This is a genomic window from Streptomyces sp. NPDC029292 (genome assembly GCF_055569295.1).
Map to the genome: position 1 here is coordinate 196,425 of NZ_JBVHXR010000013.1, position 56,031 is coordinate 252,455.

The window sequence follows — 56,031 nt, forward strand, 5'->3', positions numbered from 1 at the left end:
CTGCTTCTCCAGGTCGTGGCTGAGTTGCTGGATGCGCGGCTCGTGCTGGACCGGCGGGTAGGCGTACTGGGCGCTGGTGGGCCCCCCGGTCGGGTCTTCGCCGTGCCGGCCGTGGACGAGATAGAGGTGCTCGGCCTGCGTGTAGTACGGCTCGAGCTCCTCGTAACTCAGTGGCCAGGCGGGGGAGATGCCGTCGTGGTGGCGGAGTTCGCCGAAGTCCTCGGGGCGCATACGGAAGAGCGCGGCGCCGTAGAACTTGGTGTTGCCGCCCACGTAGTAATTGACCTCGGGCGGAAACTGGTTCCCGTGTTTGTCGTACCAGAACTCCGGAGCGCGGTATTTCCCCTTGACGAAGACCTCGGTGGAATCCCAGTTGTCGCGTTCTCGCGGCAGATAACCACCGCGTTCGAGAAGGAGGATCCGTTTCCCGGTGGGCGCCAGTCGGTGGGCGATCGTGCCACCGCCTGCACCGGTGCCAATAATGATGACGTCGTAGTGCTGAGCGTCGGGCATGGCCACCGTCCTCGGAACATGGTCCGGTCGTGCCGGGCGAAGGGGACATTTACCCCAACTATCAACGTAGCTCCGGGTGATATTTCCGGCGAGTTGGGCTAGTCGGGTGAGCCGAGGCGCCGGGACACGGCGGGTTCCCGCGCGATGACCGCACCGGCCGTGATGCCGACAGCCACGACGACGCAGAGTCCGATCAGCCACGACAGCAGGGTGAAGACCGCACCCAGCGAGCCGTACCGGTCCAGGCTGCGGTTGAGTGCGGCGGGTACGTACAGCTTGGCGATCACAGTCAGCGCGGTCATGGCCAGTCCGGTGAGGAGCGCACCGGGCAGCAGCGGCAGCCAGGGGACGCGCGCCGCCAGCAGCAGGTGCTGGGTCCACCACCAGACGCCCACCTGGGCGATCAGCAGAAGCGGCAGGCCCAGCCACAGCCCCGCGCCGAATCCGTCCCGCAGCGGTCCCTGCAGGGCGACCATGGCCAGCCAGGCCGCGATCCACACCGGCCATCTCCAGGCGGCGACCCGCGCGCCCGCACTCGGCATCCGCCAGGCACGCTGGCAGAGCCGCTGCATCGCACGGCTGCACGCGGTGGCGGAGATCAGCACCATCAGCCCGCTCACCACACCGGTGCTCTGCCGCAGGCTTTCGGGATTGGCCTGGAAGACCTTCTTCAGCTGCTGGTCGGCGGAGCCGTTGATGCCGAGGACGTCCTCCAACGAATTGATGATCTGGTTGCGTACCCCCTGCGGGGCGAAGGAGGCGACCAGGAAGAGCAGCGGAACGGCGGTCAGGAAGGCCTGAGCCGCCAGCCGCGTCGCGGAATCCAGCAGGTTCACCGCGATCAGGTGGGAGGTGAGGTGGGTGATCACCGGGAACCGCTCCTCGGCGGTGTTCCGCAGCCGCAGCAGCCGGGCCCGCAGACTCGCCGCCCGCGCGCGCAGGCGGCCCGCCCTGCCGCCCGTGGGCGAGCCGGATCCTCTGCCTGCGTGCATCCTGCTCCCCGGGTCGGGCCTGGGCTCCACGCCCCCGAGGCGTGCCCGCGCCACCAGGGTGCCGCCCGGGGCGGCCGACGGGCCTGCGGCGCGAGCGCCGTTGCGCCGTACGGGGGAACAGGCCACCAGTGGCGTTCCGAGCGGAACCGCGGATTTGTGGGTGCGGTCGGGGGCGGTGACGATGGGATCATGCGCGCTTCCGGCGCCACTGCGCGGCTCGCGAGGCCACGCGGGGGCAGCGATGGTCCTTGACCTGGTCCTCATCGGCCTGGCGATCGCCTTGAACCCGCTGCCGGTCACCGGATTCGTCCTGGTGCTGTCCGCACGCAACGGGATCTGGAAGGGGCTGGCCTTCATCCTCGCCTGGCTGGCCTGCTTCGTCGGGATCCTCGCCGTGGTGCTGCTCATGACCGGCGGGAAGCCGCCGCCGCCGAAGTCTCCGCCCTCCACGGCCGCGCTGGCCGCCAAACTGGCCATCGGCGTCGGACTCGTCTGGTACGCGGAGCACGCCCGCCGCAGGGCGGGCAAGCGGCACAAGTCCTCCGGGCTGCTGTCGAGGCTTGACCGGATCTCCCCGTGGATGGCCGCTGGGCTGGCGCTGTTCCTTCAGCCGTGGGGGTTGGTGGCCGCCGGTGCCGCCACGGTGGTGCAGGCCGACCTCTCCCATGCCGCCTCGTACGCCGCGTTGCTGGGCTACTGCCTGCTGGCCAGCTCCAGCCTGCTGACGATGGAGATCTACGCGACCTTCGCTCCCGGCTCGGCTCGCGTACGGCTCGGGAGGCTGCGCACGTGGCTGGAAGGCCATCAGGACCAGGCGATCGTGAGTCTGTCGCTGGTGATGGGGCTGTGGCTGGTGGGCAGGAGCATCTACCAGCTGACCGCCTGAGCCGGGTTGGTCCTCACAGGATCGCGAGGGGATTGACCGGGGAGCCGGTGGCCGCGGGCAGCCGGAGAGGGGCGATCACGCAGAGGAACGACCAGCGGCCTTCCCGCGCGCAGATCGGCGCGAGGTCCTCGAACCGCAGATAGTCGAGCAGATGCAGTCCCATCGCGTGGATGGCGAGCACATGCACCGGGAACGCGACCCCCTCCGCCGCGCTGGGCGCCGTGTCATTGTTGCCGTCACTGCCGAGTACAGCCACCTGCCGATCGGCCAGGAACTGCATGGCGGTCGGATGGAGTCCGGCACGCGCCCCGGCCGTGTCCCAGGGGCCCAGCTCCTCACGGCGCCGGCGGTGCCCGACCCGTACGAGGAGGATGTCGCCCCGGCCGACCCGGAGCCCCTGCCGTGCCTCGGCGCCGACGAGGTCCTCGGCCGTCACGTGCGATCCGGGTTCGAGCCAGGACACGCCGTGCACCCGGGGGATGTCGAGGAGGACCCCGCGTCCGACGATGCCGTCGCGGGCCAGTTCGACGGACAGGACGCTCGATCCGTCCGGCGACAGGACATCCGCCGCCGGTATGCCGCCGTGCAGCGTGCCCTCGTAGATGACGTGGCACAGCGCGTCGAGGTGACTGTCCACATCGCCGTGAATGTTCATGGCGAAGCGGTCCCGCGCGAATTCCAGGCCGCTTGAGCCGGGTTCGCCGCCGGCCGGAGCGGTGAGCCGGTGCTCGGCCGGATCGGCGTTGTCAGGTCCGCCGTGGGTGTTCACGGGGGCGGCGAGCGACACCGTACGTCCCGACCGCACCTCGCGGACGGCCGCCAGTACCTGTTCCTCGGTGATCGTGTCCAGGGCGCCCCGGCGGGAGGCGCTGCCGGGGGCCGTGCCTCGCAGATGTCGGTAGAGCGACCGGAAGTCGGCCTTGCTCAGCTCGTCGGACGTCCGCATGCCACCACCATCCGGCAGGTGCCGGGTTCCCGCACGCCGAGTTGCCGGGTTCAGGGACCGCACCGTTAATGGATGGGCGACCTGTCGGGGCAACAAGCCTGCGCACCGATACGCGGAGGTCCGGATGGACATGATCCATGTCCGAGCGGTGTGCCCGCCGGACCTCACGGAACGCACCATGGCCCTGCTGAGCGCCGAGCCGTGCGTCCTGAACCTGCTCCTGCAGACGGGCAGCGTTCGCAATCCCGACGGCGACGCCATTGAGTGTGACGTCCTGACCGGAGCCGCGAACGAAGTGCTGCGCGGACTGAGGGACCTCGGACTGGAACGCCGTGGCTCCATCATCCTCGCTCCGGTCGACATCGCGTTCTCGGAACGCGCGGCCAGGGCCGGGGCCGAGGAGCTCGGGGCCCAGGCACGCGCTCCGGTGTGGGAACAGGTGGAGGCCCGGATCCGGGCCGAGGGCAGGTACCCACCGAGCTTCTACCTCTTCCTGGTCATCGCCGGAGTCATCGGCGCGGTGGGCATCATCACCAACTCCCAGATCCTCATCGTCGCGGCCATGGTGGTCGGACCCGAGTACGGGGCCATCACCAGCGTCGCCCTCGGGATCGACCGCCGCTCCCGGCCGAGGATCCGGCAGGGTCTCATGGCCCTGCTCGTGGGCTTCCTGCTGGCCGTTGTCGCGACCTTCCTCTTCTCCCTCCTCGTCCGGGGCTTCGGGCTGCAACCGAAGGCCTTCGAGCTGGGAGTGAGGCCCGTCTCGAATCTGATCAACACCCCCAACTTCTTCTCGGCCGTGGTGGCGGTGCTGGCCGGGATCGTCGGCATCGTCTCGCTGGCCGAGGCCCGGACGAGCGCACTGCTCGGCGTCTTCATCTCGGTGACCACCATTCCGGCGGGGGCCGACATCGGGGTCTCGTGCGCGTTCGCCAGCTGGGGCGAGGCCTGGGGTTCCCTGCTCCAGTTGCTGCTCAACATCGTCGTACTGATCGTGGTCGGGACCGGCACGCTCAAGTGCCAGCGGGCGATCTGGCGGCGGGTGAGCGAACGCCGGCAGGGGCGTGCGGTCAGGCGGACGGCGTAGGAGCCGTGCCGGTGTCCAGGAACTCGCGGATCGCGAAGGCGACCAGCACGATCACCACCGTCCACACCACGACTGCCGTGGTCGGGTAGTTCCAGGCGAACAGGACGATCGCGGCGACCGCCAGGATCACGCCGCCGATCCACCGCTTGAAGCGGTGCACGAACCGGCCGACCGCACCCAGCGGTAGCCCCGCCGACAGGGCAACGTCACGCAGGGCGCCGATGCACCTGCGGCAGCCCGTACGGGTGAGGACGGCCACCCGGGACGGGCCGATCAGGAAGGCGCCGGCGGCCGTCACGAGGGCGAGCGCAGCCACCGCCCGCACGCCGGCGCGCAGGAACCTGACCAGCGAGTCGAACACCGCACCGGCGGCGGCCTCGGACGACCCGACGGGCAGATGGTCGAGGTAGATCGTCCGTGCGACGGCGAGCGTGACGCCCAGCAGCAGCATGGCGGCGAACACCCCCAGCGCGGCCCCGATCAGGGCCCGGCGGCGGTTGACGGCCAGGTACACGCCCACGGCGGCGATCAGCACGGCGATGATCGGGAGCCAGTTGCCGATGATCTGCAGCACCCTCAGATACGTCTTGATCTTGCCGACGTCTTTCGACGCGAAAACCACGAAGTCCGTGTGGATGGCCGGGATCCGAGCGGCCGGTTTGAAGCCGGCACTGACCAGTCGGTCCTTGACCTGGGCGACGATCGGTGCCACATCAATGGCGACCTGACCGTTCTTGATGGACACCGTACCGGTGGTGTTGCCCGTGAGGGCCTTGTCCAGGGCGGTGTGGGCCCTGCGGTTCGCGTCCACCCAGACGGTGTTGAAGGCACTGCTGGATACCACCCGCTGCACGGTGCCGCTGACCAGGCTCTTCAGGCCGCTCGTGATCGGGCCGCTCAGGTCGCCGAGCAGCTTGGCCGCCTTCGGCGGGGCACCCTTCTGCGCCGCCGCCTGCTCCAGCTCCTTGACCAGCGCCTCGACGTCGATCTGCGCCAGGACCGCCGTGGTGACCCGGTTGGTGACCGCTTTCTGCACATCCGGATTGCTCGCCAGCGGCCCGACCGTGGCGACGTAACGGTCCGTGTCCCGCACAATGCTGTTCGCCCAGACCGAGACGACGGCCAGCAGCGACAGCAGCGAGGCGAGGAGAATCAGCAGGACCGAACCCGTCGACCGGAGCCAGTGGTGCCCCGCGGCCCCCGGCGGCCCGGCGCTCTCCAGGGCGCTCACCCGGTGCCGCAGCTCGTCCAGCTCACCGCGTTCCCGTGCCGAGAGCTGCTGGTCGCCAGTCGGGCCTGCGGGGTGCTTGTCCGGGTCGGGTGGAGGTGCACTGCTGGTCATGGTCACAGGAGATCCGTACGGATCTGATCCCGCGACCCGGACGGGACCGGCGGGGTGACTACCGCACCGAGGTGCGGCGGCAACCGTCCGATGATGCAATGGAATTCGACGACGCGGGGGGATGCCGTGACCACCCAGGGGTGAAGCCGTGAGCGATGAATTCGTGGAGATGGGGCCGATCGACTATGTGGTCGTCGAATTTCCCGGTAACCGAATGACCGGCGAGGGATTTCCTCTGCTGGTCGATCTGGTGGACCGCGGCCTCATTCGGATCCTCGATCTGATGTTTGTCAGAAAGGAAAAAGACGGATCCGTGGTCGGCCTGGAAATCGCCGACCTCACCGGCGACGGAGCTCTGGACCTGGCCGTCTTCGAGGGCGCGTCCTCCGGCCTGCTGGGCCAGGACGACATCGAGGAGGCGGGCGCCGCCCTGGAGCCCGGCAACTCCGCCGGAATCCTGGTCTACGAGAACCTGTGGGCCGAGCCCTTCGCCACCGCCCTGCGACGCGGCGGCGCGCAGCTCGTAGCCTCCGGGCGGATCCCGGTGCCCGCCGTCCTGGCCGCGCTGGACGCGACGGACGCCGCTCAGCCGCCGACGACGTAGAAGCCCCGCCACGGCAGGTGGCCCGGCACGACGCTCCGCGGCCGTGCTGGAGGAATGCGGGCCTGCACTCGCAGCAACGGCTGCGCGACGCGCCTCGGCGTCATCTGAAGAACGGCCAGTTGGCGCACGCGGCTGCCGTCCGGGAGCGCGGGAGGCATCGCGGTGACGGAAGCCCAAGTGCTCGTGGGCCTCGGCCTGATCGTCGTACTGGCCGTCGGCTCGCAGGTCGTGGCGAGCCTTCTGCGCATCCCCGCGCTGATCGTTCTGCTGCCCGTCGGATTCACCGCCGGCGCATTGACGGACGACGTCAACCCCGAGCGGCTCCTGGGCAGCACCTTCTCCCCGCTGGTCTCGCTGGCTGTCGCGGTGATCCTCTACGATGCCGGGCTCGGCCTGGACTTGAAGAGGTTCCGGGCACACACGCGCCGGGTCGTGGTGCGGTTGATCGGGTTCGGTGTGCTGTTCACCTGGGCTTCGGCGGCCCTTGTGGCCATACCGCTCCTCGGGATGTCACAGGGCGCGGCCGTGATGCTCGGAGCGATCCTCGTCGTGTCCGGGCCTACTGTTGTCGGCCCGCTGCTCAACTTCGTCCGACCCACGGAGCGGTTGCAGCGGATCCTCATCTGGGAGGGGACGCTGATCGATCCGGTGGGCGGCATCCTGGGCGCGCTGGTCTTTCACGGCGTCACGGCCGGAGGGCACAGCGGCTTCGCAAGCCAGATCGGGCACTTCGCCGTCAGCACGGCGGTAGGCGTCGTGGGGGGCGTCGCCGGAGCGGCCGTCCTGACGGTGGCGCTGCGCAGGCTCCGGCTCGGAGAGGTGCTCGGCACCACCGTGCAGCTCGCCATGGTGGTCGGTGTGGCGGCCGCCTGCGACGCGTTCCGGGACGACACGGGACTCATCGCCGCCGTCCTCATGGGGCTGGCGGTGGCGAACCTGCCCGGCCAGGACGTCGTCGCCCGGAGGCCGTTCTTCGAGACCCTCGTGAATCTGGTCATCGGACTGCTGTTCATTTCCATCTCGGCCACCGTCAGCCCCGAGTCCCTGCGGCATGTGCTGCTGCCGACGCTGGGACTGGTGGCGGTCCTCGTCCTGGTGACACGGCCACTTGTGGCGGCCCTGTCAGCACTGAGGACCGATCTGACGGCCGGAGAACGGGGGCTCCTCGGGTGGATGGCGCCACGCGGGATCGTGGCCGCGGCCACCGCCTCGACGTTCTCGGCCACGCCGGCCGACCAGGGGATCGGTGGCGCTGCGAAGATCCTGCCGACCACGTTCCTGGTGATCGTGGCCACCGTCACGCTGTACGGGCTGAGCGCGATGCCCGTGGCGAGACGGCTGGGCGTGGTGCGCTCGGCGCGGTCCAGGCCGTTGCTTGTGGGCGGGGATCCCTGGGTGGTCGACCTGGGGCGGGCCCTGCGATCGGTGGGGCTGGACGTGGTCATGTGGGCAGGGCACGAGGCGGAGCGCGCCAGCATCAGGGCCGCCGGGATCGAACTCGCCCCAGGAGAGTTGTTCGCCGCGGCCACGGGTGCCGGCGCGGAGCTCGAGGGCCTCACCGGGGTCCTGCTCCTCACCGGCGAGGACGACTTCAACGCGCTGGCGTCCATGAACCTCGAGGGCAGCGTCGAGGGCACGGTCTACCGTCTGGGGCCGCCTACGGAGAGCCAGGGCGTCATCGCCCCCTACACAGGTGGCGAGGTACTCTTCGATCCGGAACTGACCGGACCCGAACTGGCGCGCCGCTATGCCCGGGGCGCCCGCGTCGTGACGCATCGGGTCGAGAGGTCCGTCCCGGCCGGACACACCATGCTGTTCCTGGTACGTGGTGACGGCCGGCTGCTTCCCGTCACCCGTACCGGCGGTCCGACGCCGCAGACCGGAGACGTCGCCGTACTCCTGAGTGCCTGACCCGTCAGCGGGCCGAGTGCTCGTCGAAGCGCGCGACGGCGGCCCGCACCCGGGTGAGATTCGCCGGAAGGTCGGCCGTGGCGTCCACGGCCATGCCCGGCTCGTCCGATTCCAGCGGCTCCAGCGTCTCGAACTGCGAGTCGACCAGCCGGGCGGGCATGAAGTGACCGGTGCGCCGGGACACGCGATCCCAGGCGGTGTCCCGGTCCATGGCGAGGTACAGGCACCAGAGCACGGGGCCCGCGGCCGCCCGGAGCTCGTCGCGGTAGGCGCGCTTGAGGGCCGAACAGGCGACGACCAGCCCCTCGTCGGCCTCGGCGGAGTGGTGGATGCGGTCGGAGAGAATGCGCAGCCAGGGCTCGCGGTCGGCGTCGTCCAGCGGGTGGCCCGCGGCCATCTTGGCGACATTCGCGGCGGGATGGAAGTCGTCGCCCTCGACGAAGGGCAGATCGAGCTGCTCGGCGACCGCCTTGCCGACGGTGCTCTTCCCGGAACCCGACACGCCCAGGACCAACACGATCGGTGGCTTTTTGCCGGCCCCGGTCACAGGTTCTCGGGGTCCCGTCCGGCCGCCGTCTGCCGCAAGTCCGCCTCGGTGAGGGGCTGGAGGGCCCCGCGGGTGTCCAGCCGGTAGAGCAGGACGAGGGGTGGTCCTACGAGCACCACCGCGATGACCGTGACCAGCATCAGCCAGCGCAGCGTCGTCGACGCGCCGGCCGCCTGGGACACGGTCAGTGAGGTGGGGATGAGATAGGGCCGCTGAGCCAGCCCCCACGCCAGGACGACGAGGGCCACGCTGCCGACCGCGGTGATCCTCGCCCATCCCGTCGCGGTGCGGTAGAGCAGTCCGGCAGTGGCCAACGCGCTGACTACGGCGACCAGGACGAGGGCGAGACCGATTCCGCTGGTGAGCCCGTCGTGGACATAGGGCGCGTCGTTGTGGGTCACGGTAAAGCCGACGACCGCCAGTACGGCGATGACGCCGAGGCTGCACCAGGCCCGCAGCCGGAAGTAACCGACAAGGTCGGCGGCATCGAAGCGGCGGGCGTCGGCGGTCAGGAACACCGCCCCGAGGAAAGCGGTCGCGGCGACGGTCAGCAGGCCGGCGATCACCGACGTCCCGTTGGACCACGCGTCGGCGGACGCCTTCGTTCCGGGAGCCACCCGGCCCGTGGCGAGGGCCCCGACCGCCGTACCGAGGAAGAAGGGGGTCAGCAGCGAGGAGACGGCGAAGGCGGCGCCGTAGACCCTGCGCCGGGCAAGACGCCGCGTGGGCTTGCGCAGGGCGAAGCCGGCGCCGCGGAGGACGAGTCCCACGGCCGCGAGCGCCAGCGGGAGCCACATGGCCGTGAAGACCGTCTGGAACAGGACCGGGAAGCCGGTCCACATGATGACCAGAACGAAGATGAGCCAGACGTTGTTGGTCTCCCACACCGGTTCCATGGCGTGGTCGATGAGCCACCTGGGGCGTTTGCCGCGTTCGGCGCCGCCCGCGACGAGGTCCCAGAATCCGGCGCCGTAATCCGTGCCACCGGCGCACGCATAGGCGGCCACCGCGGCCAGCAGTACCCAGGCAACGACGTCCTCGATCATTCGTTCCCCCTGTCCCGGCCTCCGGTCGTGCTGTCCCTGCTTCCGGCCCTGGACAACGGGCGGGGCCCATAGGGGGTGTTGTCTTCCAGGTCCTCCGCGGCGGCTCCCGCGAGAGCGCCCTCGTCGGGCAGCCGCCACCGGCTGCTCATCTTCAGAAGGACGGCCAGGAAGCTACCGAGGACGAGGACGTAGACCACCACGACGATGCCGAACATCGTCCACAGGGACGCGGCACGGGTGTCCGTCACCGCTTCCGAGACCCGCATGTTCTGGTAGACGATCCAGGGCTGCCGGCCCACCTCGGTCGTGATCCAGCCGCACTCCACGGTCAGCAGGCAGGCGGCGCCGGCGACAGCGGCACACCGGAAGAACCACCGCGACTTGGGCAGGTCACGGCGGCGCAGCCAGCACCAGCCGTACCAGAGCGCGAGCAGGATGAGCAGGCTTCCGATGGTCACCATGATGTCGAACGCCCAATGGGCGATGGTGGCCTGGGTCGCCGTCGGGCGGTCGCTCGCGGGGACCGATGACAGGCCCGTCACCTTGGTGTTCACGCTGAAACCGGCGAGGATCGAGTCCAGTTGGGGGATTTTGATCCCGCCGGAGATCGACCCGTCGGGATGCAGGCGCCCGAACATGTACTCCGGCACGTGGGTGTCGGTCTTCCAGACGATTTCGGTGGCCGCGAACTTCACCGGCTGCTTGTGGAAGACGGAGCGGGCGATCGAGTCCCCGAGCATGAACTGCACGGGGGTGAGAATCGCGGCGACGGAGAACGGCACCGTGAAGCCGAGCCGGTGGTAGCGGTCACGGCGGCCCCGCAGCAGGCCGACCGCGTACACCCCGGCCACGACATACCCGGCGGTCAGGATCACGCCGACCACGAAGTGCCAGTATTCGGGGCCGAGCATCGGCGTGAAGACCGCCTGCCGCACGTTGACGTTCACAGGGTTGCCGGACGCGTCGAGCGTGAAGCCCCGTGGGGTGTTCATCCAGGCGTTCGCGGCCACGATGCCGAACGCCCCCATGAGCGCGGCCAGCGGCAGGGGCAGGCCGAGCCAGAAGTGCGTCCACGGCTTGAGCCGCCGCCAGCCGTACAGGTAGATGGCGATGAGGATCGCTTCGAGGAAGAACGCCCATGCCTCGACCCCGAAGCCGAGGCCGAAGACATCGCCCCAACGGCCCATCATCCCCGGCCACAGCAGACCGAATTCGAAGGACAGCACCGTGCCGGTCACAATGCCGATGGCGAACTGCACGGCCATGACCGCCGACCAACGCCGGGCGAGCAGCAGGGCGACGGCGTCGCCCTTGCGCAGCCCGCGGTAGTGCATCAGGAGCGTGATGGCGGGCAGGGCCACGCCGAAGGGCACGAGCAGGATGTGAGAGGCCAGGGTGAAGGCCATCAGCTCCCGGGCCGGCAGAAGCTGTGCTGGGTCGCCCGCCAGAAAGTGGTCGATCGCGCTGTTCACATGGGCCTCGGTGGCTCGTACCGGACGGCTGAGGTGCAGCGGGCTTCAGCCACCCGTGGCGAAACCGGGGAACAGCGTCATTCCGCCGTCCACGTAGATCGTGGTCCCCACGACATAGTCGAAGAGGTCGGACGCCAGAGCGGCCACCGCGTTCGCGATGTCGTCCGGGTCGCCGACGCGGCGGTACGGGATGAGCCGGAGAAGCTCGGCTTCGGCCTCCGGGGTGTCCCAGGCGCTGCGGTTGATGGGCGTGCGAATCGCCCCCGGAGCAACGGCGTTGACCCGGATCCGGTGCGGCGCGAGCTCCTGCGCGAGGGTCGCCATGAGCATCTGCACCCCGCCCTTGGACGCCGCGTAGTTCACGTGGCCCGCCCAGGGGATGATCTGGTGGACCGAACTCATGCAGATGATTTTCCCGGCGGAGCGGGAGACCTCGGGGACGACGCCCCGTCGCATGAATTCCTTGGCCGCTTCGCGGGCGCACAGGAATTGTCCGGTCAGATTGACGTCCAGCACCTTCTGCCACTGAGCCATGGTCATATCGGTGATGGGGGCATCGCGCTGGAGCCCCGCATTGGCCACCATGACGTCGATGGTCCCGAACTCCTTGACCATGCGGGAAACCATGTCGACGACCTGGTCCTCCTGCGACACGTCCGCCTCGTGTGCGTAGGCACGGACGCCGAACCCCTCGATCTCGCGTACCACCTCTTCCGCGGTGTCCTGCCCGGCCACGTAATTCACCACCACATCGGCGCCCACCCGCCCCAAGCCGATCGCCGTGGCCTTGCCGATGCCGGAATTCGCGCCCGTCACCAGCACCTTCTGCCCCTTGAGGAGCGGGTAGGCAAGGGGCTGGCGACCGTCACTGCCGCTGGTTTCCACTCGTGTCTCCCTGTGGGTGGCGACGCGGACCTTCGGAGGAATCCGCCCCCCAACAAAAACACCGGCGGGTCAGTGCGGCTCGGTGGCGCGTCTCCTGTCAGCCGGTCGGGGCGCCGACCCTGGCTGAACGGCCTAATGCGCACCCGCCGGGTTGCTCGGGATGGCGCGGTCGGCTGGTACTCCAGCCGTAGATCGTGATCTTTGGGGCTATCGGGCGGCCGCCGTTGGTAGTGGCAGGCCAGTGCCCGGGCTTGATGGCGTCGTCGCCACTTGGACCAGCGAAGCGTGTGCATGACTGTGTGGACGGTCGGGGCCACGAGCGGGGTGAACAGGTGCTGGATCTTGCTGCAGGTCAGCGGGATCAGGCCGTTTGAGCCTGTTCTTGAGCACAATCGTTGGCGGTCGCCGGGCCGGTCGTCGGCGACGTCGGCCAGGGCCCAGTCGTTGAAGCGGTGTTCCTTGGCTCCGGCGCCGGCGGGGAGCTTCTATGTTGTGGCCTGCGGTCACTGTCTGATCTTCTGTCTTCGCACACCGGTGATCACCGGTGGCCGCACCTGTTCCCGGACCAGCTCCGACCAGCAAGATCAGGATCTGGGCCGGAGTACCAGCTCTGGAGTTGAATCGGCTGATGGACATGTCCTCCCGAGAGATCCGCATGCCTCTCGATGAGGTCGTGGCAGTCCTGCAGGACCTCAACGAATTCGTGGTTTCCCTCGACCAACTCGGATCCCGCATGGCGTTCGGAACCGCCGACGAGCACACCGTCGGCACATTCATCGTCGACTGGGATGTTGCTCGGCGATTGTCCCGCGCCCGACGCGTCATCAGCGACGCGCTGGATGCGCAGCTGAGCCAGGAAGAGAACGCCGAGATCGACGCCCTGTGTGACCAAGGCCGTTTCTACGGCACGCACAGCGCCACCAGCACTTCCACAGACCAGTCCAGCTCAGACAGCAAGCACATCGGACCGCACTAATCGAGACGGGGATCAGTTCGACCGAGACCTGACGCGTGATCGCCCGGACAGGTCCTAGTCTGTGCTGGCTTCCCGGCTGGTTCCGATGCACAGCGCCCAGATGACAAAGGCATCCACGGCGATCAGCACGATGGCCCAGACGGGGTAGTACGGCAGCCAAATGAAGTTGGCGATCATCGACAGGCCTGCCAGGACGATTCCGGTGATGCGTGCCCACAGCGCCCCACGGAACAGGGCGGCGCCCGCGAGGACTACCAGAATGCCGAGGATGAGGTGGATCCAGCCCCAGCTCGTCAGGTCGGAGGAGTAGGCGTAGTTGCGGGTGATGACGAAGAAGTCGTCGTTGGCGATGGCGGCGATTCCTTGGAATATCGCCATGACCCCACCGAAGATCATCATGGCCCCGGCGAAGGCGGTCCAACCGGTGACCCACGCTCCTCCTCCGCTGCTGCTGCTTCCGACGCCGTGTTGGTGCATTCCAGTCGTAGTCATTCCGAGTTCCTCCCGCGTAGGCCTCGCCACTGACCTGTGGTCGGTCGGTGGCCCGCATTTCAGCTTGGCACGATAATCGCCGACCGTCAGATCGTCGGCATTTATGCAGGGCAGCGCCAAGGTCGATGTGCGGGGAAAATCGTGCGGTGGTCCAATGGAAGTACCCGGTGCGCCGAGAATCGCGCATCGGTCAGGGGAGTTGTTTATTTCCCGCGCCTCCCGCGAGAAAGGAACCCGCCGTGCCAGGTCTCCTCCGCGGGGTCGCCCGCACAGCCGTAGTGGCAGGTACAGCGACCGCCGTGTCGAACCGTGTGTCACGCCGCCAGCAGGGGCGATGGGCCCAGCAGGAATATCAGGAGGCCCCGCCGCAGCCCGTGCCATCGGCCCAGCCCCCGCCTGCCCAGTCGGCCGACGATATGAGCAGCAGGATCGATCAGCTGAAGCAACTCGGGGAACTCAAGGCCCAGGGTGTCCTCACCGAGGCCGAATTCGAGGAGCAGAAGCGCAGGATCCTCGGCTCCTGACCGGCCCCCGGGCGTGGCGGAGCATTTCGACTCCGCCCAGTCCGGGTGCGTCACCATCCCCCCGGAGCGAGGGGCTCAAGGGAAGCCTGAAGCCGGGTGGCAAGCGGCCGTTGACACCGCCTGAGTTCTGCAGCACCGGCTCCTAAGATCTCATAACACGATCATGGTTGGGCTCGTTTGAGGCGTCGCCAGCAGAGTCCTGTACGCCGCCCGGCATCCGGAGCACATCAACCGGCTTGCGCTGGGCCGTCCTGAGCGCGGCTGACAGGGACTCGCTGGGTCGGAGTGGGACCGTCGTGTGCCGCGCCGATCCCGAGGTCGGGCACCCGGCCCAGTACGGCTGGTCCACGATCTGGGGTAGCTTCACCTGAGGCGCGCCGGCCCGGGCGGCCGTCGTCGTTGTACCCGCGCCGCCGTGGTGCAGGACGGCGGCGCGGGTAAACAGTGCCTGGTGGTTGACGTCACCGACGGCGAAACAGTCGTCCCGGTCGTCGATCAGGGCCAGGTCCGCCCAGCCGCGCCCGACGAGTGCGCGGCGGCCCTGCGCGCGGATCGCCTCGACGGCCACCCGGGCGATGTCCTCCGAGACGCGGCGCATGCTGCCGAAGCCGACATACACCGGTGGTGCGCCGGCGTCCAGGAACGCCACCAACCCGACCGGGAGCGGGCGTTCGTCCGGCCGACGTCAGGAGCTCGTGAGGATGACGAGTTGCTGGGTCGCTCGGGTCATCGCGACATAGCGGTCGACCGCTCCTTCGATGCCCTTGCCGAACGCCTCTGGGTCGATGAGGACGACCAGGTCGAACTCGAGCCCCTTCGACAGCTCCGGGGTCAGCGACCGGACGCGGGACGTCGTCCGGAATGTGGGATCGCCGATGACGCAGGCGATCCCGTCGGCATGTGCGGTGAGCCAGGTGTCGAGGATCGAGCTCAGATCCGAAGCGGATCCGTGTACGACGGGGACGTCGCCGCTGCGGATGGAGGTCGGCACGTTGGCGTCCGGGAGCACGGAGCGGATGACCGGCTCGGCTTCCGCCATGATTTCTTCCGGCGTCCGGTAGTTGATGCTCAGGGAGGCAAGGTCGATCCGGTCGAGCCCGATCCGCTCGAGTCGTTCCTGCCACGACTCCGTGAACCCGTGCCTGGCCTGGGCACGGTCCCCGACGATGGTGAAGCTCCGGGACGGGCACCGGAGCAGCAACATCTGCCACTCCGCGTCGGTCAGTTCCTGGGCCTCGTCCACGACGATGTGTGCGAACGGGCCGGCGAGCAGGTCGGGTTCGGTGCCGGGCAGTGCGCTCTCGTCGATCAGGGTGTCCTGCAGGTCCCGTCCGTGCAGCATCCCCACCGCGCCTTCGCTCTCGTCGATCACGACGTTCTGCAGCAGGCTGTCGATGACGTCGGCCCTGCGCGCGCGTTCGGCGGCGACGGCGGCTTCGTTACGACGCTTGCGCCGCGCCGCCTCCGGGTCGCCGAGCCGCTGCCGTGCCGCGTCCAGGAGTGGCAGGTCGGACACCGTCCAGGCCTGGGCGTCCTCGCGCTGCAGCTTCGACACGTCATCGGGGCTGAGCCAGGGAGCGCACTTGCGCAGGTAGGCGGGCACCGACCACAGGTCTCCGACGAGGTCAGCCGCTTCGAGCAGCGGCCACGCCCGGTTGAAGGCCGTGAGCAGCTCCCTGTTCCGCAGCAGCGACTTGCGGAGCAGGTCGTCCGGGGCGTCGCCGTCGTGGTTGTCCACCAGGATCGTGAGCAGCTCCTCCAAGACCTGGTCGCGCGCCTCGTTGTGCGGAGTACCGGGTTCCGCTGCTTCGAACGCCACGGCCCAGTCGTCGGCGCTCAGCCAGATGTCGGACCAGTGGGTCGTGACCGTCATCCCCTTGGTGGGCGGCTCCTCGTAGAACCTGACGGCCGTCTCGATCGCCGTCACCAGGTTCGCGGACGACTTCAGGAGGGCCACGTCCGGGTCGGCCTCGATCGCTGCTGCGGCTCCCTCGGAGACGAGGTCCCGCAGGGTGCAGGTCTGCACGCCCTCCTCTCCGAGGCTGGGGAGGACGTCGGCGACGTAGCTCAGGTAGGGCCGGTGCGGGCCGACGAACAGCACGCCGCCCCGACGGTGACCGAGGCGAGGATCGGAGTAGAGGAGGTAGGCGGAGCGGTGCAGAGCGACGACGGTCTTCCCCGTACCCGGACCGCCGTCGACGACGAGAGCGCCGCGGGATCCCGCGCGGATGATGGCGTCCTGGTCGGCCTGGATGGTCCCGAGCACGTCTCGCATCCGTGCCGACCGGTTGCTGCCCAGGCTGGCGATGAAGGCGGACTGGTCGTCGAGCGCGGCGTGCCCGGCAAACCCGTCCGAGGTGAACACCTCGTCCCAGTAGTCGCTGATCCGGCCGCGGGTCCAGCGATACCTGCGGCGGCTTGCCAGACCCATCGGGTTGCCATGGGTGGCTCCGAAGAAGGGCTCGGCCGCGGGGGAGCGCCAGTCGACCAGCAGCCGACGACCCGCGCTGTCCTTAAGGCCAAGTCGTCCGACGTACACGGGCTCGGGGTCGTCCGCGCCGACCATGTGTCCGAGGCACAGGTCCAAACCGAAGCGACGCAGTGCGCGCAGGCGAGCGGTCAGCCGGTGGATCTCCATGTCCCGGTCCATCGCCTGCCGGCCGATGCCGCCGGGGGCCTTGAGCGCGGCATCGAGGCGGTCGGACAGCTCGGCGATCGACTGCTCGAGGCACTCCGCGATGGCCGCGAAGTGCTGCTCATCGCCGGCGATCAGCGTCGGGTCGGCCTTGGGGGAGAGGTGGTCGGGAAGGTCAAATGCGCTGGTGGTCAGCGGGTGCACGTAAGCAGCTCCGATCTGAGGTCGCTTGCGACCATTGCGTGTGGCAAGGCGTCTGGACCGCGTGACGAACCTGGTGGCCGTGACGGGCAACGCTCCGTCTGACGTGGACCCTGTGGCCGTTGTCGGTTCAGGTCGCCAGGGTTCGCAGGTTGTTCTCGGGTTCCAGGTCCTGGTTCGACGATCCCGTGTGGTTCACGCGGACACTGGTGGCCTTTCTCGGCTGACCGCGTCGAGCAGCAGCTTTGCGGCCACCGTCGCCCCGTCGGTGCGGATCGTGGCGGCTACGGCGGTCGCTCGTGCGCAGGTCTCGGGGGTCAGGGCCGTCTTGAGCGCGGCCGACAGGGACGCGAAGGTCGGAGTCGGACCGTCGTGTGCCGCGCCGATGCCCAGGTCGGCCACCCGGCCGGCCCAGTACGGCTGGTCCGCCAACTGCGGTACCACCACCTGAGGCGCGCCGGCCCGGGTGGCCGTCGTCGTGGTGCCCGCGCCGCCGTGGTGCACGACGGCGGCCACCCGGCCGAACAGTGCCTGCTGGTTGACCTCGCCGACGACGAAGCAGTCGTCGGCGTCGTCGATCAGGGCCAGGTCGGCCCAGCCGCGGGCGACGAGTACGCGGCGGCCCTGCGCGCGGACCGCCTCGATGGCCACCTGGGCAGCGTCCTTCGAGGCGCGCATGGGCATGCTGCCGAAGCCCACGTACACCGGTGGTGCGCCGGCGTCCAGGAACGCCACCAGCTCGTCCGGGAGCGGGCGTTCGTCCGGCAGGATCCAGGCGCCGGTCTGTACGACGTCGAGGTCCGGCGTCTCCTGCCACGGGTCCAGGATCGGGTCCGTCGCCAGCCACGGCTGGTCGCCGATGACGTAGTCGCGGACGTTGTCCACCGGGGGCAGGCCGATCGACGCCCGGTTGGCGTTGAGCGACTCACCGAACAGCGCGTTGATGTTCTGGGCGTCCAGGTCCCACAGCACCCTGTTGTCGGTCACCTCCGGCGGGAGCGGCCGGCCCGGATACGCCAGCGGCGGGCGCTGCGGCGACGGCAGGGTGAGCTGCTGGAAGGTCACCGACACGGAGTGGATGCCCAGTTTCTCGGCCACCGACCGCGCGCCGGCCGCGGCCGACATCACGCCGGTCGCCACCAGCGCGTCGCATCCCTCGGCCGCCGCGGTGACCGCGGCGAACTGGCTGGTGACCAACTCGGCCGCGCGCCGGGTCAGGTCCGCCGACGACGGCGGCGCCGCCTTCGTCGTCAGCGCGCGCGCCGACAGGCCGAAGGGCACCAGCGGCACGCCGACACCGGCCAGCAGCTCCACGAACTCCTCGTCCGGCGGCGCGCACACCCGCACCTCCGCGCCGAGTTCCCGCAACCGCACCGCGAGTCCCACCATGGGTTCGACGTCCCCGCGCGACCCATACGTCGACAACAACACACGCACTTCGCGACTCCCGTTTCCGCAGATTCTGGCCTCGGCCGGAGATTCTGCGGCATGATGGGGGCCTTGCCGCAAGGCCCCCCGTGCGCTATAAGTTGAGAGTGGAAAGGAGTGGGTACTCCCCTTTCCCTTCACCGTCCGCTGTGGACGAACAACCTCCTCGCGAATACGCGGCGCGTTGCGTACGGCGGTACCGCCGGCCCAGGAGGATCTCCCAGGGGCCCACGGATGCAGCCCCGGAACGAGAGTTCCCCACCCTCTTCAGAGCTCGTAACAAGATCCCGCGGCCAACGTCAACGACGTCTCCCGGACCCTCGCCCTGGTCGACAGCATCCCGCCGATCGACGGCCGTCGCGTCCGTCCGCGCCTGCAGCCTTCTCTGCTGGCGACACCCCAAACGAGCCCAACCATGATCGTGTCATGAGCTTTAAGGTGTCGGCGGCCGTGTGGACCCCCAAGCGGGGCGGATCGGGGAGGAACATGAGGGGTTGGTCAGCCCTTCGGCGACGAGCTCGGCCACCATGAACTCCCTGCCGGTGAGCGGGAACTGCTCGTCAGCGATCAGGGCATCGACGCCGCCCCGCCCACCGCCCCTGTCTCGCAGGGCGTAGGCGACCAGCCGGTCCCCGCGCAGTCGGCGGCCTCGGCTGATGGCCGCTTCCCGCGCGGCCGCCGACAGCCGTGTCCGTGCCCGCGCCGCCGTCTCTTCCACCCGGCGCCGCCACGGGGCCTCGGGCTCGGTGTCCAGTCGGCGGCGTGCCTCGGCGCTCGCCTCACAGAGTCGTAGGGCCCGCTGCATGTCACCGCTCTCGGCCGCCACGATGGCCAGGCCCTCGACGGGGTACAGCGCGTGGAAGCTGGCCCCCGGAGCGGTCCTCAGCACCTCGGCGAACAGCCTCTCAGCGCTCTTCAGATCGCCGAGGGCCAGCCGCACGGCGCCCGCGGTGTGCAGCGCGGCCGCCAACTGGCGCCAGGGGGCGCGCCGTCGAAGCACCGGCAGACAACGGGACATCAGCACGTCGGCGTCCTGGGCCGTCCTGGCGGAACTCGCGGGCCGCCCCGTGCGGGCCTCCCCGCCCGCCTGGAGCAGGGCCCAGGCCAGGTGGTGGGTACACCATGCCGTGTCGTGCGCGTTGCCGAGGGCGGCGACGATGTCCAGGCACTCGCGCAGGTCCGCCACGGCCTCGGCGAACTCGCCGCGGCACAGGCGTGCCGCGGCCCGCGCGTCCAGGGCGTTGGCAAGCCCGGCGGGGTGGTTGCGTGTGCGTTCGACGTTCACGGCCTGCTCGCCGAGCCGCAGTGCTTGCGCCAAGTCCCCCTGCTGGCAGGCCACGCGGGCGGCGAGTGCCGGGACCGCGCCGCCGAGCGCCCGGCTGTTGTCGTCGTCCAGAAGTCGCGCCAGCAGCGCACGGGCGGCGGACGGCTGCTCCTGTTGGTACCGCACCCGGGCGAGTTCGAGCGTCGGCCTGATGTGCGAAGCGCCGTCGCGCCCCGTGGTGTGGGCGAGTGCCGCTGCGAGATTGTCCCGTTCTCCGGCGAGGGGACCACCGATCTGGTCGGCGAACACCTCGTCACCGGCGCGCTCCGCCAGCCCGTTCAGCCACTGCAGGGCCCGCCGCCGGGTGGCGGGCAGCTCGCCGGATGCTGTCAGGCGTTCCAGGGCGTAGCCGCGGATGGCGGTGAGCTGCCTGAACCGGGCAGGCAGTGCGTCCCCCGGCACTCGTACGATCAGGGACTTGTTCTCAAGGGCGCACAGCACGCGGAGTATCTGCCGCGACGCGATGCCGCCGTCGCTGCAGACCGCCTGAGCCGCAGCCGTGTCGAACCCGCCGACGAGGACCGAAAGACGCCGGAAAACCGCCTGTTCCGCCGGATCAAGGAGCCGATGGCTCCAGTCGATCGCGGCGGACAGTGATGTCCTTGCGGACCGTCTCCAGGTCCAGGTAGTAGGGGCCCTCTGTCTGTTCGGGGGTGAGGACGCAGGCGGCGGCCGATCGGATGGGGGGTTCGGCCGCGGTGCTCCGGTCTGCCTCCGTCGTCGCCTGCGCGGCCGCGGAACCCGTCAGGCCCAGGGTGGCCAGTCCGAGGGTCATGCCGCCCAGGCCGGCGATCACAGATCGGCGGGTGGCTCTTGTCTGGCTGTCGGCGGGCTCAGAACCGCGCTCCGGTTCTGCGGAGTTGGGGTGGGGGGTGTCAGTCATGCTTTGACAGTGGCCCCGGCCGGGGATCGGCACATCCCTCATATGACCGGTGAGCCGGGGGCGTTACGAAACCCCGAGAGAGCCTGTGTTCCATCCTCTTCTGGGTATGAGTTCGAGGCTGGGGCAGACGCATGCCGCCAGGGGTGCTGGGTGGGCAATATCGTCCCGATAGCCTTTGACCATGGCTGTTCCGAATCCTGCTGTCTACGAAGCACACTTCACCCGCACCCCCTTCCAACTCCTGGCGGGCGCCGGCTGGAAGCGCTTGGTGGCGTTCCGCATTGACGGCGCAGGTGTGCTGCTCGGCGGGGCCCCGGCGCGTTACGAAGCGCAGACAGCCCTCGTACCGTGGGGGGACATCACATCGGTGGTCGTGTGGCAGCAGCGTATGGCCGGCCCTTCGATGGACTACATCGGCGTTCACCGTCGTCCTGGAGCACCGCTCCTTCCGGGCATGAACAGTGAGCTCCGGCCTGAGGAAACGGCCAGGCTTGCCCCTTACGTCGAGCACGAACCGGAGTACATGTACCGGGATACCCAGGATTAGTAGCGCGACAGCGATATCTTCACCACGCGCTGACAGGTCTTGATGCGGTGCGTGAGACGCGCGCGGTGACCTGATCGTGGATCAGGCCGAGCCGTGCGCCGCACTCCACGGCGTCCGCTCCGGTGACAACCCAGTGCGCGAGGCGGTCCTCGGCACCGCTGTGGGGCGGGCCGAGTACGGAGCTTCCGGTGTGCTGCGTCCAGGCGAAGCGGTCCAGCCACGGCTGCGTGGCGAACGAGGAAGGCGCCTTGAGCCGGGCCAGGCGGCCTGTGGCATCCGGATAGAGGAAGCGGATCGCGGCCGCTCGTCCTCTGCTGGGGGACAGGTCGGGGGCGGCGCCGGTGGCCAGTGCGGCCGCTGTGCGCGCCAGGTTGATGCCCGTGGCGCGGTCTACCAGCAGGGGAATGAGACCGTCGGCGGGACCGGCGCTCACCCTCAGCACACGTGGACCCTGCTGTGTCAGCCGCACCTCCATGTGCACGACGCCCACAGTGAGGCCGAGCGCGGTGACCGCCTGGGCGACGAGCCGGGTGAGGGCGGCGTCGTGGAGCAGTTCGTCGTGGGCGTCGACGCTGTAGCCGAACGGGCTGGAGGAGATGCCGGGCCTGACGTCGGTGCGCGTGACGGCGACGGTCCGTATCTCACCGGGCGAGACGATCACCGCCTCGACCCCGGCCTCCGGGCCGTCCAGCCCGAACTCTTCCACCGTCACGGCCGTGATGAACGGATCGGCGGGGTCGCCCTGGCATATCTGCCGATGTGCGGCCCGGACCTCGTCGTCGCCGTCCGCGCGCACTGGCTCGCCGGCCCCGGCTGCTTTGAGGGAGACGGGGAAACGCATCATGCGGGCGGCAGCGACCGCACTGTCTTCGTTGTGCACCGTGTGAGACCGCGCCGAAGCGATGCCGTGTTCCTCCAGCAGGACAGCGGTCCGTTCCGCGTCCTGACTGGCGGCCACAGCGGCGGGCGCATTGCCGGGGAGACCTAACTCCCGCGCCAGCTCGGTGGCGGGCCCCATGCGACGGGGGTCGTAGCTGACAATTCCGCCGATGGGGTGGCCGGCGGTGAACTCCCGTACCACCGTGGCCATTTCGCCGGGCTCGGAGAGGTTGGCAGTGACCGCGCCTTGCAGGTAGGGGCGGGCCCAGTCCGGGACGGCGCGGTCGATCAGCACCAGCGGGTGCGCGACGGCGATCTGCAGGAGGCTGTGAGCGTGGTACTCGCGGACGCCGGCCCCGACGAGCAGAACGGGGCGGTGCTGTGTCGGGTGCACGGGTGGAGCCCTCCGGACGTCAGGGTGAGACCGCGTCGGCTCGGCGACCGCCTCGCTGCCAGTGGGGGCGCGGGTCCGGGCACGCCTGGAACTGCGTGCCCGGCGGGAGTTGGCCCGGGCTGCGGCCGTGCACACCTGAACGGTGCATGTCCGCAGCCCGGCAACACTCCGTGCTGTGCTGGAGCCAGCGCACATACGAGCCCCACGCTCGCTGTGCGATGACCGGCCTTCACGTCGTGTCGTGATCCTGCAAGCCACAGCTATGCGTGTCAACTGGTGTAGCGGTGTACGGCTATTCGAGATTCTCTTGCTCTGGCTGGCCCGCCAGGACAGCGGCTATCGTCTCGGACATCAACTCGTAGTTCGCGCCCCCCACCTGACTTCAGGAGACCGCCGGTGAGAGATCAGCGCCATGCGCTCGCCGAGACCCTGAGCCACATCGACTCCCTCCTCGGGGACGGGCGCAGCCGTGACAATGTGCTCGACGTGGAACAGCTCTCGAACGAAAGCGGTGTCCCGCAAGACGTCATCAAGATGCTCCTGGACGGCGAGGAGCCCCCCGCGGAAGACATCACCGACCGGATCATCCGCCGCATCGTCCACCTGCGCGAGACACGCCTGCGCCCCGACGGGACCCGGCACTCCTATGACGAGATCGCTGCCTCCTACGGAGCCTCCCGGGCCTCTCTGTCGAATCTCGTCAACAGCCGGAAGAACCGCAACCAGGAGCGGATGCCCCTGCAGCGGACAGCGGAGCCGCGCCCGGCCCGCTCCGGTGGCCCACTGGCATCCACCCAGGCCGGCATCGAGAAGTTCTTCTTCGGCCAGCCCAACGGCTGGCTCTCGGTAGAACCGGAGACCTCGGTAGGCAACGCCCTCCAGCCCATCCTGCATCAGCTGGAGCGCCAGGCCGCCGCCGATCCGATGGCTCGGCTGCGCAACACGCACGGGCTGCGGAAGCTGGCGGCGCGCGCACCTCAACTGGCCGAAGATGACCTCCAGTTGCTGACTGACTGGATCGATACCATCCTGCGGCGCAGAAGCGCGCAGGATGTACAGGGCTCAGGAACGGACAGTTCCCATACCGAGTCGCACTGATGGCGGGAGCACCCCGCCGTATGCAGGCACGGTGCCGTCCGAGGCGGGATGTTCGCGCTGCGCGTCCTGGTGACCGCCGTCACCGGCGGGTGCCTTGCGATCGGGCTGGAACGCGTCGCGAGCGCATCGAACGCGCCAGGTCCAGACCGGCGCGTATCCGGCTTGATCGGTACTTCGGCCCCCCTCAGCTTGTTGCACTCCGCAGAGCCTGGTGTGGCCGACGGGGTACCTGCTTTGACATATTTGCGCGCGGAGTTGAGCGTGCTCGAGCCCGTGCCGGTGGTTTGTGGGCCCGGCGCAACACACCGAGGTTCGCGGGGAGAGCGGTGCGCACAGGCAAAGCCAAGGAGATGCGGAACCTGATCGGCCGGCTGGTCGACGGGCTGAGCCTGCCCGTTCCCGCGGACCCTGACGCACTGTTCACCGCGCTGATCGCCATGGTCTCCGAGATCAGGGGCCGTCAGGTCATCCTCCTCAAGGAAGAGTTCCCGCACCGCACCGCCACGGGCCTGTGGCTCGACATGCCGGAGCACGACCTCATCCTCGTCGACAAGCGGGCAGCTCCTGTCCACCAGTTGGCGATCCTGTGTCACGAGATCTGGCACATGATCACGGGCGACTGCGGTCACCACGCCGCGGGTGTCTCCGTTGCCGCACGGGTGCTGAGCGACCGGGCCGATCTGCAGCAGGCGGTGAGGGCCGTGGCCGCACGTACCGAGTTCCATGAGCGCTCGGAGCGGGACGCCGAGACCTTCGCCCTGCGGGCGGTGACGCACCTGCGGATCTGGCTGGAAGGGGAACCCGGAAGCCTCTCCACGGACCGGACCCAGATCGCCGGCCGGATCGGCGCCTCACTGGGACACCGCCGGTCCCAGGTCTGAGCCCGTGAACTCCGCGCCCTACTACATACCCGCGCTGGCCCTGTGGGCCGGCCTGGCGGCAAAACTGCCCGATTTGGTACGAACCTGGCGTGATCCGCTGGTCCGGTCGGTCTGCTGGGTGATCTTTCTGGGGGGCGCCGGATTCATCTTCGCCGCCCCGCCCACCGTTGCCGCCGTGAACAGAGCAAGCGGCATCCCCAACCTCGCCGCTCCACTGGACTACGTCATCGTCAGCGCGTACAGCGCCTCCTGCCTGCTGCTGATCCTTCACTGGCGCGGCGGGCCGGCCGACTCCGTGCGCCGTCTCGCGCGGCGCTGGCAGATCGGCTACACCGTCCTGATCAACCTGTTGATCATCCTGTTCATGGTGGGGGATGCCCCCATCGAGCGGCGTACGGATCTCGACACGTACTACGCCACCACGCCCTGGACCGGGCAGATGATCGCCCTGTACCTGCTCGGCCACATGACGGCCGCGGTGGCCACCACGACGCTGTGCTGGCGCTGGGCGCTACGGGTCCGCGGATGGCTGCGGGCCGGGTTGTGGCTCCTGGTGGCCGGCTGGCTGCTCAACTTGTCGTTCAGCACCCTGAAACTGACCGCGGTGGCGGCGCGGTGGACCGGCCGGGACTGGGACGTACTGAGCACCATCCTGGCGCCCCGCCTCGTGGGCCTGGCCGCCACCGTGGCCACCGTCGGCTTCATGGTGCCGCTGGTCGGGCCGCGGCTGGTCGCGCTCTGGCACGCCGTGGTGACCTGGAGGCGGCTCGGCCCGCTGTGGCGTGAACTCAGCAGTGCTTCCCCCGGCAGTCCGCTCGCCGCCTCGATCCCCTGGTATTCGTCGTACTCCGTGCGGCTCACCCAGCGTGAGGCCGGCATCCAGGACGGGCTGAACCTCGTTCGCCCGTATCTCGATGACCAGGTCCGCTCCCACGCGCAGACAGCGGCTCGGGCCGCGGGCCACGGCACCGAGGACGCGTTCCGCATCGGCCTCGCGGCGATGATCGCTGCTGCTGTCCGCGCCCACTCCAACGGCGCGTCCGCCGAAACCGACGTACCTGACCACTCTGCGGGCCTCGCGGCGCGCGCCACCTTGGTGGGTGTGGCACGTGCGTTGCGTACGTCCCCCATCGTCGGGGCAGCCCGTGCCGCTGCAGCGACCGCAGCAGCGCCAGATCACGAAAGAACCCCGCTATGAGCCCCTCCGCCCCCCACGGCGTGCCCCGGCGCAGGCCCGTCCCTCGCGGCCGGCCTCGATTAGGGCTGCCCCGGCGAGCGGGCGGCAGCCGCGTCTGCTCTGCCGCCGTGCCCGCACCGGCCCCCATGCCACCGCGTCCACCAGGCCCGCGCCCGCCCAGGCGACAGAACCCGGGCAACTCCCCGGAAGGCGGGCCGATCTAGTGGCCAGCGGTATCGTCTTCTACATCCCCGGCGTTCTTCTCCTGCTGGTCGCCGGACTGAAGCTGTCAGGGGGCACGGGAGTCTGGCGGGATTCCCTCATCGCCTCGAGCAGCGCGATCCTGCTGGTCGGCTCCGCCGTGTGCGTCCTGTCCGCCCCGCCCACGATCCGGTACGTCAATGACGCGACCGGCGTCGCGAACTTCAGTGCCCCGCTGGTGTACACGGGCATGACGGCGCTCAGTGCGGGCTACCTCATCCTGATGATCAGCTGGAAGGGCGGGCCGCCGGAGACCCAACAGCACTCCGCCCGGCTCGTCCTGGGCGTCTACGGGCTGGTGATCGCCGGCATCTGGGTCCTGTTCGCCCTGGCCGACGTACCCGTGGAACGGGCCCAGGACCTGGACACGTACTACGCCAACACGCCCTACATGCGCGAAATGATCCTGCTGTACATGGTCGCGCACACGGCCGCCACCGTCGCCCTCGCCGTCATGAGCGTGAGCTGGCTGCGGGAGGTGCACGGCGTGACCCGTACCGGCCTGGTCCTGCTCGTCGTCGGCCTGACGTTCGACGCGGGCTACCAGATCGCCAAGTACACGGCCATGGCGGCCCGCTGGGAGGGCGCCGACTGGGACTTCCTCTCCACCGACGTTTCCCCTCCGCTGGTCATGCTCGCCGGCATCACCTGCGCCTGCGGCTTCGCCATCCCCCGCATCGGGCCGCCGACGGTCGACAACCTGCGCGCCTGGAGGCGCTACCGGCTCCTGAAACCCCTGTGGGCGGAACTGCAGGCGCTGCGCGCGCCGACGGAGGGGATCATCCGCTGGTGGGATCCGCCCGTCGTACGCCTGGCACGACAGGAGATCGCCATCTGGGACGGTGTTCTGGCCTGCTCGCCCTATCTCGACGACCAGGTGCGCATGACGGCGTACGCCGAGGCTGTGGCATCACTCGCCGCCGATGACACCTCGGGTGTGCGATCGCTCCTGCGGCTGACAGCCGGTGCGGCCACGCAGCGGTTCCGTCCGGAGCCGCGAGCGCCGTCGGCGTCCGCGGGTGACAGCGCGCCCCAGCACGTCGTACACCAGGCCGCGGTGGTGGCAGAAGCGGCGATGCTGGCCGCGGCCCGGGTGCGGGTGTCCTACACCGGCAGCGCCGAAGTACCGGCGAGAGCGGGGACGTTGCAGTCCATCTCGAAACCGCACCTGATGGTGCGTCTGTCGCGGGCGCTGTCCTCGTCGCCGATCGTGGACAAGGCACGGCGGCAGGCCGCCACGCAGGTGGCCACCAGCCATGACTGACGTAAGGGGAGGAGCTCGCCGTATGCGCCGCGCAGGAATGATCGGGGGAGGCCTGTCCGGCATGCTCGCTGCCGCCGCCGCGGTCCCCTTCGCTGACGGGATGACGATGGTGGAGTGCGATGCCCTGCCGTCCCGGGCCCAGCCGCGCGAAGGAGTTCCTCAGGGCCACCACGGCCATGTCACCGGGGTGCGGGTCGCCTCCCGTGACGGGCGGGAATGGCGCATCGACGCGGGCCTCGTTGTCGACGCCGGCGGCCGCCACTGCCGCATGGTGGACTGGTTTGCCGCTCTCGGCAGGATGCTCGAAGGGCTTGTTGTGGTCGGCGACGCGGCGGCCACCTACCACCCCGCCCACGGGCAGGGCATGTCTGCCGCCGCCCTGCCCGCGCGGGCACTGCTCCGAACGCCGGCCGGGACAGGACAGGCTGCCCCCGGGCTCGCGCGGCGCGCACAACAGGTGATCGCCCGCCCGCCGGAGTCGTCCTGGGTACTGACCACCGCTCAGCACAGCACCAGGGGAGTCGCGTTCAGCATGGTGGCCCAGATCAGGGTCCGCTCCCTGCGCCGTCCGTCGAGGGCCGCCTCCTCCCGCAGCCACCGGGCACGGCCACTGCGGCCACGGGCCTGCCCGCCGCTGACTGACGCGCACAGCGCGGTCGCCAACTCCGCATCTCGCACTGAACAATAGGACGCCGTGTCGGCTTCCGGGCAGGTACGACCAGGCAGGCGAAGGAAGGGGGCGGCGGCACGGTGCGCCCGGGGGAGAGGTCAACAACGTGGGCGACATGAGCACCAGCCAGACTCGGCCATCGCCTCCCGTGCGATCGGACCACGCGCGGTCTCCCTGCCCGTGTTCCCTGGCCACGCCCCGCAGAAGGCGTGCTGGACGAACACGCCCTGGCCGCGCCACCCCGGCATCCCCCTACATCCAGTGACCCGGCTGCGCGCCGACCAGTCGGCCACCCCAAGTGCCCCCGCCGCGCATCTTGCGCTGCGGCATACGCCTGAGCAACGCCCGCCGTCTGCTCTCTCCCCGCAACGAAAAGAGTGCACCCTATGTCGTCGTCTGCCAGAACTGCCTCCCGCCGCACCGCGGTGGTCATCGGAGGGGGTATGACGGGCATGCTCGCCGCAGCCGTGCTCGCCGACTTCGCAGACGTTCGGATCATTGAACGCGACGTGCTGCCCGACGGCCCACAGCCCCGCAAGGGACTGCCGCAGGGCCGCCACGCCCATGTGCTGTGGTCCGGCGGCGTAAAAGCCCTCGAGGACCTCCTGCCCGGCATCATCGGCCGGCTCGTCGACCGCGGCGCCCACACACCGCGCATCATGACCGACCTGGTGTCCAAGGCCCCGTCGGGCCAGTGGTTCCGCAGATTCACCCACGCCCGCCACACGAACCTCCTGTGCAGCCGCGACCTCCTCGACTCCGTGATCCGCACCAGAGTCCTGCAGGACCAACGCATCACCCTCCTGCAACAGACCGAAACGCTCGCCCTGCAGGGCAACGCAGACCGCGTGACCGGCGTCCACATACGCAAGGAACAATCCGAAACATCCATCCCAGCCGACCTCGTGATCGACGCCAGCGGCCGGGCCAGCCGCGCCCCCGCCTGGCTGAAGGACCTCGGGCTCCCACCGATCCACGAACGCACGGTCGACGCCGGTATCGGCTACGCCAGCCGGACATACCGCGCTCCTGGCAGCACCGCAGACGGCTTCCCCATCGTCAACGTCCAGGCCGACCCCCGCCAAGTCCCCGGCCGCGGCGGCATCATCACCCCCATAGAAGGCGGCCGATGGCTCGTGACGCTCGCCGGAACCCGCGGCGGGCAGCCCAGCAGCAACAACGACGACTTCCTCCCCTTCGCCCTCACACTGCCGCACCCCATCATCGGCGAACTGCTTGCGGAAGCCGAACCCGAAACCGACGTCATCACCACCCACAGCACGGCCAACAAGCGGCGTTACTACGAGAAAGCCACCCGCTGGCCCGACGGCTTCATCGTCCTCGGCGACGCCGTCGCCGGCTACAACCCCGTCTACGGCCACGGGCTGAGCGCCGCCGCACAGAGCGTCATCGCCCTGCGCCGCATCCTGCAACAGCAGGACCTGTACACCCCCGGCACGGCCCGACGCATCCAGAAAGCCGCGGCACGCCCAGTCGAGAACGCCTGGAGCCTGGCCGTGGGCCAGGACGTGTTCTACCCGGGCGCCAGCGACCAGCCCCCCACCCGGCTCGAAAAGACCCTCGCCGCATTCGTCGACAAAGCCGTCGACGCCGGCTCACGCAACCCCCACGCCCTACGCATCCTCCTGGACGTGATGAGCATGGAAAGCCCGCCTGCCCGGCTGCTCATGCCCGACATGCTCGCCCTCGTCTACCTCGGCCGGAAACGACCTCTTCTGGAAGGCCCGCCACTGACGGAGCACGAGCGCAAAGCTGCCACGACCTGAACCCGTTTCCGTCGGAGGACAGCGTGGGTTGGCTCCAGTTGGCGCTCTCCTGCCATGAACTGAGAGCGGGAATCGGCCCCACTTCTCGCCGAAGGGCCAGGGCTGGGCCGGGCGGGCTATAGGAGTTGGCGTCTGTGCAGCGGTTGGCGATGCCGACGGCCTGGGGGTGCTGTTCCAGCGGGTGGTGCCGCCTGGCACTGGCCCATACAGGGGATGCGAGGCCGGGGGCCGGACAGAGAGGAGCGGTAGTCCGCTTCTCTCACGCTCCGGTAATTGTTCGCCACCTGATGGGCCTGGGCTTGGATCGTCGCTCTCATGGCTTTATCGAGCAGTAGTGACGTCGCCTGACGATGAATTTGGGAGGCACCCCCCGTTCCACGGACGGGTGGTGTTGATGAGTTTGGGAGTCACCGGGCCTCTTGCCAGGGCAGCATCGGGATGCTTTTGGTGAAAGGCGCTGGTCATGCCGCCGATGTCGAAGGTCAAGCTGTACGCGGCGATCCGGCGTGACCATCGCGGCGGCATGTCGATGCGAAAGCTTGAGCGCAAGCACGGAGTGATGTGGCGGACGGTGCGGAAGGCACTGGATTCGGCATGGCCGGAGCCACACAAGAAGCTGCCGCTCCGGGCGACCGTTCTGGATCTATACAAGCCGGTGATCGACGGTTTCAGAGGCGGGGGAGGGCCGGGTTCCCTGCCGTGGCTACCGTTGCCCCAGCAACCCACCGAACCGACCCCTGGAGAACCCCGGTGCCCGTACCCCTCGGCGAGGACGTGGTGGCGCTGCTGCGCCGCCCCAGCACCTGCTACATCGCTACAACGATGCCCGACGGCTCGCCCCAGCTCACCCAGACATGGGTCGATACCGACGGCGAGCACGTCCTGATCAACAGCGTTGAGTCGCATCAAAAGACCCGAAACATCGCGCGCGACCCGCGGGTGGCCGTGGCAGTCGCCGATCCCTCGGAACCGGCCTCCTACGTCCAGATCCGCGGCCGTGTGGTGCGTGTGACCACCGAGGGGGCGGTCGACCACATCGAGGCGCTCGCGCAGAAGTATCTCGGTGGACCCTACCCGTGGTTCGGCGGCCGCGACCAAGTCCGGGTGATCTATGTGATCGAACCCGAACGGATCAGCAGCCCCCGCGGCTAATGATCGCGATGTCCAGGGGCGGCGGCCGTGCCGCCTCGCCCCGCCACTGGAGATCTGAGATGCGCAACGGGGGCTGTGATGATGGCATCGCTGCCACTACATTTGGTGGCATGAGTGCCATCACCGTGCGGATACCCGACAGCATGGACAAGCCGCTGCGCGCCGCCGCAGCCGGCGCCCCTTCGCTGAACGAGTACATCGTGAAGGCGGTGCGGCGCCAGATGACGATCGACGCCGCCCGACAGCTCGCCGCCATCGAGTCCCTCGATGCCGCCACCGAGCCTCTCGACCTGCACGGCGAGGGCGACGCTCTGTGACGCTACGCAAGGGCGACGTGTGGGACGTCGACACCGGCAAGGGCACCCGCACGGTGCTCGTCGTCAGCCTCGACGGGCTCGCCGATGCGTACGGTGCCGTGGTCGCCCTGGTCCTGCATGCCCCAGCCGTGCACCCCGACACCGCGATGAGCGTGCGCCTGACCTCCCCCATCGACGCCTCGGTCGTCGCAGTCAACCTGGTCCAGCTCGCGGCGTCCCGCTTCGACGCCGCCACCCCACACGGCAACATCGGCCCCGAACAGCAGGCCCTCGTCGACAACGCACTCCGTGCGGTCCTCGACCTGTAGAGCCGGAAAGGATCACATCCACGGCACTGACACACCCCAGGATCTGGGGCCCTGTCTGATGGCCGCCGTCCCGGCGCGGCCGCTCCCGGAAGTCCAGGCTCCGATGACTCGCTAGCCTGGAGACCAGGGGGCCGCTCGGGCGACAGCCCAAAGGAGGCCGGCATGGCTGACGTGACTCCTGAGGCCAGAGCGAACGACGGGGCGTGGAACAGTCCCGGCGAGCCTGGCGGCGCGGACACACCCCGCTACCTGCCGATCGCCGAGCACGGCCTGATCGGCGACCTGCGCAGCGCGGCCCTGGTCGGTACGAACGGCACCATCGACTGGTACTGCTGCCCACGCTTCGACGCACCCAGCGTCTTCGCCTCGATCCTCGACGCCGACCGAGGCGGATCCTTCGAGCTCGCCGCCGACGTCCCGGCACGCACAAAACAGTTCTACTTCCCCGACACCAATGTGCTGATCACCCGCTTCTTCGCGGACGACGGGGTCGGCGAGATCCAGGACTTCATGCCGGTCGTCGACGACTCTCGGGAGGCCGACCGGCACCGTCTGATCCGCCGCGTGGTGTGCGTCCGCGGAACGCTGCCCTTCCGCGCACGCGTCGCCCCCCGCTTCGAGTACGGGACCGCGCCCCACACCGTGCACACGCAGCCCGGCCAGGCCGTCTTCGCCTCGTCCACGATCAGGCTCGCGCTGACGTCCACCGTGCCCTTCGAGGTCGCCGGCCAGGACGTATGGTCGCTGTTCAAACTGCACGAGGGCGAATCCGCCGTCTTCACCATCGACCGCGTCGGCGGCGACGTCGCACCACGCTTCTGCGCCGTGTCCGAGGCGGAAAAGCAATTCAACGCCACCGTCTGCTACTGGCGGCGCTGGCTGTCCCAGTCGCGCTACCGCGGCCGCTGGCGGGAGATGGTTCACCGCTCCGCCCTCACCCTGAAACTGCTCACCTACGCCCCCACCGGCGCCATCATCGCCGCCCCGACCACCAGCCTGCCCGAACAGATCGGCGGCGAACGCAATTGGGACTACCGCTACGTGTGGATCCGCGACGCCGCCTTTTGCGTGTACGCGATGCTCAGGCTCGGATTCACCGACGAGGCCGAAGCCTTCATGGGTTTCCTCTCCGAGCACGTCCGGCTCAACGCAACCCAGGCGCCCCACTCCACCGGCCCCCTGCAGATCATGTACGGCATCGACGGGCGCCGTGACCTGCCCGAACGTGAACTGACCCACCTCGAGGGCTACCGCGGCTCAGCACCCGTACGCATCGGCAACGCCGCCGTCGACCAGCTCCAGCTCGACATCTACGGGGCACTCGTCGACTCCCTCTACCTCTACGACAAATGGGGCAAACCCATCTCCAGCGCGCACTGGGACAACATCAGCGAACTCGTCGACTGGGTGTGCGACCACTGGAACCAGCCCGACGAGGGAGTCTGGGAGACTCGCGGAGGCCGCAAGACGTTCCTCTACTCCCGGCTGATGTGCTGGGTGGCGATCGAACGCGCCATGCGGCTGGCCCAGCACCGCGGCCTGCCCGCCGACATGGTCCGCTGGGGCACCGCCCGGGACGCCATCTACCGGCGGATCATGCGCCACGGCTGGTCCGCCGAACGTCACGCCTTCACCCAGTACGAGGACAGCAGCATCCTGGACGCCTCCCTGCTGATGATGCCGCTCGCGAAATTCATCTCCCCGACCGACCCGAAATGGCTCGCCACCCTGGACGCACTGGGCGAGGACCTGGTCTCCGACTCCCTGGTCTACCGCTACGACCCCCAGGCCAGCCCCGACGGCCTGAAGGGCGAGGAAGGCACCTTCTCGATCTGCTCGTTCTGGTACGTCGAAGCACTGACCCGCGCAGGCCGGCTGGACGAAGCCCGCCTCGCCTTCGAGAAGATGCTCACCTACGCCAACCATCTCGGCCTGTACGCGGAGGAGATCGGCCACACCGGCGAACAGCGCGGAAACTTCCCTCAGGCCTTCACCCACCTCGCCCTGATCAGCGCGGCCTTCAATCTCGACCGCATGCTCGGCTGACACCGCGCAGAACCCACCGGCGCAGGGCTCACTTCCGCCCCGTCGCAGCAGGTCCACCTGGCCAGGGCGGACGGCCACCGCCCGGCCGCACCCCTTCCACGTCCACGCTGGACGCCCCCGCCGACCCGCCCCCGGCTCCCGCCGCCGTGCACCACGCATGACATCGGCACCGGCCGCGCCAAAGCCCCGCTCTCGCCCGTCATCGCCGCCTCCACGCGCTGGCTGCTGTCGGCCTTCCCACCGCCGCCGGCCCGCTGAACGACGCCCTGGCCGAAGTCCAGGCGCGGCACGCGGCCAACTTCTCCGCAAACGCGTCCTGTTGCCGTGTTGGAGAGTGGCCGCACCGCAGAAGTTGGCCTCCCGCGTCAGGGTGGCTCCGTCCCGCCGCGTTCCTGGGGCAAGGCTGCCCTGTGCGATGGTGGTCGCATGGCCAGCGAGGTTGGGTTCGAGCCTGATCTGTACCGGGGCACCGCCGGATACTACGACCGGTTCCGGCTTCCCTATCCCGACGCGATGATCGCCGACCTCGCATGCCGGGTAGCCCGGTCAGGGTGCGGGCGCCTGCTCGACCTGGCATGCGGCACCGGCCAGCTCGCCTTCCCGCTGCGCGGCTGGTTCGCGGAGGTATGGTCCGTGGACGCCGAACCCGGCATGACCGAGGTGGTCCGCGCCAAGGCCATCGCCGTCGGCGCAGCCCACATCCGGACGGTCACCGCCAACGCCGAGGATCTGCACGCCGGGCCAGGCAGCTTCGAGCTGATCGTCATCGGCAATGCCTTCCACCGGCTCCGCCGCGCCCTGGTCGCCGAGCGTGCCTACGCTTGGCTCAAGCCCGGCGGCTGCCTAGCGCTGTGCTGGTCGACCTCTCCGTGGGCAGGCCCCCAGGACTGGCAGCGGGCGCTCGACAGCGTGCTGCGCACATGGCAGAACGCCCTTGGCGCGTCCGGCCGCGTTCCGCCCGGCTGGGACCAGCCAAGGAGGCGGGACCCTGACCACGAAGTGTTGTCCCGTGCCGGGTTCGAGCCCACCGGACGCCACGAGTTCTCCGTCGAGCACCACTGGACGATCCGTGAACTCGCCGGGCACATCCGGTCGACATCCTTCCTGCCGCCTTCGTTACTGGCGGACCGCGCCGCCGAGTTCGACGCCGACCTCACCGCCGAACTCAGCCGCCACACGGCCAACGACCGCCTCACCGAAACGGTCAGCTTCGCCTACGAACTGGCCCGCAAGCCAGCCCTCGCGTGACCGCCCGGAAACCGCAATGGCTACCGGATGAGCAGGCGGACCGGACCAGTTCCGCTCGGAGTGTTCCGCCTGTCCGGGAATGTACGCAGGGTGGCAGCGCGTGCCAGCCGGTGAGAGCGCGGGGACCACCCACCGACACCTCAGCTCACTGTGTCAGCCACGGTAGTCACTGAGCTGACACTTGGGTCGGGGGAGGGCTGAGGTCATCCGGACGGCGAGGACATTGCGGCCCGCTCCGACTCGGCGAGCAACATGCAGAACTCGTTGCCCTCCGGGTCGGCGAGAACGACCCAGCCCCAGCCGTCGGGCTTGCGACGATCGGCGACCAGGGAGGCTCCCAGACTCAGCAGGCGCTCGACCTCCGCGTCCCGCGAGGTGTCGGGGCGCAGGCACAGATGGAGCCTGTTCTTGACCGACTTGGGCTCCGGAACCTCGTTGAAGTGCAGGGCCGGGCCGCCGGGCAACATGATCTCGGTTTCGTCATCACCCGGCTCGTCATCGGGGTCCAGGGGACTTCCGGTCACCTCACTCCAGAACCGGGCCAGTTGGTAGGCATTCGCACAGTCGATCGCTATGTTCGTCACCATTGAGGCCATGCGCGCGATCATGTCTGAGCGGCGCCCCACCCCGCCACCGGAATGGCGCCCGCGCATCCTGTACGGCCACGATGTCTATCGCGGGCAGGCCTGCGCGCGGCATCGCGCCGACCGCCGACCGCCGACCGCCGACAACGGTGCGGACTGTGCCGATGATGGCGGTGAGGGGTGCGCTGACGGGAGTGCGGGTGGAGATGTTCCACCGCTGCACCATGCCTCCCGTGCCGATAGCGAGGGGGCGTCGGTCCGGTGAGAACGCCAAGGCGTCGAGCGCTTCTTCGTCGGGTGCGAGAAGTCTTCGGGATTCGGATGAGCCGGAGATTCCGCAGCCGTCGGGGGTGCGGCCGCGGTGGCGTTCGAGGTCGAGCTGGCCCTTGAAGGTCTCGTTGACCGACTCGATGACCTGCCGCAGCGGCCTGAACAGCTGCGCTCCGGGCCCTTCGGCCTCGCCCTTGCGGGCCGGCCGCAGCAGCCGGATGTTCAGTTCGACCAGCTGCTGTTCGAACTCGCGGCCGAAGTAGTTCTTGTCGGCGATCTTTGGAGATCGGTGGCCCCTACGGGGGTAGCGACTCAGGCGCCTACGGTCCCGTCGACACCCTCACGCAGGAAGTCAGCGTGCCCGTTGTGGCGGCCGTATTCCAGGAGCATGTGCACCATCACCATCCGCAGCGACACGTCCTCGCCCCATCTTGGCTGATACCCGGACAAGTCCAGGGACTCGGCCTCCTGCTCGATGCGGCGCGAGTTCTCGACCTCCGCCTGCCAAGCCGCGAACGCCTCGGCCCTTGTCGACGCGCTCGCGTCGTACGCCGCCTGGAAGTCGATCTTGTCGGACCAGACCATAGGCGCATCGTTGTCCTCGAACACCCGGCGGAACCAGGCACGTTCCACCTCCGCCATGTGCCGCACCAGGCCGAGCAGCGAAAGCGTCGACGGCGGCATCGACTGCTGCCGCAGCTCCTCATCGGTGAGCCCGTCGCACTTCATGGCGAGGGTCGCTCGGTGGTAGTCGAGAAAGGTCCGCAGCATGTCGCGTTCGCTGCCGAAGTTGGGCGGACCTATGCGATTGTCGATGGTCATTGCTCGTGCTCCTCGCCCGTGCCTGTGTTCAGGGACAGTATCTACTCTCACCGGTTGCCCCAGGTACGGCCGCCAACCGGAACGGACCTTCATGGTCACCCGCCGCCGTGGCTCCCCCTTGGAATCAATATCTTGACGAGTAGTTCCGAAGTACTGAATGGCCGAAGGGAGTTGTCGGACCTGCCCGCTACGTTGAGCGCATGACATATGTAGAGGGCAAGATCGAGCGCATCAGGCCGCAGCAGTTCCACGAGACCGTGGGCCTGGAGGACTGGCGTGTGCTGGGCGAGGGGGCGTGCGCGTACTTCCGCACCGGGTCGTTCACGGTCGGCGCCCGGCTCGTGCAGGCGATCAGCGAGTTGCCGGGCGTTGGGGACGGTCACCCGGACGTCGACCTGCGGCACGAGGGCGTGACCATTCGGCTGATCACGATCATGGACGACTACTACGGGCTGACCGAGCGGCATATCGAGCTGGCCCGGCAGATTTCGGCAGTGGCGCGCACGCTGGACATCCCAGCCGACCCGTCCACCGTGCAGACCGTCCAGGTCACTGTCGACGCCCTCGCCGGTCCCGACGTGGTGCCCTTCTGGCGTGCCCTGCTCGGCTACCAGGACCGCGCGAACAGCTGCGAAGACCTGATCGACCCGCACCGCCGCGGGGCACCGTTCTACTTCCAGCAGATGGACGCACCGCGCCCGCAGCGCAACCGGGTCCATGTCGACGTCTGGGTGCCATACGACCAGGCCGAGGCGCGGATAGCCGCGGCGCTCGCTGCCGGCGGCCGTCTGGTGAATGATGCCGACGCGCCGTCGAACTGGGTGCTGGCCGACCCCGAGGGGAACGAGGCGTGTGTCGGCGTGGCCGGCTGGACTGGGCCAGCCGCCGGCCGCCCGTGAAACGAGCAGCCGTCGCCTGCCGCAAGCCCGACTCGGGCGACGACGCGGTCACCGTGCTCAACAGGGCAGTCGACCTGGTCCGCAACGGGGCTGTCGTGGGAGCCACCACCCCGCTGAGGGCGCGACCTCCCCTGCCGTTCGTCGACTGAGCCGGTGTCTCCCCATGTGGATGCTGTTCCTAGTATGGAACGGTTGTTGAGGTGTACCAGGGCGTCGTACGGGAGTAAGAGGGTCACGTGAGAGAACTGATCGCCGGTCAGTCGGGGCTCGGTCCGGCGTTGTTGCTCCTCGCGGCAGGGGTCGCTTCCGGGCTCGCCGGTTCGGTCGCAGGTCTGGCCTCGCTGTTCAGTTACCCCGCGCTGCTCGCCGTCGGCCTTCCGCCCGTGGCGGCCAACGTCACCAATACCGTGGCCCTCTTCTCCAACACCGTGGGAAGCGCCGCCGGATCCCGGGCGGAACTGCGCGGGCAGCGCGGGCGTCTCGTCCGTCTCGCGGTCACGGCGGCGCTGGGCGGGGCGATCGGCGCGGCCCTGCTGCTCGGCACACCGTCCTCGACCTTCGAACTGGTCGTACCGTGGCTCATTGCCCTCGGCTCGGTACTGATCCTGGCGCGCGAACCCTTGCGGCGCCTGACCACGAAGCGCAACGCGGACTCGACCTTCGTGCGCCGACTCCCCGTTGCCTGCGCGGTCCTGCTGGTCGGCCTGTACGGCGGTTACTTCGGCGCGGCGGCGGGCGTACTGATGCTGGCCGTGCTCTCACTGTCCGCGACGGAGCCGCTGCCGGTGACCAACGCCGTCAAGAACATCGCCACCGGCGCCGCCAATGTCACCGCGGCCCTTGCCTACGCCTTCCTCGCCCCGGTCGACTGGAGCGCGGCCGCCGTGCTCGGCGTCGGCTGCTTCGCGGGTGCCTGGATGGGGCCGGCGGTCGTTCGGCGGCTGCCCGAGACGCCGCTGCGGGTCGCGATCGCCCTCGCCGGACTCGGGCTGGCCTGGAGTCTGTGGCGGGATGCCACCGGCTGAGTGGCCCGGCTCACATGGCGCTGCGGGGGCGACACCGACACCATGGGTCGCGTCACCGGCAGGCTGAAGGGATCAAGAATGTTCCGCAAGGTGCTGGTCGCCAACCGTGGTGAGATCGCGATTCGCGCGTTCCGTGCCGGCTATGAGCTGGGCGCGCGAACCGTCGCCGTCTTCCCGCACGAGGACCGCAACTCACTGCACCGGCTGAAGGCCGACGAGGCGTACGAGATCGGCCAGCCCGGGCATCCGGTGCGGGCCTACCTCTCCGTCGAGGAGATCGTCCGCGCGGCGCTGCGGGCCGGTGCGGACGCGGTCTACCCGGGATACGGGTTCCTGTCCGAGAACCCCGACCTGGCCCGCGCCTGCGAAGAGGCAGGCATCACGTTCGTAGGACCGAGTGCGGAAACGCTCGAGCTGACCGGGAACAAGGCGCGCGCGGTGGCCGCTGCGCGCGCGGCCGGCGTACCGGTGCTCGGCTCCTCTGCGCCCTCCGACGACGTGGACGAACTGGTCCGTGCCGCTGAGGACATCGGCTTTCCCGTGTTCGTCAAGGCGGTCGCCGGTGGCGGAGGACGCGGCATGCGCCGCGTCGAGGACCCCGCCCTGCTGCGCGAGTCCATTGAGGCGGCGGCGCGCGAGGCCGCGTCCGCGTTCGGCGATTCAACCGTCTTCCTGGAGAAGGCCGTCATCGACCCCCGCCACATCGAGGTGCAGATCCTCGCCGACGGGCACGGCCATGTCATCCACCTCTTCGAGCGTGACTGCTCGGTGCAGCGCCGCCACCAGAAGGTGATCGAGCTGGCGCCCGCCCCGAACCTGGACCCGGCGCTGCGTGAGCGGATCTGTGCCGACGCCGTGCGGTTCGCCCGGGAGATCGGCTACCGCAACGCGGGCACCGTGGAGTTCCTGCTCGACCGCGACGGGAACCACGTCTTCATCGAGATGAACCCGCGCATCCAGGTCGAGCACACGGTGACCGAGGAAGTCACCGACGTCGACCTCGTGCAGGCGCAGCTGCGGATCGCCGCCGGCGAGACGCTGGCCGACCTCGGCCTCGCGCAGGAGACCGTCACCTTGCGCGGCGCCGCACTGCAGTGCCGGATCACCACCGAGGACCCGGCCAACGGCTTCCGGCCGGACACCGGCAGGATCAGCGCCTACCGCTCGCCGGGCGGGTCGGGCATCCGGCTGGACGGCGGCACCACCCACGCAGGTACCGAGATCAGCGCGCACTTCGACTCGATGCTGGTCAAACTCACCTGCCGGGGGCGGGACTTCAAGACCGCGATCGGCCGCGCCCGGCGTGCCGTGGCCGAGTTCCGCATCCGCGGCGTGGCCACGAACATCCCCTTCCTGCAAGCCGTCCTCGACGACCCGGACTTCCAGGCCGGACAGGTCACGACGTCGTTCATCGAGGAGCGGCCGCACCTGCTCACTGCACGGCACTCCGCCGACCGCGGCACGAAGCTGCTCACCTACCTCGCCGACGTGACGGTGAACAAGCCCCACGGCGAGCGTCCCGACCTCATCGACCCGTCCACCAAACTGCCGCCCGTGCCCGCCACCGAACCGCCCGCCGGCTCCCGGCAGCGGCTCGAACAACTCGGCCCGGAGGGCTTCGCCCGATGGCTGCGCGAGGCGCCGACCATCGGCGTCACCGACACCACGTTCCGGGACGCCCACCAGTCGCTGCTTGCCACCCGGGTCCGCACCAAGGACATGCTCGCCGTCGCCCCCGTGGTGGCGCGGACGCTGCCGCAACTGCTGTCCCTGGAGTGCTGGGGCGGTGCCACGTACGACGTCGCACTGCGCTTTCTCGCGGAGGACCCCTGGGAGCGGCTGGCCGCACTCCGCGAATCCGTGCCCAACATCTGCCTGCAGATGCTGCTGCGCGGCCGCAACACCGTGGGCTACACGCCGTACCCGACCGAGGTGACCGACGCCTTCGTGCAGGAGGCGGCGGCCACCGGCATCGACATCTTCCGCATCTTCGACGCTCTCAACGACGTCGAGCAGATGCGGCCCGCCATCGACGCCGTACGGCAGACCGGAACGGCGATCGCCGAGGTCGCGCTCTGCTACACCTCCGACCTGTCCGACCCGTCCGAGCGGCTGTACACCCTGGACTACTACCTCCGGCTGGCCGAACAGATCGTGGCCGCCGGCGCCCACGTCCTGGCCGTCAAGGACATGGCGGGGCTGCTCCGTGCCCCGGCCGCCGCGACCCTCGTATCGGCCCTGCGCCGCGAGTTCGACCTGCCGGTGCACGTCCACACCCATGACACCGCGGGAGGCCAGCTCGCCACCTACCTCGCCGCGATCCAGGCCGGCGCGGACGCGGTGGACGGCGCGGTGGCGTCCATGGCGGGCACCACGTCGCAACCGTCGCTGTCGGCGATCGTGGCCGCGACCGACTACTCCGATCGGCCGACCGGCCTTGACCTGAAGGCGGTCGGGGACCTGGAGCCGTACTGGGAGAGCGTCCGCAAGATCTACGCGCCGTTCGAGGCGGGCCTGGCCTCGCCGACCGGGCGTGTCTACCACCACGAAATCCCCGGCGGGCAGCTGTCCAACCTGCGCACCCAGGCGATCGCGCTCGGCCTCGGCGACCGCTTCGAGGAGATCGAGGCGACGTACGCCGCCGCCGACCGGATCCTCGGCCGCCTGGTGAAGGTCACCCCGTCGTCCAAGGTGGTCGGCGACCTGGCCCTGCACCTGGTCGGCGCCGGGGTGACGCCGGAGGACTTCGAGGCGACGCCGGACAAGTTCGACATCCCCGACTCCGTCATCGGCTTCCTGCGCGGTGAGTTGGGCAATCCGCCCGGCGGGTGGCCGGAGCCGTTCCGCACCAAGGCGCTGGCGGGCCGCGCCGATCCCAAGCCCATGCAGGAGCTGACCTCGGAGGACCGTGCGGGACTGGCGAAGGACCGTCGCGCGACGCTCAACGGCCTGCTGTTCCCCGGACCGACGCGCGACTACGAAGCACACCGTCAGACCTACGGCGACACCAGCGTGCTGGACAGCAAGGACTTCTTCTACGGGCTGCGCCCCGCGAAGGAGTACGCCGTCGACCTCGAGCCCGGCGTACGGCTCCTGATCGAACTGCAGGCCGTCGGCGAGGCCGACGAACGCGGCATGCGCACGGTGATGTCCACCCTGAACGGCCAACTGCGGCCGATTCAGGTACGCGACACCGCGGCGGCCTCCGACATTCCGTCGACCGAGAAGGCCGACCGGGCCAACCCCGGCCATGTGGCCGCGCCGTTCGCCGGAGTGGTGACGCTCGCGGTGGCCGAGGGCGACGAGGTGGCGGCAGGTGCCGTGGTGGCCACCATCGAGGCGATGAAGATGGAGGCCGCGATCACTGCCCCGAAGGCCGGAAAGGTGTCCCGGCTGGCCATCAACAAGATCCAGCAGGTGGAGGGCGGCGACCTTCTGGTCGAGATCGCGTAGGCCGTCGCTCGCGGCGGTCATGGATCGGGTGGAAATCCGTGGAGTCCGGCTGGAGTTGGCCTTGGCCGCCCAATGTCAAACACCCAGCGACCCGCCTTCACCTCTTCCACACATTGCTGTCACCTGACCATCACGTGCTGGGTATGCTCCTGGAGCTCCATTCGCACCACTGAGGGGGGATTCCTCATGCGCATACGCCATGTCCTGACTGTCGCCGCCGCTGCCGGGATGCTCGCGGCCGTCGCTGCCGTCCCGGCCCAGGCCACCGAGTATTCGTCCGCGCTGAAAATAAAGGGCGTCCAGTACAACGCGCCGGGCACGGACTCCAACAACTGCTCCACGGGCAATACCAAGGACGAGTACCTGACGATCAAGAACTACTCGCGTAGCACGACCGTGAACCTGAAGGGCTACGTGGTCAAGGACGCCATCGGCAACAAGTTCACCTTCCCCGCGAACCACTACCTTCAGCCCGGCGACTACATCAAGCTCCGGGGCGGCCACGGCACCGACTCCGACGCCAACAACGTCGTCTACCGCCAGAACTGCAACTTCATCTGGAACAACGACAAGGACACCATCTACCTCTACAAGTCCTCCGGTGCCCACGCCGACACTCACTCCTACACCGCGGCCGGCAACGACCCCGACGGCAACGGTTACATCACCTATCACGGCTGATCCACATCGGCGTGACCGTCGCACTGATCGGCGCCGCCGCACCGCTCGTGGGGTGAGCGGGACAGGCCTGGGGGCGCGCTCGGGCCCCTGACCGACACCGCAGGAAAGGTCGTCGCGGGCGGTGGCTCCCTGCGCGCCGAGCCGATCGACGTCATGGGTGAGGGCTGGCTGGCCCAGTTCCTGAGCTGTCGGATGCCGCGTGGGCGGTGACCGCGCCGTTGCCACCTGCCGTGGGCCGGGCCCGCGGCAGGTGGCGGGATCACCGATCAGGCGGGCAGTGAGACGAGCCAGTCGGTCAGGTGCTGGTTGACCTCCTCGGGGCGCTCCTGCTGGATCCAGTGGCCGCAGCCGTCGAGGATGTGTGAGGAGCGCAGGCCGGGCAGGGTGGTCGGGAAGGCGTCGATCGCGTCGGCCAGCCAGGTGGTGGAGGCGTCCAGTGCTCCGCCGAGGAACAGGGACGGCTGGGTGATGGGGGCGCCGTCGAAGTCGGCGAGGTCTGCCCAGTCCCGGTCCATGTTGCGGTATCGGTTCAGTGCACCGCTCAGCCCCGTTCGCTCGAACTCCCCGGCGTACACGTCGAGATCGTCCTCGCTGAGCCACGCGGGCAGTCGGCCTGCGGGGAACCGGTCACGCAGCGTCCCGCCGGGGCTGACGAAGTGCGGGTCGGGGGCGCCGGGTGCGGGCATGGTGCCCGCGGAGAGAGCGGCATAGAAACCGGCGAGCCAGCCGCGTACGTCTGGTTCGATCTCGGACTCGGCCCGGCCGGGTTGCTGGAAGTAGGGGACGTAGAACTCCTCCTCCCCGCCCATTCCCGCGAAGACCTCGCTGGGCCGCGATCCCCCGCGCGGTGCGTAGGGGATGCTCAACAGGCCGACCGCGCGGAAGACATCGGGCCTGACCAGGGCGGAGTTCGCAGCGATGGTCGCGCCCCAGTCGTGCCCGACGACCACCGCGGTCCGCTCGCCCAGGGCGTGCACTACGGCAGCGTTGTCCCCGACCAGATCGAGCATCCGGTACGCGGCCACATCCTCGGGTTTCGAGGAGCGTCCGTATCCGCGCACGTCGATGGCGACCGCGCGGTATCCGGCCGCGGCCAGCACCGGCAGCTGGTGACGCCACGAGTACCAGGACTCAGGAAAGCCGTGCACCAGCAGGACCAGCGGCCCGGCCCCCTGCTCCACCAGGTGGATCCGGCCCGCGGGAGTGGGGACCAGACGATGCGTCACGTCTGTGACCTGGGCGGGCTGCGACATGAATCCTCCGGTCTGCCTGACTGCCGGTGAGTAGTGCGAGGAGTGCACCGGCGCCCGGGTACGGCCGCCGATGCCGGTGCGGGTCGGCTCCTACGGAGATCCTGCGGCCGCTGCCGAACCACCGCGACTCATGTTGCCAGTTCGGCAAACCGCTCTTTGGGGGTCGCACGGTGATCGAGGTACTCACCGCCGCCGCCCAGGAGACGGGAGCAGGCCCCGCCGCCCTGGCTCTGGCCTGGTTGCCGGCCGTCCCGGCATCGGCTGCACCATCGTCGGCCCACGCAAGCCGGCGCTACCGTCGACGACGCGACGAGCCATGTGTATCCGCCCGAGGAAGAATTTCCCACGTCTGTTTGGGATGCTGGCGCGGTGTCGACCACACCACGGCTACCCGAGCCCGTCACCCCGGACGCGCGCACGGTCCTGAAGCGGCCATTGCTCACCCAGCAGTGGCTCGATCTCGCCTTCGTCCACTGGGCGGTCGACCCGGGCGACATCGCCGGGCTGTTGCCGGAGGGCACGGTCCCCGACGTGCTCGGCGGGGTGAGCTATGTGGGCCTGGTCGCCTTCCGGATGCACCGGGTGGGCTGGCTTCGGTCGCCGGGAGTGCCTTATCTGGGCACGTTCCCGGAGACGAACGTGCGCCTGTACTCCGTGGACGCGCACGGTCGGCGCGGCGTGGTCTTCCGGTCGATGGATGCCTCCCGGCTCGTGCCCGTGCTGATGGGACGGGCCGGCTTCCGGCTGCCGTACGTGTGGTCCCGTATGACCGTCCGTACCGTCGACGACGTCATCACCTACACCAGCTCACGGCGCTGGCCCGGGCCACGCGGCGCATACAGTCGCATCGTCCTGCGCAAGGGCGAACGCGTTGTGGAACCAACCGAGTTGGAGCACTTCCTGACGGCGCGGTGGGGTATGCACAACGCCTTCCTCGGCGACGTCGGGTACCTCCCGAACCAGCATCCGCGCTGGCCGCTGCACCGCGCGAAGCTGATCGAGTGCGAGGAGAACCTCGTCGCGGCCGCCGGTGTGCCCGCACCGCTGGGCCAACCGGTCAGCGTGCTGTACTCGCCGGGTGTGCCGGTCCGGCTCGGGCGGCCGGTCCGGCCGGGCGGCATCCCGACCCCCTGAGAGTCGGCAAACCGTTGACCGACGACCACGTCGACGGGGGCGAGCGGCGCGCGTCGGCGCGCTGGGGGAAACCCCCACGGCAAGATGGAGGGAATCCGCGGGCAGACAATCACGTTGCGGCGGCCTCGGGGATCGGGGCCGGTCAGGGTGGTTGGGCGTCGACGGTGGCCTCCGCGCCAGCCGCCGGCGCGCGGCCGGCCGACCGCGGTTGCGACGAGATCAGCCCGCAGCCTTGTGTCGTCGGCCAGTCGAGGCGGTACGGCATTGGAGTCCCCTCGGGCGCCACCACCGTCCGTACGCCCCGCTCCCGCGCCGCCCGCTCCAACAGCCCCGTAGGCGCCCAAGTCGGCCCCCTTACTCTCAGGGAATCCGGCTCCGGCGGATTCTCAATCGCCTGGATACGGGTCGCCTGTCAGCCTCTCGGTGGTACAAGCGTCACGACCGGCGGTGGAAGCGCTGGATGAATGATTGAGGTCGAGTAGGGCCCCGAGATGAATCACCGTCACGAGCCGTTCTGTGCGGCGCGAGCAAGCTTGCGGTGTGTGCGGATCATCATGGCGCGGGCCATGAAGGGGTGGACCCTCTTTACGGCGCCCCAGTAGAACCTGGAGCGCAGGGCGTTCGTCTTCACGGAGCTGCAGAGGGTGACGTGCTTCTCGTCGATGACGATCGAGGCCCAGGCGTCGAGGCCGGCGGTGCTCACGTTCATGAGCGCCTCGCCGTCCTGCTGCGCCGTGATCGGGAAGGCGTCGCGCAGGATGCCGGTCCAGGCCGCCGGATCGCGCGGCATCCCGGGGTGCAGTTCCATCGCGTACGCATCGTGGTAGTCGGGCCGGTCGACGGCCTCCCTGATCAGCCGCGCGCCTTCGGGAAACGCCACTGCTACGGGCTTGTCCTTGGCCATCGCATACCTCCATACGCTACCGTATGGAAAACCATACGGTAGCGTATGGTCATGGTGCAACGGCAGCAGATCAAGAAAGCCAGGCTCTCCGCCCGTGACTGGGCGGAAGCGGCCCTCGCCGCCATCGGTGAGGGTGGCGGTCTGGCGGCGGTCGCGGTCGAGCCGCTGGCCGCCCGCCTCGGCGCCACGAAAGGCAGCTTCTACTGGCATTTCGCCAACCGCGAGGCGCTGATCGAGGCTGCGCTCGCCCGCTGGGCCGAAGCCGACACCGAGGAGATCATCGCGGCGGTGGAGACCGAGCCGGACCCGGAGAAGCGGCTGCGCAGACTGTTCACCGAGGTCACCAAACCGGCCACTGCCGATCCGATCGAACTCTCGCTGCTCGCCAGCACCGACCACCCTCGGGTCGCCGCCGCTCTGCGGCAGGTGACCGAGCGGCGGATCGACTACCTGACCGGTCTCTTCACCGAGCTCGGCTTCGCCGAGAACGAGGCGCGGCGGCGCGGGTTGATGGCGTACAGCCTCTATCTGGGGCACACCCAGCTCGCCCACTCCGCCCCGACCGTGCTGCCCGGGCGTGCGGAGTTCCCCGCGTACCTGGAGGCGACGATGGACGCGCTTCTCCAGTGTGAGGAGCGCGTGCCTGAGGGCTGAGGGGATCGCGCGCCCGCCTTCCGGGCCGGCGGTCAGCGGGCGAACGCCTCGGTCAGGCGCACGCTGTAGCCGTCCTCTTCCATCAGGACGACCGTGACGCCGAAGGGGGAGGGGTGGTCCAGCTCGAGGGGAATGAAGGAGTAGTCGACCGCGGCCTGGATCGGCGGGACCAGTTCGCCGTCCACCTGTGGCTCAAGCGTGGCAAGCCACTGGGGTTGGACCGGGACCCGGCCCTCGGGGGAGCGGGTCAGGATCTGCTCCGTGTAGGGGAACTGGTGGAGTACGTGGCCGTCCTTCGTGGCATGCACCATGTTCAGACAGGGCGCCGGGCCGACGACCGGCAGCTCGCAGGCGGTGGTGACGTCGTGGGTTTCCCAGGCGAGGACGACTTCGTCGGCGCCGGCCGCCGCGGCGATGTTCGAGAGCTCGACGATACCGGTGAGTGCGTCCTGGCCGGCCTTGATGGGGCGTACCCAGATCAGGCCCACCAGCTCGCCGCGGACCAGCGGCATGATGACCGGGCGGGGCACCGCTCCCTCGCCCAAGCCTGTGGTGTACGCGTTCTTCATCGATTCGACCAGCGCGTTCCAGATTCGCGTATCCACGAACTCTCCCTCAGCAACAGCACGTTCACGAGCACGCCGACCCTGCCACGGCAGCCGCGCCGCCGCCAGCCGAGGTGAACAGCCCAGGTGGAGCGGGGCGTCAGGTGACCGGCTCATAGCAACCGTGGCCGTCGAGCGCAGCGTCAACAAGGTGCAACCACGTACCGCTTCGTGACGTGCGTGCTCAACTCGCCGAGGGCTCATCGACCAGACGTCGAGACTGGGTGACGCTACTGGCCGGTCAGCGGCAGTACGGCACGGTGTGGTGCTGTCAGATCAGACAGGAGGCCTCTTCCGGGTAGGCCGTGACGGCCGGTCGGGTGTCGAAGAGCTGTACGAGGCGTTGCGAGGGGCCGTAAGCGTATTCGTCGCCGTCGAAGGCGGTCAGCACCAGCGCCCGCGGGGGACCCCGTTCGCCCGGCCCGCGCGAGGTGCCCCGGACTGGCTGTCGGGCCGGGTGATGCGGCGTAGGGACTGATTGCGGTCGACGTCCGGCCGGCCCATGTCCATGAGGGTGACGTCGGGTTGGAGAGTGTCGGCGGCGCGGACCGGGCGCGCGCCCGGAGTCGTGGGCGTACGAGAGTGGTCGATGCGGGCGGCCTGCTGATGGTCCCGCGGTTCCCCCGTTGTGGTGTCCTCAGTTCCTGAGGGCGCCCAGGACGGCGGTGGCCATGCCACGTTCACCGTGTTCGTTGGGGTGGACCCCGGCCGCCGGGCTGCTGGGGTTCCGCACGCTATGGACACGCATGATCGCACGGGTCCGTGAACCGAAGCGGGTGGTCGACCACCACCGGCGTGGACGTCTCCTCGAGCCGCGCGCGCCACAGGGTAGTGCATCGCGCCGGACTGTGCGATACGTCCGTGCAGGTCGGCGCGGGATTGTCGTTCAGCCGGCCTTGCGAGCCACGCCCCCGTAGAAGCCGATCTCGCCGGATCTTGCCGACGGCGGGGTGTCCGGGCGCCAGAATGGGACTTGGGCCAGGCCGGGCTCGATCAGTTCGAAGCCGTCGAAGAACCGCTCGACGTCGGCGCGGGACCGCAGGTTCAGCGTGGCGGTGGCCCTGTTATAGATGGCCTGGGCCGCGCTGCGATCAGCGAAGTCACCCGTGGCGTGCGAGAGCACCAGGATGCTGCCGGCCGGGAGCGCGTCGCGCAGGGTGGCGACGACCTGATCGGGCTTCTCCGCGTCGGTGAGAAAGTGGAGGACGGCGACGAGGAGCAGGGCAACCGGCTCGTCGAAGTCGATGACTCGGCGGACGTCGGGATGGTCCACGATGGCCCGCGAGTTGCGCACATCACCGAGCACGATGCTGGTCGCGCCGAAGCGGCTGAGCAGCGCGTCGCCGTGCGCCTTCACGATCGGATCGTTGTCGACGTACGCGACGCGCACGTCTGGGGCCACCTCCTGTGCGGTCTCGTGCACGTTCGGCGAGGTGGGCAACCCGGTGCCGACGTCGAGGATCTGACGGACGCCGCTGCGGACGACGTAACGGACGGCGCGCTGCAGGAAGGCGCGGTTGGCCTGCACGCCGATCCGCACCTCGGGTGCCGCAGCGGCGAGTTGGTCGCCGGCCTGTCGGTCCACCTCGTAGTTGTCCTTGCCGCCCAGCAGGTAGTCGTAGATCCGCGCAGGATGTGGCCTGCTGGTGTCTATCCCCTCGGTGCCGACGCCGTCCTGTCTCACGCTGCTCTCCTTTCGACCACCGCACGGCCCCCTTGCCCGCGAGCGGCTGACGACAGCTTCCCATATCAACTACCGTGCGCACGCCAGCAGTTACTCGCTCCAGTGGCGCTGCCATGGGCGGTGCGACTAGCCAGTTGGTGCGGTGGGCTGCGGTCGCGTCAGCATGGCGCGATGGACGATGAGCCGCTGGAGGACTGGGCGCGACGGCGTGAATAGGGCCGGGACCAGTCGAAGGGCCGCGGGTGTTCCAGGAGTGGGACGGCACCGACTGGGTGGCTGAGGGCAGCGCGCCTGACCTCATAGTGGCGAAGGCGATCCTGCATCCGGCGAAGCCCGCCGAGGAGAAGCCTGCCGAGTGGGGCGGTCCGGCGCTGGGCGAGGGGCGGCTCGTCCTTCGCATGCTCACCGGGGAGAAGCGTGAGCGCATCCCTTCGCATCGCACGGCGCCCGGAGTGGTTTCAGTCGGTGTGCCAGGTGACGGCGTTCTCGGGTTCTTCGCGGCTGGTGCGGAAGGAATTGACCGGGTGGTCGAGGTCCGGGTAGCCGAAGGAGATGCCTGCCACGACCCGTCGGTGGTCCGGGATCTCGAAGTGGTCGCGGAGGAAGTCGGCGTAAGAGGCGAGAGCGGCTTGGGGTGCCGCTGCCAGGCCGAGGCTGTGGGCGGCGAGCAGGAAGGTGTGCATGTAGAGGCCGCAGTCGACGGCGCCGTAGACGCCGAGGCCGGCCTCTGTGGTGATGATCGCGACGTGTGGGGCGTCGAACAGCTCGAAGTTGCGCAGCAGTTGCCGCAGCGTCCGTTCCTGGTCGCCCTTGGTGATGCCGAGGCTGCCGTACAGCTGGAGGCCGCACTCGCGGCGGCGCCGGCGGTAGACGCCGGTGTACTGGGCGGGGAAGGGGAAGTCGGGTGCCGGCGGGTTGCTCTGGACGTGGGCCAGGAGGTCTGCGCGCAGCCGCTCGGTCGCGGCGCCTTCGGTGAGGTGCACGTGCCAGGGCTGGGTGTTGCACCACGAGGGGGTGCGCTGAGCCAGGAGCAGCAGGCGCTCGATGGTGTCCCGGGGGACGGGGTCGGGCAGGAACTGGCGGCAGGTCCAGCGGTCGGTGAGGATCCTGTCCAACGCCTCGTGCAGGTCGGTGCTGGTGTCGGTGCCGAGGTGGGGGCTGGTCGGGTTCACGGGGGCGGCCTCCGCTGGTGCGGTCTCTTTTCGAGACCGCACACTATCCGGGGTGGTCTCTTTTTGGAACCGCGGCGGTAGGGTTGTGGCGTGCGTTACGAAGACCTCGCCGACCTGCCGTGCTCGATCACGCGCCCGCTGGTGATCCTCGGTGACCGCTGGACGCTGCTGCTCCTGAAGGCGTCGTTCTCCGGCGTGCGCCGGTTCAACGAGTTCCAGAGCGCGCTCGGCATCTCCCGCAGTCGGCTGCAGGACCGCCTCGGCCGGCTGGTCGAGCACGGCATCCTGGACCGGCGGCAGGCGGACGGCGGCGACCACGTCGAATACCGGCTGACCCGCAAGGGCCACGACATCTACCCGATCCTCATGGCGATCAGGGACTGGGGCGACGCCTACATGGCGCCCGACGGACCACCCGCCCGCTACCGCCACCGCGACTGCAGCGGCGAAGCCCACGTCACGCTCACCTGCGACACCTGCGGAACTGACGTCACCGCCCACGACATCACACCCGAACCCGGTCCCGGCCTGATCGCCCACTTCACTCGGCCCGCCGAGCGGCCTTGAAACCGGCTCCTCCGCGTCGCTACGGCCGGAGCAGGTGGCGTCTCCTGTACGCGCCGCCGATTGGGTGCTGGGTGGGCCCGCAGGCGGCAACAATGGCGCGATCACCGCCCGCGCGGCGTCCGACAGCCCAGGAGCATCCCTCACGACCGGTTCAACGATCCGGTGATCGGACACTCCCTAGCCCTGGCGCGGGTTCGGCTTCAGTACGGCGAACTGCGCGCCGTGGGGGTCGGCCAGCCACGCCATCCGGCCGACGTCGGGCACGTCGGAGGCCGGCATGAGCACCGATCCGCCGTTCTTTTCCACCTTGCTGACGATGTCATCGGCATCGGCGGTGGCGAAGTAGGGCACCCAGCGGGCGTCCTGGTGCCCCTCCTGGAGGGGTGCCACGCCGCCGAAGGAACCGTCCTGCTGGTCGCCGTCCTTGATGCTGAGCACCCGGTAGGTCATTCCGGGTGCCTGCATTTCCGCGGTCCGCCAGCCGAACAGGCTGTTGTAGAAGGCGATGGCGCGGACCGGGTCCTGGACGTGCAGCTCGACCCACACCAGCGTGTTGTCTTCGGACGCCGTCTCCAGGCCCTTGGTCTTCCCGGGCTGCCATACGGCGAATTTCGCGCCCTGGGGGTCGGTGAACTGGGCCAGCCAGCCCTCGCCCATGACGTCCATGGGCTCGGCGCGCACGGAGCCACCGCCCGCGACGACCTTGCCGGCGGTGTCCTGGATGTCGTCGGTCTTGAAGTACGTCGTCCAGGCCGGGCGGGCGCCCTCCTCGGTCAGGGGCCCGAGCGCGCCGATGGTCTTGCCGTCCTTCTGGAAGAACCCGTACCCGCCGGCTTCGGGCCCGGCGGAGACGAACTCCCAACCGAAGACGTTGCCGTAGAAGGTGGCGGTTTGGGTCGTGTCGGGACTGCCGAGGTCGATCCAGTTGGGCGATCCGGTACGGAACTCGGTGCCGAGCATGCGTTTCCTCCTGAGGGTCCGGTACGGACAACGCCCGCCACGATGCCGATCCGGAGCCGCCGCCAGGTGCATCGGGCCCGGCGGGGCGGGGGTTTCACCCGGACGAGTCAGTGAGAGCGTCGGCCCCACCTACGGATGGGACTTGGCCCCACCGCTCCTCCTGCCGGGAGAGGAGGGCCCGCCGTCCTCTCGTAGGGTCGCCGGGTCGGAGCAGGGACGAAGTAGAGCGGGGCGTATTCAGTGAACCTGGGCATTGTGGGGCAGGCGGTTGGGTTGTTCGCGGTCACCAACATCGACGACATCCTGATCCTCTCGCTGTTCTTCGCCCAAGGAGCTGGGCACCGTGGCGCCACTACCAGAATCGTGCTCGGCCAGTACCTCGGCTTCGCCGCGATCCTCGTGGTGGCGGGCGCCGCGGCGTTCGGCGCAACGTTCCTGCCGGAATCCGCCATCCCCTACCTCGGCCTGCTGCCGCTGGCTCTGGGACTCAAGGCCGCCTGGCAGGCATGGCGCAACCACAGCAACGGCGACGAGGACGAAGGCAGCGGCACCCACCAGGGCGGTCCCAGCCCGTGGGAAGTCGCCGCCGTCACCTTCGCCAACGGCGGCGACAACATCGGCGTCTACGTTCCCGTCTTCGCCACGGCCGGCGTGGGCGGGATGAGCGTCTACGCGATCGTCTTCCTCATCCTGGTGGCCGTGTGGTGCGTCGCGGGCAAGTTCTTCGCCACCCGCCCCGTCATCGCCAAGGCCCTCAGCCGCTGGGGCCACATCCTGCTGCCCGTCGTCCTCATCGCCATCGGTCTGCTGATTCTCATCGAAGGCGGAGCCTTCGGGCTCTGACCTCGGATGGGGCGGATTCGAGGGATCATCGCAACACTGGTGGTCAGCTAGCGCCTGGTGACGAGCCCGGCTGTGCCGGCCGATGTCGTGATACCGCTGAGTGAGCTACCGCCGCAGGCATCAGTTCACGACGGACGAGCGCAGCCTGGCGATCGCACGCAAATTCTCATCCCGGTTGTGGGCCCGCTTGAGCCACGCCGGAAGTTTGGCGAACATCGTCATCCTGAGCCCGGTATCAGCCCAGGTATCCTCGCGCAGGCTGGCCGCGACGTACTGCTCAATGGCCGTCAGATGCCTCAGGTTGTAGGCCCACAGCAATCCGTGCGCGGTCGACGTCTGCAACCACAAGGGCTGCCCGAAGAATGGATCGTCGACCTGGTCTGCGGCATTCCCCGGTAGCCGAAACGAGTGTCCCGTCATGTCCCGCGCGTAAGCGCAGGCCCGGCAGGCCAGGCGCCGGGGTCTGATGACGGGACGCTGCGGCCACGGCGGCTCGAAATGCGGGTGGTGCACAACCCGGGCGAGGCTCCTGCATCGGGGACACCTGATCAGAATCTCGTCCATATAGGCGTAGACACTGGATCTCGCGTCGCGGAATCGGCGTGCCGCATCGGCCTGTTGCATGCGCACCAGCATGCACTGTATCCATCGGCGCCGCACCGGACTTCCCTAGGCCATGGACCTGGCGAACCCGACGAGCACCATCACCCTGGCGAAATCCGATGACCGGTAAGGACATTAAGATCACGAGACGTCAGCTGGCGAGACGCCTATCGAGGCATTGGGCTGGGGTGTCCCAGCCGAGGGTCTTGCGAGGCCTGCTGTTGAGTTCGGCCGCGACTGCAGCGAGCTGATCGGTATCGACGGCGTCCGGCACCCGTTCCGGGTGAGCCCCCAATTCGGCGCGAGCGCAGGGTCGTACGACAGGCTGAGCGCGCACAGCGTGATCTGGTCGGCGGTGGTTCGGTGGCCGGGCATGAGCAAAGACCGGCGCAGGGTGACCAGCTCGCTGCCACCTGCCCGCCCTCGAACGAATGGCTCAGTGGCACCGTTGCCCGACGCATCGGGCAACGTGGACGCAACCCCACGGTGATCGGGACAGCAGCGACTCCGCCTAACATGCCGAACCAAGTCACCGTCCTGGCAGTGCAGGTAGTTGCCCCGGACGAGCGGCCATTGCCACTCGCTGAGCCCGCCTTCCCCTATGGTCGCACCAGCAACTACTCCGCCCTACGCCATTGGAGCCGGCTCTCACCATGATCCGATCTCAGAGGTGCCTGCCCGATTACGTGGATTTCCGTCCGTTGGGGCGCTGCAATCTTTCCTGTCCCTTCTGTTACGGCCCTCGCCACGGTGTTTCTTCGATGGGGGAGGACGACGCCTTTCGCGTGGTCGAGATTCTGCGGGCCGAGCGCGTCAAGGGCGTAGTGATCTCCGGCGGAGAGCCAACGCTGCTTCCCTACCTGGGGAAACTGGCGGCCAGCCTGGGCGCACCGTACCCGACGGGTGAGCCTGGAGCGCAGGTCGTGCTGTCGACCAACGGGCTGGCTCCGATCCCCGCCATGGAGAAGATCCTCCCGCATCTCTCGTGGATCGCCCTGCCCCTGGAGTCAGCCGACTCCAGCGAACACGCCGCGATGCGCATCGGGAACGCACGTCACCGGGAGCGGGTCATCGCTCTGCTCCGAGAGGTCCGGCGATCCTTTCCAGCAGTGCGGATCAAGCTGGGCACGGTGGTGACGAGACTGAACGCGAAGGGCGCCGACCGGGTGCTCGACCTGATCGAGGACGACCCTGTTCTGCCGGACATCTGGAAGGTCTACGAGATGTCCGAGACCAACTACGGAGCCGACAACCGAGATGTCCTGACGGTGGTGCCGGGAGAATTCGAGGAGGTTGTGCGGCGGTGCTCGAAGGCGGCGGCTGACCGTGGCGTGGAACTCCGCGTCTACCGCAACTCGACGAGGAACGGGAACTACTTCTTCATCGACCCGGACGGCGGCGCGGTTGTCATCGACGAGGGCGAGGAGCGTCGCCTCGGCTCGTTCTTCGAACTCTATGAGAGTGGGGCAGCATGGCTGCGGGATTCCGTCGCGAGCGGCGGCAACAAGGCCAACTTCACTTCGACCTACCCGACATGATCGCCCACTGAATCTCCAGATCCCGTCGCCGCCGGGACTTGAACTCCTCCTCCCAGCTCTCGTACTCCTCGACCGTGTACGAGACGGCCCAGTACTGCTCGAATCCTTCGGAGTCGACTCCGTAGAAGTGGCTGATCTCGCCGAACTCGATCTCGAACGTCGTGAGAGGTCGGCGCGTGCGATGGCGGGGATCAGCGGTCATGTAGGGCTCGAAGAAACCGACTTCGGATGTGAGAAGGCTCGTACCCGTGATGTCCTGAGGAGCGATGCGCAACTGGATGCGATCCCCGTAGGTGTCGCGGAGCCGCCGGTAACTGGCGATCACAGGCTTGAACGTCTGCATGTAGTCGCCGTTCTCGATGTGGCGCATGGCGACATCAGGGGTGTTCAACGGCGTTGTTTCGCCGGGCTCCGCCGGAGCCTCGCCGACCAGGAAGTAAGACGCCGTGCTGTTCCAGGGACTGCTGATGATCACTTTGACCTTAGCCCCCTGTTCCAGCTTCTTCTCGATGGCGGATTTGTAGCGTTCCAGCGGTCCCATGAAGTAGGAAGCGCCACCGAACGCGATGATGCGGATCAGCTCCTTCTCCCGCCTGATGGCCTCCGACTTGGCGACATTGCGGCGCTCGTTGTCGCGAGGACGATAGAAGTGGCTGAAGTTCTCCCGCAGTCCCACCACGGCCACCGCGTCGTCTCGTGCCGTGGCCAGGTTGTCCGCGGCGGCGACGCTCTGAGGGTGATCCTCGCCCAGCGCCGCAACGGTCAACTGGGCTGCTGAGTCGAGGGATTCGACGGCGCCTTTAATGAGGGCGTCCGCGTCTTCCGAGCGCGACGACCGGGCGAGCTCGAACTGGGTGACGGCCAGGTTGGTGCGGGTGGAGAGGGCGAGCGGGCTCTGCGCACCGAACCTCACCATGCTCTTCTGGGCCACTCGTTCCAGGACGCTGCGTGCCCGGCGAATGTCGTCCTCGGAGCCGGCGGCCCGCGCCAGTGTCAGTTTCGCGTCGGCAAGGGTTGCGACAGCGCTCAGCACTTCGGACTGCCCCTCGCCATGCTTGGCGAGCAGCTGCCCCGTGCAAGCGCCCAGTTCCGTCACCGCTTCCTCGAGCCGTTCCATGTCACCGCGCTCCTTCGCGATGCTCACCAGTACGGAGGCCAAGGTGACGCGGAGCCTCCCGGCCCTGGGGTGATCGGGGGCGCCGAGCAGGGCTTCGCGTGCGTGCCCCGCCCAGCTCTCCGCGAATTCGGTGTTGTGGGAGCGCAGGCAGATCACACTCAGATTGGTGAGGATGACGACGACTTCGGAGGCGTCCTCCGGTGCGGAGGAGGCTTCGCGTGCCCTGTTGAGAGCGTAGTTCAAGACCAGTCTGGCTTCGTCCATCTCGCCGTGCAGCGCCAGTTGTACGGCCATCCAGTTCCAGGCGGAGGGCGGAAAGACGGTCTGGCCCGCCTCGACCAGCTCCATGTATCGCAGCGTCCGCTGAATGATCGCCCGGGCGTTGTCACGCATGCCGAGGCGGCTGAGCAGGCGGGACAGATGGGTGATCCTGTCGATAAGTTCCCCATCGGGTTCGTCGGCGAGCTCAGCGGGCCTGAACAGCCGGACGAACTCGTCCATCTCCTCCTCGGGGACCGTACCCCAGTCCTCGTCGGAGAG

General features: G+C 69.0%; 54 protein-coding genes and 2 pseudogenes (2 of these 56 running past the window's edge). 29 read left to right on the forward strand and 27 right to left on the reverse strand.

The window, feature by feature from the left end; genetic code table 11:
• Both ACZ4WS_RS27380 and ACZ4WS_RS27385 read right to left on the reverse strand, forming a co-directional pair.
• On the reverse strand, positions 1-513 hold the start of the coding sequence (locus ACZ4WS_RS27380) for a GMC oxidoreductase (protein WP_467984340.1). It extends 1,074 nt beyond the left edge of the window; only the first 513 of its 1,587 coding nucleotides appear in the window; the start codon lies at positions 511-513; its stop codon lies off the left edge, out of view.
• 98 nt (positions 514-611) lie between these two features.
• Entirely contained in the window at positions 612-1,505 is an 894-nt protein-coding gene (locus ACZ4WS_RS27385; RefSeq protein ID WP_467984341.1) for a YhjD/YihY/BrkB family envelope integrity protein, read from the reverse strand.
• Positions 1,506-1,746: 241 nt separating this feature from the next.
• On the opposite strand from ACZ4WS_RS27385, the gene ACZ4WS_RS27390 reads away from it, so the two are divergent.
• Positions 1,747-2,391, forward strand: a complete 645-nt coding sequence (locus tag ACZ4WS_RS27390) for a GAP family protein (RefSeq protein ID WP_467984343.1) — start codon at positions 1,747-1,749, stop codon at positions 2,389-2,391.
• 13 nt (positions 2,392-2,404) lie between these two features.
• On the opposite strand, the gene ACZ4WS_RS27395 is transcribed toward ACZ4WS_RS27390, so the two are convergent.
• Positions 2,405-3,337, reverse strand: coding sequence for a cyclase family protein (locus ACZ4WS_RS27395; RefSeq protein WP_467984344.1), 933 nt, complete (start codon positions 3,335-3,337; stop codon positions 2,405-2,407).
• Positions 3,338-3,461: 124 nt separating this feature from the next.
• On the opposite strand from ACZ4WS_RS27395, the gene ACZ4WS_RS27400 reads away from it, so the two are divergent.
• Entirely contained in the window at positions 3,462-4,424 is a 963-nt protein-coding gene (locus tag ACZ4WS_RS27400; RefSeq protein WP_467984345.1) for a DUF389 domain-containing protein, read from the forward strand.
• Here the strand turns inward: ACZ4WS_RS27400 and ACZ4WS_RS27405 are convergent.
• Positions 4,408-5,766, reverse strand: coding sequence for a hypothetical protein (locus tag ACZ4WS_RS27405; protein WP_467984346.1), 1,359 nt, complete (start codon positions 5,764-5,766; stop codon positions 4,408-4,410). The genes ACZ4WS_RS27400 and ACZ4WS_RS27405 overlap by 17 nt on opposite strands.
• 148 nt (positions 5,767-5,914) lie before the next feature.
• Here ACZ4WS_RS27405 and ACZ4WS_RS27410 point away from each other — a divergent pair, with 148 nt between their 5' ends.
• On the forward strand, positions 5,915-6,370 hold the full coding sequence (locus ACZ4WS_RS27410) for a DUF6325 family protein (RefSeq protein ID WP_467984347.1): 456 nt from the start codon (positions 5,915-5,917) through the stop codon (positions 6,368-6,370).
• Here ACZ4WS_RS27410 and ACZ4WS_RS27415 read toward each other — a convergent pair.
• Positions 6,352-6,528, reverse strand: a complete 177-nt coding sequence (locus ACZ4WS_RS27415) for a hypothetical protein (protein WP_467984348.1) — start codon at positions 6,526-6,528, stop codon at positions 6,352-6,354. The two genes, ACZ4WS_RS27410 and ACZ4WS_RS27415, sit on opposite strands and share 19 nt — an antisense overlap.
• A gap of 4 nt (positions 6,529-6,532) precedes the next feature.
• Between ACZ4WS_RS27415 and ACZ4WS_RS27420 the strand changes: the two genes are divergently transcribed.
• Positions 6,533-8,281, forward strand: coding sequence for a cation:proton antiporter (locus ACZ4WS_RS27420; protein WP_467984350.1), 1,749 nt, complete (start codon positions 6,533-6,535; stop codon positions 8,279-8,281).
• A gap of 4 nt (positions 8,282-8,285) precedes the next feature.
• Here the strand turns inward: ACZ4WS_RS27420 and ACZ4WS_RS27425 are convergent, their stop codons facing one another.
• The 4 genes from ACZ4WS_RS27425 to ACZ4WS_RS27440 are packed head-to-tail and all read right to left on the reverse strand — an operon-like array spanning position 8,286 to position 12,231.
• Positions 8,286-8,828, reverse strand: coding sequence for a gluconokinase (locus ACZ4WS_RS27425; protein ID WP_467984351.1), 543 nt, complete (start codon positions 8,826-8,828; stop codon positions 8,286-8,288).
• Positions 8,825-9,874 (reverse strand): cytochrome d ubiquinol oxidase subunit II, encoded by a 1,050-nt coding sequence (locus tag ACZ4WS_RS27430; RefSeq protein ID WP_467984352.1) that lies wholly within the window; start codon positions 9,872-9,874, stop codon positions 8,825-8,827. The genes ACZ4WS_RS27425 and ACZ4WS_RS27430 overlap by 4 nt, the downstream gene beginning before the upstream one ends.
• Positions 9,871-11,346: a cytochrome ubiquinol oxidase subunit I gene (locus tag ACZ4WS_RS27435; protein WP_467984354.1), complete on the reverse strand. Its 1,476-nt coding sequence runs from the start codon at positions 11,344-11,346 to the stop codon at positions 9,871-9,873. Before ACZ4WS_RS27435 ends, ACZ4WS_RS27430 begins: the two co-directional genes overlap by 4 nt.
• Positions 11,347-11,391: 45 nt before the next feature.
• Entirely contained in the window at positions 11,392-12,231 is an 840-nt protein-coding gene (locus tag ACZ4WS_RS27440; protein ID WP_467984356.1) for an SDR family oxidoreductase, read from the reverse strand.
• 628 nt (positions 12,232-12,859) lie between these two features.
• Here ACZ4WS_RS27440 and ACZ4WS_RS27445 point away from each other — a divergent pair.
• Positions 12,860-13,207, forward strand: coding sequence for a hypothetical protein (locus ACZ4WS_RS27445; RefSeq protein WP_467984359.1), 348 nt, complete (start codon positions 12,860-12,862; stop codon positions 13,205-13,207).
• 54 nt (positions 13,208-13,261) lie between these two features.
• Here the strand turns inward: ACZ4WS_RS27445 and ACZ4WS_RS27450 are convergent, their stop codons facing one another.
• Complete coding sequence (locus tag ACZ4WS_RS27450) at positions 13,262-13,699, reverse strand: DUF7144 family membrane protein (RefSeq protein WP_467984360.1); 438 nt, start codon at positions 13,697-13,699, stop codon at positions 13,262-13,264.
• Positions 13,700-13,938: 239 nt separating this feature from the next.
• Here ACZ4WS_RS27450 and ACZ4WS_RS27455 point away from each other — a divergent pair, with 239 nt between their 5' ends.
• Positions 13,939-14,223, forward strand: coding sequence for an SHOCT domain-containing protein (locus tag ACZ4WS_RS27455; RefSeq protein ID WP_467984362.1), 285 nt, complete (start codon positions 13,939-13,941; stop codon positions 14,221-14,223).
• Between the two features lie 142 nt (positions 14,224-14,365).
• On the opposite strand, the gene ACZ4WS_RS27460 is transcribed toward ACZ4WS_RS27455, so the two are convergent.
• The 5 genes from ACZ4WS_RS27460 to ACZ4WS_RS27480 form a co-directional block, all read right to left on the reverse strand.
• On the reverse strand, positions 14,366-14,872 hold the full coding sequence (locus ACZ4WS_RS27460; RefSeq protein ID WP_467984364.1) for a glycosyltransferase: 507 nt from the start codon (positions 14,870-14,872) through the stop codon (positions 14,366-14,368).
• A 36-nt stretch (positions 14,873-14,908) separates the two neighbouring features.
• Positions 14,909-17,062: an RNA polymerase recycling motor ATPase HelR gene (helR, locus tag ACZ4WS_RS27465; RefSeq protein ID WP_467984366.1), complete on the reverse strand. Its 2,154-nt coding sequence runs from the start codon at positions 17,060-17,062 to the stop codon at positions 14,909-14,911.
• A gap of 192 nt (positions 17,063-17,254) precedes the next feature.
• A complete protein-coding gene (locus ACZ4WS_RS27470) occupies positions 17,255-18,490 on the reverse strand; it encodes a glycosyltransferase (protein ID WP_467984520.1) in 1,236 nt (411 codons plus the stop codon).
• A 430-nt stretch (positions 18,491-18,920) separates the two neighbouring features.
• Positions 18,921-20,405: a winged helix-turn-helix domain-containing protein gene (locus ACZ4WS_RS27475; RefSeq protein ID WP_467984521.1), complete on the reverse strand. Its 1,485-nt coding sequence runs from the start codon at positions 20,403-20,405 to the stop codon at positions 18,921-18,923.
• Positions 20,368-20,694: a hypothetical protein gene (locus tag ACZ4WS_RS27480; protein WP_467984368.1), complete on the reverse strand. Its 327-nt coding sequence runs from the start codon at positions 20,692-20,694 to the stop codon at positions 20,368-20,370. The genes ACZ4WS_RS27475 and ACZ4WS_RS27480 overlap by 38 nt, the downstream gene beginning before the upstream one ends.
• Positions 20,695-20,875: 181 nt before the next feature.
• Here ACZ4WS_RS27480 and ACZ4WS_RS27485 point away from each other — a divergent pair, with 181 nt between their 5' ends.
• Complete coding sequence (locus ACZ4WS_RS27485; RefSeq protein WP_467984370.1) at positions 20,876-21,241, forward strand: hypothetical protein; 366 nt, start codon at positions 20,876-20,878, stop codon at positions 21,239-21,241.
• Between the two features lie 19 nt (positions 21,242-21,260).
• On the opposite strand, the gene ACZ4WS_RS27490 is transcribed toward ACZ4WS_RS27485, so the two are convergent.
• A complete protein-coding gene (locus tag ACZ4WS_RS27490) occupies positions 21,261-22,514 on the reverse strand; it encodes an ATP-grasp domain-containing protein (protein WP_467984371.1) in 1,254 nt (417 codons plus the stop codon).
• Between the two features lie 477 nt (positions 22,515-22,991).
• Here ACZ4WS_RS27490 and ACZ4WS_RS27495 point away from each other — a divergent pair, with 477 nt between their 5' ends.
• The 11 genes from ACZ4WS_RS27495 (at position 22,992) to ACZ4WS_RS27545 (ending at position 34,723) form a co-directional block, all read left to right on the forward strand.
• On the forward strand, positions 22,992-23,612 hold the full coding sequence (locus tag ACZ4WS_RS27495; RefSeq protein ID WP_467984372.1) for a hypothetical protein: 621 nt from the start codon (positions 22,992-22,994) through the stop codon (positions 23,610-23,612).
• 326 nt (positions 23,613-23,938) lie between these two features.
• Positions 23,939-24,493: a toxin-antitoxin system, toxin component gene (locus ACZ4WS_RS27500; protein WP_467984374.1), complete on the forward strand. Its 555-nt coding sequence runs from the start codon at positions 23,939-23,941 to the stop codon at positions 24,491-24,493.
• Positions 24,494-24,497: 4 nt separating this feature from the next.
• The gene (locus ACZ4WS_RS27505) at positions 24,498-25,691 is read left to right on the forward strand and encodes an MAB_1171c family putative transporter (protein WP_467984376.1); all 1,194 of its coding nucleotides are present in this window, start codon (positions 24,498-24,500) and stop codon (positions 25,689-25,691) included.
• Between the two features lie 202 nt (positions 25,692-25,893).
• The gene (locus tag ACZ4WS_RS27510) at positions 25,894-27,195 is read left to right on the forward strand and encodes an MAB_1171c family putative transporter (protein WP_467984378.1); all 1,302 of its coding nucleotides are present in this window, start codon (positions 25,894-25,896) and stop codon (positions 27,193-27,195) included.
• A gap of 22 nt (positions 27,196-27,217) precedes the next feature.
• On the forward strand, positions 27,218-27,883 hold the full coding sequence (locus ACZ4WS_RS27515) for a hypothetical protein (RefSeq protein WP_467984380.1): 666 nt from the start codon (positions 27,218-27,220) through the stop codon (positions 27,881-27,883).
• Positions 27,884-28,251: 368 nt separating this feature from the next.
• Positions 28,252-29,652 (forward strand): FAD-dependent oxidoreductase, encoded by a 1,401-nt coding sequence (locus ACZ4WS_RS27520; protein WP_467984382.1) that lies wholly within the window; start codon positions 28,252-28,254, stop codon positions 29,650-29,652.
• Positions 29,653-30,402: 750 nt separating this feature from the next.
• The gene (locus ACZ4WS_RS27525; protein WP_467984384.1) at positions 30,403-30,804 is read left to right on the forward strand and encodes a PPOX class F420-dependent oxidoreductase; all 402 of its coding nucleotides are present in this window, start codon (positions 30,403-30,405) and stop codon (positions 30,802-30,804) included.
• Between the two features lie 110 nt (positions 30,805-30,914).
• A complete protein-coding gene (locus ACZ4WS_RS27530; protein ID WP_467984386.1) occupies positions 30,915-31,121 on the forward strand; it encodes a hypothetical protein in 207 nt (68 codons plus the stop codon).
• Positions 31,118-31,429 (forward strand): hypothetical protein, encoded by a 312-nt coding sequence (locus ACZ4WS_RS27535; protein WP_467984388.1) that lies wholly within the window; start codon positions 31,118-31,120, stop codon positions 31,427-31,429. Before ACZ4WS_RS27530 ends, ACZ4WS_RS27535 begins: the two co-directional genes overlap by 4 nt.
• 162 nt (positions 31,430-31,591) lie before the next feature.
• The gene (locus ACZ4WS_RS27540) at positions 31,592-33,475 is read left to right on the forward strand and encodes a glycoside hydrolase family 15 protein (protein WP_467984389.1); all 1,884 of its coding nucleotides are present in this window, start codon (positions 31,592-31,594) and stop codon (positions 33,473-33,475) included.
• Between the two features lie 426 nt (positions 33,476-33,901).
• Positions 33,902-34,723, forward strand: a complete 822-nt coding sequence (locus ACZ4WS_RS27545; protein WP_467984391.1) for a class I SAM-dependent methyltransferase — start codon at positions 33,902-33,904, stop codon at positions 34,721-34,723.
• Positions 34,724-34,926: 203 nt separating this feature from the next.
• Here the strand turns inward: ACZ4WS_RS27545 and ACZ4WS_RS27550 are convergent, their stop codons facing one another.
• The 3 genes and pseudogenes from ACZ4WS_RS27550 to ACZ4WS_RS27560 form a co-directional block, all read right to left on the reverse strand.
• A complete protein-coding gene (locus tag ACZ4WS_RS27550) occupies positions 34,927-35,319 on the reverse strand; it encodes a VOC family protein (RefSeq protein ID WP_467984392.1) in 393 nt (130 codons plus the stop codon).
• Positions 35,320-35,647: 328 nt separating this feature from the next.
• Positions 35,648-35,854: pseudogene (locus tag ACZ4WS_RS27555) on the reverse strand (IS982 family transposase); the annotation flags it as partial.
• A 35-nt stretch (positions 35,855-35,889) separates the two neighbouring features.
• Positions 35,890-36,399 (reverse strand): DinB family protein, encoded by a 510-nt coding sequence (locus tag ACZ4WS_RS27560; RefSeq protein WP_467984394.1) that lies wholly within the window; start codon positions 36,397-36,399, stop codon positions 35,890-35,892.
• 200 nt (positions 36,400-36,599) lie between these two features.
• Between ACZ4WS_RS27560 and ACZ4WS_RS27565 the strand changes: the two genes are divergently transcribed.
• From ACZ4WS_RS27565 to ACZ4WS_RS27585, 5 genes are all read left to right on the forward strand, one after another.
• On the forward strand, positions 36,600-37,298 hold the full coding sequence (locus tag ACZ4WS_RS27565) for a VOC family protein (RefSeq protein WP_467984396.1): 699 nt from the start codon (positions 36,600-36,602) through the stop codon (positions 37,296-37,298).
• On the forward strand, positions 37,295-37,447 hold the full coding sequence (locus ACZ4WS_RS27570; protein WP_467984398.1) for a hypothetical protein: 153 nt from the start codon (positions 37,295-37,297) through the stop codon (positions 37,445-37,447). The genes ACZ4WS_RS27565 and ACZ4WS_RS27570 overlap by 4 nt, the downstream gene beginning before the upstream one ends.
• Before the next feature lie 87 nt (positions 37,448-37,534).
• On the forward strand, positions 37,535-38,323 hold the full coding sequence (locus ACZ4WS_RS27575; protein ID WP_467984400.1) for a sulfite exporter TauE/SafE family protein: 789 nt from the start codon (positions 37,535-37,537) through the stop codon (positions 38,321-38,323).
• 78 nt (positions 38,324-38,401) lie between these two features.
• Positions 38,402-41,776 carry a pyruvate carboxylase gene (locus ACZ4WS_RS27580; protein ID WP_467984402.1) on the forward strand — a complete coding sequence of 1,125 codons (3,375 nt, stop codon included), beginning with the start codon at positions 38,402-38,404 and terminating at the stop codon, positions 41,774-41,776.
• A gap of 186 nt (positions 41,777-41,962) precedes the next feature.
• Positions 41,963-42,457 carry a lamin tail domain-containing protein gene (locus ACZ4WS_RS27585; protein WP_467984404.1) on the forward strand — a complete coding sequence of 165 codons (495 nt, stop codon included), beginning with the start codon at positions 41,963-41,965 and terminating at the stop codon, positions 42,455-42,457.
• A 266-nt stretch (positions 42,458-42,723) separates the two neighbouring features.
• Here the strand turns inward: ACZ4WS_RS27585 and ACZ4WS_RS27590 are convergent, their stop codons facing one another.
• Positions 42,724-43,710 (reverse strand): alpha/beta fold hydrolase, encoded by a 987-nt coding sequence (locus ACZ4WS_RS27590; protein ID WP_467984405.1) that lies wholly within the window; start codon positions 43,708-43,710, stop codon positions 42,724-42,726.
• A gap of 369 nt (positions 43,711-44,079) precedes the next feature.
• Between ACZ4WS_RS27590 and ACZ4WS_RS27595 the strand changes: the two genes are divergently transcribed.
• Positions 44,080-44,844 (forward strand): YqjF family protein, encoded by a 765-nt coding sequence (locus ACZ4WS_RS27595; RefSeq protein ID WP_467984407.1) that lies wholly within the window; start codon positions 44,080-44,082, stop codon positions 44,842-44,844.
• 502 nt (positions 44,845-45,346) lie between these two features.
• On the opposite strand, the gene ACZ4WS_RS27600 is transcribed toward ACZ4WS_RS27595, so the two are convergent.
• Complete coding sequence (locus tag ACZ4WS_RS27600) at positions 45,347-45,748, reverse strand: hypothetical protein (protein ID WP_467984408.1); 402 nt, start codon at positions 45,746-45,748, stop codon at positions 45,347-45,349.
• 45 nt (positions 45,749-45,793) lie between these two features.
• On the opposite strand from ACZ4WS_RS27600, the gene ACZ4WS_RS27605 reads away from it, so the two are divergent.
• Positions 45,794-46,402 (forward strand): TetR/AcrR family transcriptional regulator, encoded by a 609-nt coding sequence (locus ACZ4WS_RS27605; RefSeq protein WP_467984410.1) that lies wholly within the window; start codon positions 45,794-45,796, stop codon positions 46,400-46,402.
• 32 nt (positions 46,403-46,434) lie between these two features.
• Here ACZ4WS_RS27605 and ACZ4WS_RS27610 read toward each other — a convergent pair whose 3' ends face one another.
• Both ACZ4WS_RS27610 and ACZ4WS_RS27615 read right to left on the reverse strand, forming a co-directional pair.
• The gene (locus ACZ4WS_RS27610) at positions 46,435-47,007 is read right to left on the reverse strand and encodes a hypothetical protein (RefSeq protein ID WP_467984411.1); all 573 of its coding nucleotides are present in this window, start codon (positions 47,005-47,007) and stop codon (positions 46,435-46,437) included.
• An 886-nt stretch (positions 47,008-47,893) separates the two neighbouring features.
• Positions 47,894-48,691, reverse strand: coding sequence for an SAM-dependent methyltransferase (locus tag ACZ4WS_RS27615; RefSeq protein ID WP_467984413.1), 798 nt, complete (start codon positions 48,689-48,691; stop codon positions 47,894-47,896).
• A gap of 272 nt (positions 48,692-48,963) precedes the next feature.
• Here ACZ4WS_RS27615 and ACZ4WS_RS27620 point away from each other — a divergent pair.
• Positions 48,964-49,017, forward strand: a pseudogene (locus tag ACZ4WS_RS27620) (hypothetical protein); the annotation flags it as partial.
• Positions 49,018-49,149: 132 nt separating this feature from the next.
• On the opposite strand, the gene ACZ4WS_RS27625 reads toward ACZ4WS_RS27620, so the two are convergent.
• Entirely contained in the window at positions 49,150-49,863 is a 714-nt protein-coding gene (locus ACZ4WS_RS27625; protein ID WP_467984415.1) for a nitroreductase, read from the reverse strand.
• A 90-nt stretch (positions 49,864-49,953) separates the two neighbouring features.
• Here ACZ4WS_RS27625 and ACZ4WS_RS27630 point away from each other — a divergent pair, with 90 nt between their 5' ends.
• Positions 49,954-50,430, forward strand: a complete 477-nt coding sequence (locus ACZ4WS_RS27630) for a winged helix-turn-helix transcriptional regulator (RefSeq protein WP_467984417.1) — start codon at positions 49,954-49,956, stop codon at positions 50,428-50,430.
• A 177-nt stretch (positions 50,431-50,607) separates the two neighbouring features.
• On the opposite strand, the gene ACZ4WS_RS27635 is transcribed toward ACZ4WS_RS27630, so the two are convergent.
• The gene (locus ACZ4WS_RS27635; RefSeq protein WP_467984419.1) at positions 50,608-51,390 is read right to left on the reverse strand and encodes a VOC family protein; all 783 of its coding nucleotides are present in this window, start codon (positions 51,388-51,390) and stop codon (positions 50,608-50,610) included.
• Positions 51,391-51,645: 255 nt separating this feature from the next.
• On the opposite strand from ACZ4WS_RS27635, the gene ACZ4WS_RS27640 reads away from it, so the two are divergent.
• A complete protein-coding gene (locus tag ACZ4WS_RS27640) occupies positions 51,646-52,233 on the forward strand; it encodes a cadmium resistance transporter (protein ID WP_467984421.1) in 588 nt (195 codons plus the stop codon).
• 120 nt (positions 52,234-52,353) lie between these two features.
• Here ACZ4WS_RS27640 and ACZ4WS_RS27645 read toward each other — a convergent pair whose 3' ends face one another.
• Positions 52,354-52,869 carry a hypothetical protein gene (locus tag ACZ4WS_RS27645; protein WP_467984422.1) on the reverse strand — a complete coding sequence of 172 codons (516 nt, stop codon included), beginning with the start codon at positions 52,867-52,869 and terminating at the stop codon, positions 52,354-52,356.
• 620 nt (positions 52,870-53,489) lie between these two features.
• Here ACZ4WS_RS27645 and ACZ4WS_RS27650 point away from each other — a divergent pair.
• Entirely contained in the window at positions 53,490-54,374 is an 885-nt protein-coding gene (locus ACZ4WS_RS27650) for a radical SAM protein (RefSeq protein WP_467984424.1), read from the forward strand.
• On the opposite strand, the gene ACZ4WS_RS27655 is transcribed toward ACZ4WS_RS27650, so the two are convergent.
• Positions 54,352-56,031, reverse strand: the 3' portion of a protein-coding gene (locus tag ACZ4WS_RS27655) for a hypothetical protein (RefSeq protein ID WP_467984426.1). It continues 66 nt past the right edge of the window; the window shows 1,680 of its 1,746 coding nt (coding positions 67-1,746); its start codon lies off the right edge, out of view — the gene reads right to left on this strand; its stop codon occupies positions 54,352-54,354. The genes ACZ4WS_RS27650 and ACZ4WS_RS27655 overlap by 23 nt on opposite strands.

Excerpts from the sequence above, each read along its gene's own strand:
- ACZ4WS_RS27540 (WP_467984389.1), top strand. The coding sequence starts at position 31,592 with ATGGCTGACGTGACTCCTGAGGCCAGAGCGAACGACGGGGCGTGGAAC.
- ACZ4WS_RS27600 (WP_467984408.1), bottom strand. The coding sequence starts at position 45,748 with ATGGCCAAGGACAAGCCCGTAGCAGTGGCGTTTCCCGAAGGCGCGCGG.
- ACZ4WS_RS27605 (WP_467984410.1), top strand. The coding sequence starts at position 45,794 with ATGGTCATGGTGCAACGGCAGCAGATCAAGAAAGCCAGGCTCTCCGCC.
- ACZ4WS_RS27480 (WP_467984368.1), bottom strand. The coding sequence starts at position 20,694 with ATGACTGACACCCCCCACCCCAACTCCGCAGAACCGGAGCGCGGTTCT.
- ACZ4WS_RS27405 (WP_467984346.1), bottom strand. The coding sequence starts at position 5,766 with ATGACCAGCAGTGCACCTCCACCCGACCCGGACAAGCACCCCGCAGGC.
- ACZ4WS_RS27390 (WP_467984343.1), top strand. The coding sequence starts at position 1,747 with ATGGTCCTTGACCTGGTCCTCATCGGCCTGGCGATCGCCTTGAACCCG.
- ACZ4WS_RS27520 (WP_467984382.1), top strand. The coding sequence starts at position 28,252 with ATGTCGTCGTCTGCCAGAACTGCCTCCCGCCGCACCGCGGTGGTCATC.
- ACZ4WS_RS27590 (WP_467984405.1), bottom strand. The coding sequence starts at position 43,710 with ATGTCGCAGCCCGCCCAGGTCACAGACGTGACGCATCGTCTGGTCCCC.
- ACZ4WS_RS27430 (WP_467984352.1), bottom strand. The coding sequence starts at position 9,874 with ATGATCGAGGACGTCGTTGCCTGGGTACTGCTGGCCGCGGTGGCCGCC.
- ACZ4WS_RS27385 (WP_467984341.1), bottom strand. The coding sequence starts at position 1,505 with ATGCACGCAGGCAGAGGATCCGGCTCGCCCACGGGCGGCAGGGCGGGC.
- ACZ4WS_RS27585 (WP_467984404.1), top strand. The coding sequence starts at position 41,963 with ATGCGCATACGCCATGTCCTGACTGTCGCCGCCGCTGCCGGGATGCTC.
- ACZ4WS_RS27545 (WP_467984391.1), top strand. The coding sequence starts at position 33,902 with ATGGCCAGCGAGGTTGGGTTCGAGCCTGATCTGTACCGGGGCACCGCC.
- ACZ4WS_RS27650 (WP_467984424.1), top strand. The coding sequence starts at position 53,490 with ATGATCCGATCTCAGAGGTGCCTGCCCGATTACGTGGATTTCCGTCCG.
- ACZ4WS_RS27530 (WP_467984386.1), top strand. The coding sequence starts at position 30,915 with ATGAGTGCCATCACCGTGCGGATACCCGACAGCATGGACAAGCCGCTG.
- ACZ4WS_RS27450 (WP_467984360.1), bottom strand. The coding sequence starts at position 13,699 with ATGACTACGACTGGAATGCACCAACACGGCGTCGGAAGCAGCAGCAGC.
- ACZ4WS_RS27580 (WP_467984402.1), top strand. The coding sequence starts at position 38,402 with ATGTTCCGCAAGGTGCTGGTCGCCAACCGTGGTGAGATCGCGATTCGC.
- ACZ4WS_RS27395 (WP_467984344.1), bottom strand. The coding sequence starts at position 3,337 with ATGCGGACGTCCGACGAGCTGAGCAAGGCCGACTTCCGGTCGCTCTAC.
- ACZ4WS_RS27550 (WP_467984392.1), bottom strand. The coding sequence starts at position 35,319 with ATGGCCTCAATGGTGACGAACATAGCGATCGACTGTGCGAATGCCTAC.
- ACZ4WS_RS27565 (WP_467984396.1), top strand. The coding sequence starts at position 36,600 with ATGACATATGTAGAGGGCAAGATCGAGCGCATCAGGCCGCAGCAGTTC.
- ACZ4WS_RS27415 (WP_467984348.1), bottom strand. The coding sequence starts at position 6,528 with ATGCCTCCCGCGCTCCCGGACGGCAGCCGCGTGCGCCAACTGGCCGTT.
- ACZ4WS_RS27560 (WP_467984394.1), bottom strand. The coding sequence starts at position 36,399 with ATGACCATCGACAATCGCATAGGTCCGCCCAACTTCGGCAGCGAACGC.
- ACZ4WS_RS27445 (WP_467984359.1), top strand. The coding sequence starts at position 12,860 with ATGGACATGTCCTCCCGAGAGATCCGCATGCCTCTCGATGAGGTCGTG.
- ACZ4WS_RS27645 (WP_467984422.1), bottom strand. The coding sequence starts at position 52,869 with ATGCTGGTGCGCATGCAACAGGCCGATGCGGCACGCCGATTCCGCGAC.
- ACZ4WS_RS27400 (WP_467984345.1), top strand. The coding sequence starts at position 3,462 with ATGGACATGATCCATGTCCGAGCGGTGTGCCCGCCGGACCTCACGGAA.
- ACZ4WS_RS27515 (WP_467984380.1), top strand. The coding sequence starts at position 27,218 with ATGCGCCGCGCAGGAATGATCGGGGGAGGCCTGTCCGGCATGCTCGCT.
- ACZ4WS_RS27635 (WP_467984419.1), bottom strand. The coding sequence starts at position 51,390 with ATGCTCGGCACCGAGTTCCGTACCGGATCGCCCAACTGGATCGACCTC.
- ACZ4WS_RS27485 (WP_467984370.1), top strand. The coding sequence starts at position 20,876 with ATGGCTGTTCCGAATCCTGCTGTCTACGAAGCACACTTCACCCGCACC.